General features: G+C 71.9%; 51 protein-coding genes and 1 riboswitch (1 of these 52 running past the window's edge). Of the genes, 13 read left to right on the forward strand and 38 right to left on the reverse strand.

Going from position 1 to position 56,210, the window contains the following annotated elements:
* Nucleotides 1–135 precede the first annotated feature (135 nt).
* A complete protein-coding gene (locus ACIRB4_RS27430) occupies nt 136–2,187 on the reverse strand; it encodes an APC family permease (RefSeq protein ID WP_403294872.1) in 2,052 nt (683 codons plus the stop codon).
* Nucleotides 2,188–2,423: 236 nt separating this feature from the next.
* Here ACIRB4_RS27430 and ACIRB4_RS27435 point away from each other — a divergent pair, with 236 nt between their 5' ends.
* Both ACIRB4_RS27435 and ACIRB4_RS27440 read left to right on the forward strand, forming a co-directional pair.
* Nucleotides 2,424–3,092 (forward strand): potassium channel family protein, encoded by a 669-nt coding sequence (locus tag ACIRB4_RS27435; protein ID WP_403294873.1) that lies wholly within the window; start codon nt 2,424–2,426, stop codon nt 3,090–3,092.
* Nucleotides 3,092–3,772, forward strand: a complete 681-nt coding sequence (locus ACIRB4_RS27440) for a potassium channel family protein (protein ID WP_403294874.1) — start codon at nt 3,092–3,094, stop codon at nt 3,770–3,772. Before ACIRB4_RS27435 ends, ACIRB4_RS27440 begins: the two co-directional genes overlap by 1 nt.
* Nucleotides 3,773–3,883: 111 nt before the next feature.
* Here ACIRB4_RS27440 and ACIRB4_RS27445 read toward each other — a convergent pair whose 3' ends face one another.
* From ACIRB4_RS27445 to ACIRB4_RS27475, 7 genes are all read right to left on the reverse strand, one after another.
* A complete protein-coding gene (locus ACIRB4_RS27445) occupies nt 3,884–4,618 on the reverse strand; it encodes a DUF3159 domain-containing protein (RefSeq protein ID WP_356897280.1) in 735 nt (244 codons plus the stop codon).
* A 3-nt stretch (nt 4,619–4,621) separates the two neighbouring features.
* The gene (locus tag ACIRB4_RS27450; protein ID WP_356897278.1) at nt 4,622–5,020 is read right to left on the reverse strand and encodes an OB-fold nucleic acid binding domain-containing protein; all 399 of its coding nucleotides are present in this window, start codon (nt 5,018–5,020) and stop codon (nt 4,622–4,624) included.
* Between the two features lie 80 nt (nt 5,021–5,100).
* Nucleotides 5,101–5,784, reverse strand: a complete 684-nt coding sequence (locus ACIRB4_RS27455) for a response regulator (protein WP_403294876.1) — start codon at nt 5,782–5,784, stop codon at nt 5,101–5,103.
* 128 nt (nt 5,785–5,912) lie between these two features.
* Entirely contained in the window at nt 5,913–8,492 is a 2,580-nt protein-coding gene (locus tag ACIRB4_RS27460; protein WP_403294877.1) for an ATP-binding protein, read from the reverse strand.
* Between the two features lie 147 nt (nt 8,493–8,639).
* Entirely contained in the window at nt 8,640–9,419 is a 780-nt protein-coding gene (locus ACIRB4_RS27465; RefSeq protein ID WP_403294878.1) for a DUF3710 domain-containing protein, read from the reverse strand.
* Between the two features lies 1 nt (nt 9,420).
* Complete coding sequence (gene dut, locus ACIRB4_RS27470) at nt 9,421–9,933, reverse strand: dUTP diphosphatase (RefSeq protein WP_356892814.1); 513 nt, start codon at nt 9,931–9,933, stop codon at nt 9,421–9,423.
* Entirely contained in the window at nt 9,933–10,517 is a 585-nt protein-coding gene (locus ACIRB4_RS27475) for a PaaI family thioesterase (protein WP_403294879.1), read from the reverse strand. The genes dut and ACIRB4_RS27475 overlap by 1 nt, the downstream gene beginning before the upstream one ends.
* Nucleotides 10,518–10,575: 58 nt before the next feature.
* Between ACIRB4_RS27475 and ACIRB4_RS27480 the strand changes: the two genes are divergently transcribed.
* Nucleotides 10,576–11,109 (forward strand): DUF3093 domain-containing protein, encoded by a 534-nt coding sequence (locus tag ACIRB4_RS27480; protein ID WP_403294880.1) that lies wholly within the window; start codon nt 10,576–10,578, stop codon nt 11,107–11,109.
* 42 nt (nt 11,110–11,151) lie between these two features.
* On the opposite strand, the gene ACIRB4_RS27485 is transcribed toward ACIRB4_RS27480, so the two are convergent.
* The 4 genes from ACIRB4_RS27485 to ACIRB4_RS27500 all read right to left on the reverse strand — a co-directional run bounded on the left by ACIRB4_RS27485 (nt 11,152) and on the right by ACIRB4_RS27500 (nt 14,739).
* Nucleotides 11,152–12,141 (reverse strand): hypothetical protein, encoded by a 990-nt coding sequence (locus tag ACIRB4_RS27485; RefSeq protein WP_403294881.1) that lies wholly within the window; start codon nt 12,139–12,141, stop codon nt 11,152–11,154.
* A gap of 12 nt (nt 12,142–12,153) precedes the next feature.
* The gene (locus tag ACIRB4_RS27490; RefSeq protein ID WP_003955561.1) at nt 12,154–12,450 is read right to left on the reverse strand and encodes a DUF4193 domain-containing protein; all 297 of its coding nucleotides are present in this window, start codon (nt 12,448–12,450) and stop codon (nt 12,154–12,156) included.
* Nucleotides 12,451–12,846: 396 nt separating this feature from the next.
* Entirely contained in the window at nt 12,847–14,082 is a 1,236-nt protein-coding gene (locus ACIRB4_RS27495; protein WP_403294882.1) for a sensor histidine kinase, read from the reverse strand.
* Nucleotides 14,083–14,085: 3 nt separating this feature from the next.
* The gene (locus ACIRB4_RS27500; protein ID WP_132914883.1) at nt 14,086–14,739 is read right to left on the reverse strand and encodes a response regulator transcription factor; all 654 of its coding nucleotides are present in this window, start codon (nt 14,737–14,739) and stop codon (nt 14,086–14,088) included.
* Nucleotides 14,740–15,143: 404 nt separating this feature from the next.
* Between ACIRB4_RS27500 and ACIRB4_RS27505 the strand changes: the two genes are divergently transcribed.
* Complete coding sequence (locus ACIRB4_RS27505; RefSeq protein ID WP_403294883.1) at nt 15,144–15,317, forward strand: hypothetical protein; 174 nt, start codon at nt 15,144–15,146, stop codon at nt 15,315–15,317.
* Nucleotides 15,318–15,383: 66 nt separating this feature from the next.
* On the opposite strand, the gene ACIRB4_RS27510 is transcribed toward ACIRB4_RS27505, so the two are convergent.
* Together ACIRB4_RS27510 and ACIRB4_RS27515 are read right to left on the reverse strand one after the other, a co-directional pair.
* Nucleotides 15,384–16,223 (reverse strand): inositol monophosphatase family protein, encoded by an 840-nt coding sequence (locus ACIRB4_RS27510; protein WP_403294884.1) that lies wholly within the window; start codon nt 16,221–16,223, stop codon nt 15,384–15,386.
* Between the two features lie 9 nt (nt 16,224–16,232).
* Complete coding sequence (locus ACIRB4_RS27515) at nt 16,233–17,360, reverse strand: ferrochelatase (RefSeq protein WP_403294885.1); 1,128 nt, start codon at nt 17,358–17,360, stop codon at nt 16,233–16,235.
* A 147-nt stretch (nt 17,361–17,507) separates the two neighbouring features.
* Here ACIRB4_RS27515 and ACIRB4_RS27520 point away from each other — a divergent pair, with 147 nt between their 5' ends.
* Entirely contained in the window at nt 17,508–18,779 is a 1,272-nt protein-coding gene (locus tag ACIRB4_RS27520; RefSeq protein ID WP_403294886.1) for an MFS transporter, read from the forward strand.
* Nucleotides 18,709–20,058 carry a D-arabinono-1,4-lactone oxidase gene (locus ACIRB4_RS27525; RefSeq protein ID WP_403294887.1) on the forward strand — a complete coding sequence of 450 codons (1,350 nt, stop codon included), beginning with the start codon at nt 18,709–18,711 and terminating at the stop codon, nt 20,056–20,058. The genes ACIRB4_RS27520 and ACIRB4_RS27525 overlap by 71 nt, the downstream gene beginning before the upstream one ends.
* Nucleotides 20,059–20,065: 7 nt before the next feature.
* Here ACIRB4_RS27525 and ACIRB4_RS27530 read toward each other — a convergent pair whose 3' ends face one another.
* Nucleotides 20,066–20,971, reverse strand: a complete 906-nt coding sequence (locus tag ACIRB4_RS27530) for a hypothetical protein (protein WP_403294888.1) — start codon at nt 20,969–20,971, stop codon at nt 20,066–20,068.
* A 433-nt stretch (nt 20,972–21,404) separates the two neighbouring features.
* Between ACIRB4_RS27530 and sepH the strand changes: the two genes are divergently transcribed.
* Nucleotides 21,405–22,478: a septation protein SepH gene (sepH, locus tag ACIRB4_RS27535; protein ID WP_403294889.1), complete on the forward strand. Its 1,074-nt coding sequence runs from the start codon at nt 21,405–21,407 to the stop codon at nt 22,476–22,478.
* A 115-nt stretch (nt 22,479–22,593) separates the two neighbouring features.
* On the opposite strand, the gene ACIRB4_RS27540 is transcribed toward sepH, so the two are convergent.
* Nucleotides 22,594–23,421 carry a sulfurtransferase gene (locus ACIRB4_RS27540; protein ID WP_403294890.1) on the reverse strand — a complete coding sequence of 276 codons (828 nt, stop codon included), beginning with the start codon at nt 23,419–23,421 and terminating at the stop codon, nt 22,594–22,596.
* A 317-nt stretch (nt 23,422–23,738) separates the two neighbouring features.
* Between ACIRB4_RS27540 and ACIRB4_RS27545 the strand changes: the two genes are divergently transcribed.
* On the forward strand, nt 23,739–24,515 hold the full coding sequence (locus ACIRB4_RS27545; RefSeq protein ID WP_403294892.1) for a VOC family protein: 777 nt from the start codon (nt 23,739–23,741) through the stop codon (nt 24,513–24,515).
* Between the two features lie 42 nt (nt 24,516–24,557).
* On the opposite strand, the gene ACIRB4_RS27550 is transcribed toward ACIRB4_RS27545, so the two are convergent.
* From ACIRB4_RS27550 to ACIRB4_RS27565, 4 genes are all read right to left on the reverse strand, one after another.
* A complete protein-coding gene (locus tag ACIRB4_RS27550) occupies nt 24,558–25,895 on the reverse strand; it encodes a polysialyltransferase family glycosyltransferase (RefSeq protein ID WP_403294893.1) in 1,338 nt (445 codons plus the stop codon).
* Between the two features lie 3 nt (nt 25,896–25,898).
* A complete protein-coding gene (locus ACIRB4_RS27555) occupies nt 25,899–26,864 on the reverse strand; it encodes a glycosyltransferase family 2 protein (RefSeq protein ID WP_403294894.1) in 966 nt (321 codons plus the stop codon).
* 124 nt (nt 26,865–26,988) lie between these two features.
* Nucleotides 26,989–29,640, reverse strand: coding sequence for a YfhO family protein (locus ACIRB4_RS27560; RefSeq protein ID WP_403294895.1), 2,652 nt, complete (start codon nt 29,638–29,640; stop codon nt 26,989–26,991).
* A 221-nt stretch (nt 29,641–29,861) separates the two neighbouring features.
* Nucleotides 29,862–30,644 (reverse strand): LysR family substrate-binding domain-containing protein, encoded by a 783-nt coding sequence (locus ACIRB4_RS27565; RefSeq protein WP_403294896.1) that lies wholly within the window; start codon nt 30,642–30,644, stop codon nt 29,862–29,864.
* Between the two features lie 58 nt (nt 30,645–30,702).
* On the opposite strand from ACIRB4_RS27565, the gene ACIRB4_RS27570 reads away from it, so the two are divergent.
* On the forward strand, nt 30,703–31,104 hold the full coding sequence (locus ACIRB4_RS27570; RefSeq protein WP_403294897.1) for a DUF5997 family protein: 402 nt from the start codon (nt 30,703–30,705) through the stop codon (nt 31,102–31,104).
* A gap of 66 nt (nt 31,105–31,170) precedes the next feature.
* On the opposite strand, the gene ACIRB4_RS27575 is transcribed toward ACIRB4_RS27570, so the two are convergent.
* The 10 genes from ACIRB4_RS27575 to ACIRB4_RS27620 form a co-directional block, all read right to left on the reverse strand.
* Entirely contained in the window at nt 31,171–31,347 is a 177-nt protein-coding gene (locus tag ACIRB4_RS27575) for a hypothetical protein (protein ID WP_403294898.1), read from the reverse strand.
* Between the two features lie 94 nt (nt 31,348–31,441).
* Nucleotides 31,442–32,416, reverse strand: a complete 975-nt coding sequence (locus tag ACIRB4_RS27580) for a beta-ketoacyl-ACP synthase III (RefSeq protein WP_403294899.1) — start codon at nt 32,414–32,416, stop codon at nt 31,442–31,444.
* Complete coding sequence (locus ACIRB4_RS27585) at nt 32,413–33,627, reverse strand: beta-ketoacyl-[acyl-carrier-protein] synthase family protein (protein ID WP_403294900.1); 1,215 nt, start codon at nt 33,625–33,627, stop codon at nt 32,413–32,415. The genes ACIRB4_RS27580 and ACIRB4_RS27585 overlap by 4 nt, the downstream gene beginning before the upstream one ends.
* The gene (locus ACIRB4_RS27590) at nt 33,624–33,878 is read right to left on the reverse strand and encodes an acyl carrier protein (protein ID WP_403294901.1); all 255 of its coding nucleotides are present in this window, start codon (nt 33,876–33,878) and stop codon (nt 33,624–33,626) included. Before ACIRB4_RS27590 ends, ACIRB4_RS27585 begins: the two co-directional genes overlap by 4 nt.
* Before the next feature lie 78 nt (nt 33,879–33,956).
* Complete coding sequence (locus ACIRB4_RS27595; RefSeq protein WP_403294902.1) at nt 33,957–34,997, reverse strand: TauD/TfdA family dioxygenase; 1,041 nt, start codon at nt 34,995–34,997, stop codon at nt 33,957–33,959.
* A 139-nt stretch (nt 34,998–35,136) separates the two neighbouring features.
* Entirely contained in the window at nt 35,137–36,114 is a 978-nt protein-coding gene (locus ACIRB4_RS27600; RefSeq protein WP_403294903.1) for a HesA/MoeB/ThiF family protein, read from the reverse strand.
* A complete protein-coding gene (locus ACIRB4_RS27605) occupies nt 36,111–36,983 on the reverse strand; it encodes a hypothetical protein (protein ID WP_403294904.1) in 873 nt (290 codons plus the stop codon). Before ACIRB4_RS27605 ends, ACIRB4_RS27600 begins: the two co-directional genes overlap by 4 nt.
* On the reverse strand, nt 36,980–38,188 hold the full coding sequence (locus ACIRB4_RS27610) for an acyl-CoA dehydrogenase family protein (protein WP_403294905.1): 1,209 nt from the start codon (nt 38,186–38,188) through the stop codon (nt 36,980–36,982). Before ACIRB4_RS27610 ends, ACIRB4_RS27605 begins: the two co-directional genes overlap by 4 nt.
* A gap of 26 nt (nt 38,189–38,214) precedes the next feature.
* Nucleotides 38,215–38,535, reverse strand: coding sequence for a hypothetical protein (locus tag ACIRB4_RS27615; protein ID WP_403294906.1), 321 nt, complete (start codon nt 38,533–38,535; stop codon nt 38,215–38,217).
* Nucleotides 38,536–38,972: 437 nt separating this feature from the next.
* A complete protein-coding gene (locus tag ACIRB4_RS27620; protein ID WP_403294907.1) occupies nt 38,973–40,430 on the reverse strand; it encodes an MFS transporter in 1,458 nt (485 codons plus the stop codon).
* A 218-nt stretch (nt 40,431–40,648) separates the two neighbouring features.
* Here ACIRB4_RS27620 and ACIRB4_RS27625 point away from each other — a divergent pair, with 218 nt between their 5' ends.
* Both ACIRB4_RS27625 and ACIRB4_RS27630 read left to right on the forward strand, forming a co-directional pair.
* The gene (locus ACIRB4_RS27625) at nt 40,649–40,960 is read left to right on the forward strand and encodes a MarR family winged helix-turn-helix transcriptional regulator (protein ID WP_403294908.1); all 312 of its coding nucleotides are present in this window, start codon (nt 40,649–40,651) and stop codon (nt 40,958–40,960) included.
* A gap of 545 nt (nt 40,961–41,505) precedes the next feature.
* On the forward strand, nt 41,506–42,732 hold the full coding sequence (locus tag ACIRB4_RS27630) for a BTAD domain-containing putative transcriptional regulator (protein ID WP_403294909.1): 1,227 nt from the start codon (nt 41,506–41,508) through the stop codon (nt 42,730–42,732).
* 395 nt (nt 42,733–43,127) lie between these two features.
* On the opposite strand, the gene ACIRB4_RS27635 is transcribed toward ACIRB4_RS27630, so the two are convergent.
* From ACIRB4_RS27635 to ACIRB4_RS27650, 4 genes are all read right to left on the reverse strand, one after another.
* Nucleotides 43,128–43,778: a thymidine kinase gene (locus ACIRB4_RS27635; RefSeq protein ID WP_403294910.1), complete on the reverse strand. Its 651-nt coding sequence runs from the start codon at nt 43,776–43,778 to the stop codon at nt 43,128–43,130.
* Nucleotides 43,779–43,866: 88 nt separating this feature from the next.
* Entirely contained in the window at nt 43,867–45,072 is a 1,206-nt protein-coding gene (locus ACIRB4_RS27640; RefSeq protein WP_403294911.1) for an alkaline phosphatase family protein, read from the reverse strand.
* Nucleotides 45,072–45,656 (reverse strand): DUF5998 family protein, encoded by a 585-nt coding sequence (locus ACIRB4_RS27645; protein ID WP_158991310.1) that lies wholly within the window; start codon nt 45,654–45,656, stop codon nt 45,072–45,074. Before ACIRB4_RS27645 ends, ACIRB4_RS27640 begins: the two co-directional genes overlap by 1 nt.
* A 64-nt stretch (nt 45,657–45,720) precedes the next feature.
* Entirely contained in the window at nt 45,721–48,714 is a 2,994-nt protein-coding gene (locus tag ACIRB4_RS27650) for a GNAT family N-acetyltransferase (RefSeq protein WP_403294912.1), read from the reverse strand.
* A gap of 185 nt (nt 48,715–48,899) precedes the next feature.
* Between ACIRB4_RS27650 and ACIRB4_RS27655 the strand changes: the two genes are divergently transcribed.
* Nucleotides 48,900–49,181 carry an HPr family phosphocarrier protein gene (locus ACIRB4_RS27655; RefSeq protein ID WP_215067828.1) on the forward strand — a complete coding sequence of 94 codons (282 nt, stop codon included), beginning with the start codon at nt 48,900–48,902 and terminating at the stop codon, nt 49,179–49,181.
* Nucleotides 49,182–49,387: 206 nt separating this feature from the next.
* On the opposite strand, the gene ACIRB4_RS27660 is transcribed toward ACIRB4_RS27655, so the two are convergent.
* From ACIRB4_RS27660 to ACIRB4_RS27675, 4 genes are all read right to left on the reverse strand, one after another.
* On the reverse strand, nt 49,388–50,071 hold the full coding sequence (locus tag ACIRB4_RS27660) for a GntR family transcriptional regulator (protein ID WP_403294913.1): 684 nt from the start codon (nt 50,069–50,071) through the stop codon (nt 49,388–49,390).
* 228 nt (nt 50,072–50,299) lie between these two features.
* A complete protein-coding gene (locus ACIRB4_RS27665; RefSeq protein ID WP_403294914.1) occupies nt 50,300–51,082 on the reverse strand; it encodes a M23 family metallopeptidase in 783 nt (260 codons plus the stop codon).
* Between the two features lie 13 nt (nt 51,083–51,095).
* A riboswitch (cyclic di-AMP (ydaO/yuaA leader) is annotated at nt 51,096–51,261 on the reverse strand.
* A 212-nt stretch (nt 51,262–51,473) separates the two neighbouring features.
* The gene (locus ACIRB4_RS27670) at nt 51,474–52,841 is read right to left on the reverse strand and encodes a M16 family metallopeptidase (protein WP_403294997.1); all 1,368 of its coding nucleotides are present in this window, start codon (nt 52,839–52,841) and stop codon (nt 51,474–51,476) included.
* A 26-nt stretch (nt 52,842–52,867) separates the two neighbouring features.
* Nucleotides 52,868–54,220, reverse strand: a complete 1,353-nt coding sequence (locus ACIRB4_RS27675; protein WP_403294915.1) for a M16 family metallopeptidase — start codon at nt 54,218–54,220, stop codon at nt 52,868–52,870.
* Nucleotides 54,221–54,456: 236 nt separating this feature from the next.
* On the opposite strand from ACIRB4_RS27675, the gene ACIRB4_RS27680 reads away from it, so the two are divergent.
* On the forward strand, nt 54,457–56,210 hold the 5' portion of the coding sequence (locus ACIRB4_RS27680; protein ID WP_403294916.1) for a DNA topoisomerase (ATP-hydrolyzing) subunit A. It continues 703 nt past the right edge of the window; only the first 1,754 of its 2,457 coding nucleotides appear in the window; the start codon lies at nt 54,457–54,459; the stop codon falls past the right edge of the window.

The following is a 56,210-nucleotide window of genomic DNA, read 5'->3' on the forward strand; positions in this document are numbered from 1 at the left end:
GGCCCGGGGGGGCGCCGCCCCCCCCCCCACGCGCCCCCCCGCCCCCCCCCAAAACCATAATCGTGGGGCTTTACGGGGCGGCCCCCCGGCCCCCCGGGGGGGGGGGGGGGGCGCCCGCCCCCCCCCCCCACCAGTCTACGTGTCCTTGCCGACCGGTTCCTTCGGCCGTTTCTCGACCGGGCCGCGGCGCACCGAGCCCGGCGCGTTCCAGTCCTGGCGCTTCCGCTCCCGCTTCTTGGCGACCTCGGAGGACCGCAGCTGGTACGGGACGGACGTCACCATCACGCCGGGGGTGAAGAGCAGCCGGCCCTTCAGTCGCAGGGCGCTCTGGTTGTGGAGGAAGTGCTCGTACCAGTGGCCGACGACGTACTCGGGGATGTAGACCGAGACGGCGTCCCGCGGGCTCTCCCGGCGGATGTTCTTCACGTACTCGATGACCGGCCGGGTGATCTCCCGGTACGGCGAGTCGAGGATCTTCAGCGGCACGTTGATGCCCCGCCGCTCCCACTCGGCCTTGAGCGCCTTGGTCTCGGCCGGGTCGACGTTGACGCTCAGCGCCTCCAGCTCGTTGGCGTGCAGCAGCTTGGCGTAGGCGAGGGCGCGCAGCGTCGGCTTGTGCAACTTGGAGACCAGGACGACGGAACGGACCCGCGACGGGCGTACGTACTCGTCGGGGCGCTCCTCGGCGGCCGCGATCTCCTGCGCCACGGAGTCGTAGTGCCGGCGGATCGCGGTCATCGTGCCGTAGAAGATCACCATGCCGAGCAGCGCGACCCAGGCGCCGTGGGTGAACTTGGTGGCGAGGACGACGACGAGGACGAGGCCGGTGAAGAAGGCGCCGAAGGTGTTGATCGCGCGGGAGCGGATCATGCGTCGGCGCTGGACCGGGTCCCGCTCCGTCTTCAGGTGCCGGTTCCAGTGCCGGACCATGCCGATCTGGCTGAGGGTGAAGGAGACGAAGACGCCGACGATGTACAGCTGGATCAGCTTCGTCGAGTCGGCTCCGTAGACCCACACCAGCAGCGCTGCGGCGCCGGCGAGGAGCACGATGCCGTTGGAGAAGGCGAGCCGGTCGCCGCGGGTGTGCAGCTGGCGGGGCAGGTACCGGTCCTGGGCGAGGATCGAGCCGAGGAGCGGGAAGCCGTTGTACGCGGTGTTGGCGGCCAGGAAGAGGACGAGCGCCGTGGCCGCGGCGAGGACCACGAAGAAGAAGGTGCCGTCGCCGAAGACGGCGGCCGCGACCTGGGAGATCACCGGGTCCTGGACGTAGTCCTCGCCGACCGGGACGCCGTTGTGCAGCAGGTCGATGGCGGGGTGCTCGGCCATTCGTACGTCGGTGGCCATCGCCAGGAAGATGATGCCGCAGAACATGGTGACGGCCAGGCCGCCCATCAGGGCGAGCGTGGTGGCCGCGTTCTTCGACTTCGGCTTGCGGAAGGCGGGGACGCCGTTGGAGATCGCCTCGACACCGGTGAGGGCGGCGCAGCCGGAGGAGAAGGCGCGCAGCAGGAGGAAGAGCAGGGCGAAGCCGGCCAGGCCCTCCTGCTCGGGCTTGATCTCGAAGTCGGCCGTGGGGGCCCTCATGGTCTCGTCGAGGACGATGCCCTGGTACGCGCCCCACGCGATCATGATGAAGACGCCGGCGACGAAGACGTACGTCGGGATGGCGAAGAGGCTTCCGGACTCCTTCACCCCGCGCAGGTTCATCAGGGTCAGCAGCACGATGACGCCGACCGCGCAGGCGACCTTGTGCTCGACGACGAACGGAATGGCCGAGCCGAGGTTCTCGATGCCGGAGGAGATGGAGACGGCGACGGTCAGGACGTAGTCGACGAGCAGGGCGCTGGCGACGGTCAGTCCGGCCTTCGGGCCGAGGTTGGTGTTGGCGACCTCGTAGTCGCCGCCGCCGCTGGGGTAGGCGCGGACGTTCTGCCGGTAGGAGGCGACGACCGTGAACATCAGGACCACGACGGCCAGCGCGATCCACGGGCTGAAGTGGTACGCCGACAGACCCGCGATCGACAGGACGAGCAGCACCTCACCCGGTGCGTACGCCACCGAGGACAGCGGGTCGGAGGCGAAGACGGGGAGTGCGATGCGCTTCGGAAGGAGGGTTTCCCCGAGCCTGTCGCTGCGCAGGGCCCGCCCGATCAGGATCCGTTTGGGCACGTCGGTCAGTTTGGACACGCAGAGGATCGTAAGCGTTCGAAAAGCGCCACGCCCACCTGGCACCCCCCGATCCGCACGGAATCTCCGTGGGCGCCCCCTCGGATGCGGTCCTGGCCATCGTTGACGCATAAGCTCGGACCGGGCAGCACGGCAGGGCGCTGCCCGCCCCAACCCGGGCAAGTCGGGTGAGGAAAGTTGTGAGCAGGGTGTTTTCGCAGGTCGGCAAGGCGATCAGGAGTGCGGGGTAAGGGGACGTGCACATCGTCATCATGGGCTGCGGGCGAGTGGGAGCCGCTCTCGCGCAGACCCTGGAGCAGCAGGGGCACACCGTCGCCGTCGTGGACCAGGACCCGACGGCTTTCCGCCGTCTGGGGTCCGGCTTCGGCGGGCGCCGGGTGACCGGCGTCGGCTTCGATCAGGACACGCTGCGTGAGGCGGGGATCGAGGAGGCGGGTGCCTTCGCCGCGGTGAGCAGCGGCGACAACTCCAACATCATCGCGGCCCGGGTGGCGCGCGAGATGTTCGGCATCGAGAACGTGGCGGCGCGGATCTACGACCCCCGGCGCGCCGAGGTCTACCAGCGTCTGGGCATTCCGACCGTGGCGACGGTCCGCTGGACCGCCGACCAGATGCTGCGGCGGCTGCTGCCGTCGGGCGCGGAGCCGCTGTGGACCGACCCGAGCGGCGGCGTGCAGCTCGCCGAGGTGCACACCTCCCCCGCGTGGATCGGCCACAAGGTGAGCAGGCTGCAGGACGAGACGGGCGTGCGCGTGGCGTTCCTCACCCGGCTGGGCGAGGCGGTCATCCCGTCCTCGCAGACGGTGCTGCAGGAGGGCGACCTCGTGCACGTGATGATGCGTACGGACGAGATCGACAAGGTCGAGGCGGCCTTCGCCGAGGGGCCTGAGGAGGGCGGTCACTGATGCGTGTCGCTATTGCGGGCGCGGGTGCGGTGGGCCGGTCCATCGCGGGCGAGCTCCTGGAGAACGGCCACGAGGTGCTGCTCATCGACAAGGCGCCGACCGCCATCTCGGTGGAGCGGGTGCCGCAGGCGGAGTGGCTGCTCGCCGACGCCTGTGAGATCACGTCGCTGGACGAGGCGGCGCTGCAGCGCTGCAACGTGGTGATCGCGGCGACCGGTGACGACAAGGTGAACCTGGTCGTGTCGCTGCTCGCGAAGACCGAGTACGGCGTGCCGCGCGTGGTCGCCCGGGTGAACAACCCGAAGAACGAGTGGCTCTTCAACGAGTCGTGGGGCGTGGACGTCGCCGTGTCGACGCCGCGTCTGATGTCGGCCCTGGTGGAGGAGGCGGTGAGCGTCGGCGACCTGGTCCGGCTGCTGCGCTTCAGCCACGGCGACGCCAACCTCGTGGAGCTGACCCTGCCGCCTGAGTCGGCGATCTCGGGGACGCCGGTGGGCGATGTGGCCTGGCCGCAGGACACCTCCCTGGTGACGATCATCCGCGGCTCGCGGGTGCTCACCCCGAGCCCGGAGGAGACCCTGGAGGCGGGCGACGAGCTCCTCTTCGTGGCCGCCCAGGCGCGCGAGGAGCAGCTGGAGGACCTGCTGTCGGTCCGCCGCGACGAGCCCGCGGCGGGCTGAGGGTACGGCCGGCGGTACGGAGCCGGTACGGCGGTACGGAGAAGGGCCCGGGACCTGGTCGAGGTCCCGGGCCCTTCCGCGTACGTACAAGCGGCTCGTACGCGCGTGTCTCTACGCCTCCGGGCGCTGCGCCGCTGCCGCCTTGCGGGCTTTCTCGGCCTCCTCCTCCGCCTCCATCTCGGCGAAGACGTCGATCGGCGGCGGGGCCTTGGACAGGAAGACCCAGGTCAGGTACACCGCGAGCAGGAAGGGCGGAATCTTCAGCGCGACCAGGACCCAGCCGAACTGCGTCGTGTCCGCCCACCAGTACAGCGGGAAGAGGATCGCGCACTTGCCGAGCAGGATCAGGCCCCACGCCCAGCTCGCCTTGGCGTACGCCTTCTTCCGGCCGGGGTTACGGGTGCGCCAGGAGAGGTTCTCCTTGAAGACCGGGCCCAGGATCAGGCCGATCAGCGGCACGCCGGCGAGGGTGGTGATGATGTACGCGAGGGCGAGGCCCAGGGTGTACAGCATGCCGGGGAGGTAGAAGTCCTTGGCGTTGCCGGTCATCATCGCGAAGACCACGCCGAAGGCCACGCCGAAGACGCCGCTGAAGGCGTGCTTGACGGTGTCCCGGCGGATCAGCCGGACGGCGACCAGGACCAGGGAGACCGCGAGCGCGGCGATCGCGGAGAGGTGGAGGTCCTTGTTGATCGTGAAGATCGTGACGAAGAGCAGTCCCGGCACGACCGTCTCGACCATGCCCCGAACGCCGCCGAACGCCTCGAACAGCGCCGCCTCGGTGACCTCCTTCGGGGCCTGGGCCTGGGATTCCTGATCCTTCGTCGGCTTGTCGAGGGACGTCACCGGCTACTCCTGTCCGAGCGGTCGGAGCTCGTATTTGGGGTTGAAGAGGACGCGCCGGCCGTGGCTCATGGAGACCCGTCCGGAGGCGATCAGCTTGCGGCCCGGCTCGATGCCCACGATGGACCGCCTGCCCAGCCACACCACGTCCAGCGGGGCCGTGCCGTCGAACAGCTCGGCCTCGAGGGCCGGCACACCGGCCCGCGGGCGCAGAGTGACCGTGCGCAACGTACCAGTCACCTTGACTATCTGGCGGTCGGAGCAGTCGCAGATACGCGTGCACCCCGAGGCCTCGGTGTCCTCCTGGAGCTCGACGGACTCCAGCTCCTCCTGCGAGGTGGACAGCCGGTCGAGCATCCGGCGGAAGCGCCCGGCCGGCTTCCCTGTACGCGGTGCAGCACTCATACCGAAAGCCTACCGGCCCCCACCGACGGCGGAACCGCCACGGACCGCTGCCCGTACCGCTGCCCGGACCCGTGCTCGGATCAGTGCTCGAAGCGGTAGCCCATGCCCGGCTCCGTGACGAAGTGGCGCGGGTGCGACGGGTCGGCCTCCAGCTTGCGGCGCAGCTGCGCCATGTAGACCCGCAGATAGTTCGTCTCGGTGCCGTACGACGGGCCCCAGACCTCCTGGAGGAGCTGCTTCTGGCTGACCAGGCGGCCGCTGTTGCGGACGAGCACTTCGAGGAGGTGCCACTCGGTGGGCGTGAGGCGGACGTCCTTCCCGTCCCGGTGCACCTTCTTGGCGGCGAGGTCGACCGTGAAGCTCTCGGTCTCGACGACCACGACCGCGTCGTCGCCGCCTACCGGCTCGGCCCTGCGGACGGCGGCGCGCAGCCGGGCCAGGAGCTCGTCCATGCCGAAGGGCTTGGTGACGTAGTCGTCGGCGCCCGCGTCCAGGGCCTCGACCTTCTCGTCGGAGGTCTGCCGCGCCGAGAGCACCAGGATCGGCACCCGCGTCCAACCGCGCAGCCCCCTGATGACCTCGACGCCGTCGATGTCCGGCAGTCCGAGGTCGAGGACGACCACGTCGGGATGGCGCTCGGCGGCGAGCCGGAGGGCGGTGGCGCCGTCGGGCGCCGCGTCCACCTCGTACTTCCGTGCCTTGAGGTTGATCACCAGCGCGCGGACGATCTGCGGCTCGTCGTCGACGACGAGAACCCGGGTCATCGAAGGCATCCTTCTCTCTGCGTGTGTCTCTGAGGGTCTCTCTGCACAGGTCTCTGGGGGTCTCTCCGCGTGTGTCTCCGCAGGGTCTCTCCGGCCGATCGACCGGGCGGGGCGGGGGACGGCTGCCGTCAGGAGACGACCCGCGCGGGCGGGCCGGCGGCAGGCGGGCCGGCGGTGGGCGGGCCGGCGGTGGGCGGGGGGAGCCGCTCCGTCACGGCCTTGAGGGTGAGCGTCATGGTGAGCCCGCCGCCGGGCGTGTCCTCGGCGGTGAGGGTGCCGCCCATGGCCTCGACGAAGCCCCGGGCGACGGCGAGCCCGAGGCCCACACCGGAGCCGCGCGGCGCGTCGCCGAAGCGCTGGAACGGCTCGAAGATGCCGTCCTTGCTCTCGTCGGGCACCCCCGGGCCGCGGTCGACGACCCGCAGCTCCACCCGGTCGCCCAGCGCGCTGGCGGCGGCGGTCACCGGCACGCAGGGCGGGCTGTACTTGACCGCGTTCTCGACGATGTTGGCGACGGCGCGTTCCAGGAGCCCCTTGTCGACCTCGACCATCGGCAGGGTCTCGGGAATGTCCAGGCCGACGCTGCCGTCGGGGACTCCGCCGAGCGCCATCGGCACGACCTCGTCCAGGTCGATGGCGCGCAGCAGCGGGGTGACGGTGCCGGTCTGGAGCCGGGACATGTCGAGGAGGTTCCCGACGAGGTGGTCGAGGCGGTCCGAGCCCTCCTCGATGCCGGCGAGGAGTTCCGCCCGGTCCTCCTCGGACCATTCGACGTCGTCGGAGCGGAGTGAGGAGACGGCTGCCTTGATGGCGGCCAGCGGGGTGCGCAGGTCGTGGCTGACCGCGGCGAGCAGGGAGGTACGGATCTTGTTGCCCTCGGCCAGTTTGCGGGCCTCCTCGGCCTCCCCGACGAGCCGCTGCCGGTCCAGCACCACCGCGGCCTGCGCGGCGAACGCGCCGAGTACGCGCCGGTCCTCGGCGGGCAGGGCGCGGCCGACCAGGGCGAGCGCGAGGTGTTCGCCGACGGGCATGTCCACGTCCGCGTCCTCGGGGCGGGCGACGGGGCCCGCGCCGACGCTGGCCGCGCGCCGCCATGGCTCGACGTCGCTGTCCCGTTCCAGCAGGGCCACCGACTCCATGGAGAAGGTCTCCCTGACGCGTTCGAGCAGGGCCTCCAGACTCGACTCCCCGCGCAGCACGCCGCCGGCGAGATAGGACAGCACCTCGGACTCGGCGCGCAGCCGTGCGGCTTGGTGGGTGCGGCGGGCCGCGAGATCGACCACCGACGCCACCGACATGCCGACGCCGAAGAAGACGGCGATCGCGACGATGTTCTTGGGGTCGGCGACGGTGAGGTGGTACAGGGGCGGCGTGAAGAACCAGTTGAGGAGGAAGGAGCCGAAGGCGGCGGAGGCGAGCGCCGGGAACACTCCGCCGAGCAGGGCGGAGGCGACCGTGAGCGCCAGGAACAGCAGCATGTCGTTGGCCAGACCGAGGTCGGCGTCGGCATGGGTGAGGAGCAGGGTCAGCAGCGCGGGGCCGCCGACGCCGACGAGCCAGCCCCAGATGATCCGGGAGCGGCCGAGGCGGGCGCCGCGGGCGACGGGGAGTCCGCGTCCCTTGGCTGCCTCTTCGTGGGTGACGATGTGGACGTCGAGGTCGGGGCCCGACTCGCGGGCGACGGTCTGGCCGACGCCGGGGCCGAACACGTACTGCCAGGTCTTGCGGCGGCTGGAGCCCAGGACGATCTGGGTGGCGTTGACGCCCCGCGCGAACTCCAGCAGTCCGGAGGGGATGTCGTCGCCTATGACGTGGTGGAACGTTCCGCCGAGGTCCTCGACCAGGGTCCGCTGGAGCGCCAGCTCCTCGGGCGAGGCGGCGGTGAGCCCGTCGCTGCGGGCGATGTAGACGGCGAGCACCTCGCCGCCCGCGCCCTTCTCCGCAAGCCGGGTGGCGCGCCGGATGAGGGTGCGTCCCTCGGGGCCGCCGGTGAGGCCGACGACGATCCGCTCGCGGGCCTGCCAGGTGGAGCGGATGTTGTGCTCGCCGCGGTAGTGCCGGAGGTACTCGTCGACCCGGTCGGCGGTCCACAGCAGCGCCAGTTCACGCAGCGCGGTCAGGTTGCCGGGCCGGAAGTAGTGGGACAGGGAGGCGTCGATCCTGTCCGGTTTGTAGATGTTGCCGTGGGCCATCCTGCGGCGCAGCGCCTCGGGCGACATGTCGACCAGCTCGATCTGGTCGGCGCGGCGGACGACCTCGTCGGGGACGGTCTCGCGCTGCCTGACCCCGGTGATCCTCTCGACGACGTCGCCGAGCGACTCCAGGTGCTGGATGTTGACCGTCGATATGACGTCGATCCCGGCGGCGAGCAGCTCTTCGACGTCCTGCCAGCGCTTGACGTTGCGGGAGCCGGGGACGTTGGTGTGGGCGAGCTCGTCGACGAGGGCGACGGCGGGCCGCCTGGCGAGGACGGCGTCCACGTCCATCTCGGTGAAGGCGGCGTCCCGGTGGACGAGGGAGCGGCGCGGGACCTGTTCCAAGCCGTGCAGCATCGTCTCCGTACGCGGGCGGTCGTGGTGCTCGACGAAGGCGACGACACAGTCCGTACCGCGTTCGACGCGACGGTGCGCCTCGGAGAGCATGGCGTACGTCTTGCCGACGCCGGGAGCCGCACCGAGGTAGATCCGTAGCTTGCCGCGTCCACCCATGGCTCGACCTTACGTCCAGCGAAACGGACGTTCTGTACGGGTGACGCCGCCCCGGGACCGTATTGACGGCATTCTGGCGCGCGGAAGGCCGGTGGGCCGTGTCCCGTACGTGGTGTACGGGGCACGGCCCACCGGCCTTGCCGTGATTCAGCGGACCTCGGTGATCTCCGGTCCGCGCTGGAGCTGGCCCATGCCTCCGGAGAAGCGCGAGCCCTCCTGCTCCTCCTGCTGGATGCCCTCGGGCACCATCTGGGCGTCGTTGGGCAGCTTGAGGACGATGGGGTCGCGCGGGGCCATCGGCCCGTCGCCCCGGACGACCACGGTGTCCCGGAAGATCTGCTCCAGGAGACCGGCGGCCTCGGGCTGCACCGCGCCCTGCCCGGAGATCACTCCGCGCAGGAACCAGCGGGGCCCGTCGACGCCGACGAAGCGCACCAGCTGTACGCCTCCGGTGCCGTCGGGCAGCTGCACCGGGACCTGGGCCCGCAGCTCCCAGCCGAGGGGGCCCTCGACCTCGTCGATGACACCGCCCTGCTGGGTGATGCCGGAGGCGATCTCCTCGCGGACCTCGCCCCAGATGCCTTCCTTCTTCGGCGCCGCGAACGCCTGCAGCTGCACGGCGCTGTCCCGCAGGACGACGGTGGCCGCGACGATCGCGTCGCCCGCCACCTCCACGCGCAGCTCCATGCCTTCGACGCCGGGCACGAAGATGCCGCCCAGGTCCACCCGGCCGTCCTCGGGACGGGAGACCTCGGAGATGTCCCACGGCCCGTCGGGGCGGGGCGCCGGCGGAAGGTTCACCCGACGCGGCCGGCCCGCCGCGTCCTCGCCGTCACGGGGTTCGACCTCGTCGACGACCTGCTCGGCCTCGCCCGCTGCGTCCGCCACGCCGTCAGCGGAACCACTCTTCTTGCGACGTCCGAACACGTCACTGTCCTTCCCGGTCGGATACGACCGAAGCGTATCGATTCCCACCCGTTGTGCCGTCCACGGCGGCGTGACCGCCGGTGGAACCGAAGCCCCCCTCGGCCCGCGCCGAGCCGGGAAGCTCCGCCACCTCGTGGAAGCGCACCTTCTCGACCTGCTGGACGACCAGTTGGGCAATCCGGTCGAACCGCTCGAACCGCACGCTCTCGCGGGGGTCCAGATTGACCACGATCACCTTGATCTCTCCACGGTACCCGGCATCCACCGTCCCCGGGGCATTCACCAGCGCGATACCCAGCCGAGCGGCCAGACCGGAGCGGGGGTGCACGAAGGCGGCGTAGCCGTCGGGCAGGGCGATGGAGATACCGGTGGGGAGCACGATCCGCTCGCCGGGGGCCAGGACGGCCGCCTCGGTGGTCACCAGATCGACCCCCGCGTCGCCGGGGTGGCCGTAGGCCGGGATGGGTACGTCCGGGTCCACTCGCCGGATGAGTACGTCGACAGGGTTACGCATCAGGGGTTCACCTCGAAGGCGCGGGCGCGCCGGACCTGGTCGGGGTCGGACATGGCCGCCTGGATCTCCTCCGGCCGGCCGTTGTCGATGAAGTGGTCGACCTTGACCTCGATGAAGAGGGCGTCGGCGCGGACGGCGACGGGGCCCTCGGGCCCGCCGATCCGGCCGGTCGCGGTCGAGTAGATCTTCCGCCCGCGCACGGCGGTGACCTCGGCCTGCAGATGCAGCACCGTGCCGACCGGGACGGGCCGCGCGAAGTCGGTCTCCAGCCGGCCGGTGACGGCGATGACCCGCAGCAGCCAGTTGAGGGAGCCGAGGGTCTCGTCGAGCGCGGTGGCGAGGACGCCGCCGTGCGCGAGGCCGGGGGCGCCCTGGTGGTCGGGGGTCACGGTGAACTCGGCGGTGACGGTCACGCCCTCGCCGGCCCGTGCCTCCAGGTGGAGACCGTGGGGCTGTCCGCCGCCGCACCCGAAGCAGTGCTCGTAGTGCGCGCCGAGCAGCTCGCCGGGGGCCGGAGCGTCGGGGTGGCGTACCGGCGGTATGGCGTCGGCCGGCGGGGTGAGGGCGGCAGATGTTGCAGTCACAGCCGCAGACCTTACCCGCGCGGATAGGGGCGGGTCGCGCCGTGCCAAGCTTGGAGGCATGCAGCCTTCCGTACCGTCCTCCGCGCCGTCGTCCGCGCCGCGTTTCGACGAGCGTCTGACCGCTCCCCGCTCCTGGTGGGTGATCGTGGCCCTGCTGGCGCTCTCGGGCGGTCTGGTCATGTTTCCGCTGGGCACGGTCCCGACGCTGTGCGGAGTGATCGGGGCGGGCGCGCTGGCGGCCGCCGCCGTCTCCTCGTACGGCTCCGCCCGCATCCGGGTCGTCGCCGGGTCCCTGGTCGCGGGCGACGCGCGGATCCCGGTGTCGGCGCTGGGGACGCCGGAGGCGCTGGACGCGGAGGAGGCGCGCGCGTGGCGCACGTTCAAGGCCGATCCGCGCGCCTTCATGCTGCTTCGCAGCTACGTCCCGGGCGCGGTCCGGGTCGAGGTCACCGACCCGGCGGACCCTACGCCGTACGTCTATCTGTCCAGCCGCGACCCGCGGGGTCTGGTGGCGGCGCTTGAGGCCGCGCGGGAGCGGAGCGGGGACACGGAGGCGCGGGACGCGTCGGCGCAGGGCGGCGCTCCGGCCTAGGAGGGGCGCCTCGGCCTGGGACGGCGCCTGGCGTCCTGCTCCCTAGATGCCGATCTCCTTGGGGTTCTCGGGCTGTTCCAGCGGGGGCAGTCCCTCCAGGGCGTCCCAGGGGACCTGGCGTCGCCGCAGGTCACCGCGGACGTGTTCGGCGAGCTTCTTGGTGTCGCGGCGGTTCATCACCGCGCCGACGGCGGCGCCGACCATGAACGGCATCAGATTGGGCAGATTGCGCACCATGCGCTTCATGATCTGCTGGCGCAGTTCGCGCTTGAGCTGGCCCCCGAGTGCGGCGTTGAGGGTGGTCGGCTTGGTGGGGTCGATGCCCCGCTCCTCCGTCCAGGAGGTCAGATAGGCCGTCGACCGCTGGGTGAGCGTGCCGGGCGGCCGCAGGCCGTACACCTCGTGCAGTTCGGCGATGAGCTTCAGCTCGATCGCCGCGACCCCGGTGATCTCGGCGGCCAGTTCGGCCGGCATCGCGGGAGGTACGGGGAGCATGGCGGCGGCGCCGACGCCCGCGCCGACGGTCGAGCTGGCGTTGGCCGCGCCCGCGACGAGCCGGTCGGCGATCTGTTCGGGGCCGAGGCCCGGGAATTGGCGGCGCAGGGTCGCCAGGTCCCGTACGGGAACGCGCGGGGCGATCTCGATGAGCCGGTCGGCGAGGTGGCCGATCCCGGCCTTGGCGCTCCGGCCGCCACGCTTCACGCCGCGTTTGACGGCGTCGATCCGCGCGGGGTCGAGTTTCATGCGGTCGAGCGTGACGCGCGCCGGGTGGGCCGCGCGCTTGACGGCGTCGAGGCGCCCGTGGCGCGCCTCCTGCCGCTCCGTCGGTGCCGACCGGGAGGTCGGGGCAGCTTCGAGCGAGGCCGAGGGGCCTCGCCCGTCGTCACGCGCGCCGAGGGAGGGCAGGTGGGCGGTGTGCTCGGCGTCGGGGGCCTGCTGGGCACCCGCTGCCGGGCCGGGGCCGCCCTGATCGGCCTCCGGCTTCCGATGAAGCCGGAAGCGTCGCTTCCGGGACGGTGTGTCGCCTGCCACGGCCGTCCGATCTCAGTCGCAGTCGCGGCAGATCGGCTGGCCGTTCTTCTCCCGAGCCAGCTGGCTGCGGTGGTGCACGAGGAAGCAGCTCATGCAGGTGAACTCGTCGGCCTGCTTGGGCAGGACCCGGACGGCGAGCTCCTCGTTCGAGAGGTCCGCGCCGGGCAGTTCCAGGCCCTCTGCGGCCTCGAACTCGTCGACGTCGACCGTCGAGGTCGACTTGTCGTTCCGGCGGGCCTTCAGTTCCTCAAGGCTGTCCGAATCGACGTCGTCGTCGGTCTTGCGTGGGGTGTCGTAATCCGTTGCCATGTCGCTCTCCCCCTCTGGGTGGTTGCGGTGTCTCCAGCGCACGTAACGCGTGAGAGGCCGGACTTGTGCCCGACCCGAGGCGGAGATTTTGCCTCACATCAAGGTCTGTTACTCAATCGACACCCAGCCCGCCCTCTCACGAGTGATCGGCTTTGGGTGGCGAACGGGACCGTACACGGTCCCTCGGCCGTCCTTCACGGGCGCCACCCCGTGTACTTCCCGTCATCAAGGCCCCCGGAAACCCGGACTTTTCCTGGTTTTCCGATGGAATTCCCGATCACGGAGAGTAGAGAGGCCTGTGTGGTTTCCTGTGATCGATCACACAGGGGCGTCTCAGGAACGGGCCCCGGGAATTCCGCGCAAAGCGAACGGAACCCGGCGGGTACTCGAAGTGTGTCAGATCGGGAGAGTGACACGCATCACGAGACCACCGCCGTCCCGGGGCTCCGCGATGATACGCCCGCCGTGGGCGCGCGCAACCGAGCGGGCGATCGACAGGCCGAGCCCGACCCCCTTGTCGCTCCCGGTGCGTTCCTGCCGCAGCCGTCTGAACGGCTCGAAGAGGTTGTCGATCTCGTACGCCGGGACCACGGGTCCCGTGTTCGAGACCACCAGGACCGCCTGGCCGTGCTGGGTCTCGGTGGTCACCTCCACCCAGCCTCCCTCCGGGAGGTTGTACCGCACGGCGTTCTGGACCAGGTTCAGGGCGATCCGCTCCAGCAGGACGCCGTTGCCCTGGACGACGGCGGGCCCACGCTCCCCGCGGATCTCCACGCCCTTGGCCTCGGCCTCCCCGTGCACCTGGTCGATGGCGCGCGACGCGACCTCGGCGAGGTCGACGGGCTTGCGCTCGACGACCTGGTTGTCGCTGCGGGCGAGCAGCAGCAGGCCCTCGACCAGCTGCTCGCTGCGCTCGTTGGTGGCGAGCAGGGTCTTGCCGAGCTGCTGGAGCTCCACCGGGGCGCCGGGGTCCGAGAGGTGGACCTCCAGGAGGGTGCGGTTGATCGCCAGCGGGGTGCGCAGTTCGTGCGAGGCGTTGGCGACGAACCGCTGCTGCGCGGTGAAGGCGCGCTCCAGCCGCTCCAGCATCTCGTCGAAGGTGTCCGCCAGCTCCTTCAGCTCGTCGTCGGGGCCGTCCAGCTCGATCCGCCGGGCGAGGTCGGATCCGGCCACCTGGCGGGCGGTCCGGGTGATCCGGCCGAGCGGGGAGAGGACCCGGCCCGCCATGGCGTAGCCGAAGGCGAAGGCGATGATGCTCAGGCCGAGCAAAGCGAACAGGGAGCGGCGCAGGAGGTCGTCCAGAGCCAGGTCCCGCTGGTGCTTCATACAGGCCGTGACGGCCTGGTTGAACTGGTCGCCCGTGCCCGCCTCCGGCAGGTCGCACCAGGAGGTGGTGGGCAGGACGTCACCCTTGACGATCTTGAACGGCAGTTCGGAGGCGCTGAGGCTCAGGGCCTGCGTGGTGAAGAGGTAGATGATCGACAGCAGCAGGATGCCGGCGATCAGGAACATCCCGCCGTAGAGCAGCGTGAGCCGTATCCGGATGGTGGGTCGCAGCAGGGGTCTGACGGGGTCCCGGGGGTCCCAGGTCGGTTTCGGAGGCGTCTGCAGGGGCGCCGGAGTCGCGGCCACCGGTCAGATCCGGTAGCCGGAGCCGGGGACCGTGACGATGACCGGAGGTTCGCCGAGCTTGCGGCGCAGCGTCATCACCGTGACCCGTACGACGTTGGTGAACGGGTCGGTGTTCTCGTCCCAGGCCTTCTCCAGGAGCTGCTCGGCCGAGACGACCGCGCCCTCGCTGCGCATCAGGACCTCCAGGACGGCGAACTCCTTCGGCGCGAGCTGGACCTCCTTGCCGTCACGGAATACCTCACGGCGGTTGGGGTCGAGCTTGATGCCGGCGCGCTCCAGGACGGGCGGCAGCGGCACGGTGGTGCGCCGGCCGAGAGCCCGCACGCGCGCGGTGAGCTCGGTGAAGGCGAAGGGCTTGGGGAGGTAGTCGTCGGCGCCCAGCTCCAGGCCCTCGACACGGTCGCTGACGTCACCGGACGCGGTGAGCATCAGGACGCGGGTGGGCATGCCGAGCTCGACGATCTTGCGGCAGACGTCGTCGCCGTGGACCAGCGGGAGGTCGCGGTCGAGGACGACCACGTCGTAGTCGTTCACCCCGATGCGCTCCAGGGCGGCGGCACCGTCGTACACGACGTCGACGGCCATGGCCTCCCGGCGCAGTCCGGTGGCCACAGCATCGGCGAGCAGCTGCTCGTCCTCGACGACGAGTACGCGCACGTCGTAATTCCTTCCCGCGAGCTCCGGCCCTCGCTGGGGACGGAGCGGTTCCTGAGCACTGACTGTGCGTGTCCATCCTGCCCGGTACGCGCGTAAACCGGCTGTAAGGCAGGGTCCGGCCGGCTCTCGGCGGAGGGTTCCGGGCGCCCCGGCCGACGGCGGCCCGGTGGGGGCGCGCAGGGGCGCACCGGTAGGGCGGCCGGGTGGTGTGCGAAGAATTCACCTGAGTCACGGGCCAGTTGAGGTTTCTGTGAGGAACGCTCTGGGGAGGACGTTCTGCACACCCCGCGATCACGCCCTGTATGTGGCACGCCACTGACCGCTCTGTCCCCCAGAGGTAGCAGCGTGATCCATCCACCCTCGGCACACCCCCGTGCCACCGACCCATGACGAGGGGGCGCACCATGGACGCTTTCACCGCAGGACTGCTGCAGCGCATAAGGAGCGCGCAGACCGACCTCACACGGGCACGCGAGACGGGCGACGACTTCCTCGCGGACGTCGAGCAGGCCGAGCTCGACGACCTGCACCGCCTGGCCGCCGAACACGGCGTGCAGGTCGGCGCCGTCACCGCCTGACCCACGGACGCGCAGGGGCCCCGGTGTCGATGACACCGGGGCCCCTGCGCGTCCGAGCCAGCCCACCTAGTCGTGCCAGGCGCCGAACTCCTCCAGGAGGCTCTGGAGGGGCTCGAAGACGCCCGGGGAGCCCGCCACCGCGAGTTCGCCCGTCGGGGGCTCACCGGGGCGGCCACCGGTCCTGGCGCCCGCCTCGCGGGCGATCAGGTCCCCCGCCGCCAGGTCCCAGGGGTTGAGGCCGCGTTCGTAGTAGGCGTCGAGGCGGCCCGCGGCCACGTCGCAGAGGTCGATCGCGGCCGAGCCGCCGCGGCGGATGTCGCGGACCCGCGGGATGAGGCGCTGGGCCACGTCGGCCTGGTGGGCGCGGACCGTCTGGACGTAGGCGAAGCCGGTGGAGATCAGCGACTGCTCCAGCGGGGCCGCGGGGCGGCACACGAGCCGGCGGTCGCCGACGTACGCTCCGCCGCCCAGGACCGCGCGGTACGTCTCGCGGCGCATCGGCGCCTCGACCACGCCGACGACGGTCTCGCCGTCCCGTTCGGCGGCGATGGAGACGGCCCAGGTCGGCAGCCCGTAGAGATAGTTCACGGTGCCGTCGAGCGGGTCGATCACCCAGCGGACACCGCTGGAGCCGGGGCTGGCGGCGCCCTCCTCGCCGAGGAAGCCGTCGTCCGGGCGGTGCTCGCCGAGGAAGCCGGTGATCAGCTTCTCGGCGGCGATGTCCATCTCGGTGACCACGTCGATCGGGCTGGACTTGGTCCTGGCGACGGCCAGGTCGTCCGGCCGTCCGTCGCGCAGCAGCGCGCCCGCCCGCCGTGCGGCCTCCAGGGCGAGGCCGAGCAGCTCGGTGAGCAGCGGGTCGGTCGTCGAGGGGCCGGTCGGCAGGGGGTTCACGGGCTGGGTCACAGGCGCTCCTTACGCGTACGGACTGTCGGCACCGGCCGCCGCCGGCCGCTCGGACCGGGCGGGGCAGCAGCCGATCGGGCAGATGTCGTGGGACGGGCCGAGGGCTCCCAGGGCGCAGCGTTCGGCCCGCGCCCCGCGCTCACGGGCGGCACGCTCCAGGACGAGGTCCCGCACGGCCGCGGCGAACCGCGGGTCCGCCCCCACGGTCGCCGAGCGCCGCACCGGGAGGCCCAGCTCCGCGGCCTTGGCGGTGGCTTCGGTGTCGAGGTCGTACAGGACCTCCATGTGGTCCGAGACGAAACCGATCGGGACCATCACGGCGGCCGGGACGCCGGAGCCGTGGAGCTTCTCCAGGTGGTCGCAGATGTCCGGCTCCAGCCACGGGATGTGCGGGGCGCCGCTGCGCGATTGGTAGACGAGCTGCCAGGGGTACGAGACGCCGGTCTCCTCGCGGACGGCCTCGACGATCACCCGGGCCACGTCCAGATGCTGCTTCACATAGGCTCCGCCGTCCCCGTGGTCCTCGACGGGGCCGGAGGTGTCCGCGGCCGATTCCGGGATGGAGTGCGTGGTGAAGGCGAGGTGGGCGCCGGCGCGCACCGACTCGTCCAGCTCGGACAGGGAGGCGAGCACGCCCTCGACCATGGGGCCGATGAAGCCGGGGTGGTTGAAGTAGTGCCGGAGCTTGTCGACGCGGGGCAGCGGCAGCCCCTCCGCCTCCAGCGTGGCGAGCGCGTCGGCGAGGTTCTCGCGGTACTGGCGGCAGCCGGAGTACGAGGCGTACGCGCTGGTGGCGAGGACGGCGATGTGCCGCCGCCCGTCGGTGATCATCTCCCGCAGGGTGTCGGTGAGGTACGGCGCCCAGTTCCGGTTGCCCCAGTAGACCGGCAGGTCGAGGCCGGCCCCCCCGAAGTCGGCGCGCAGGGCGTCGAGCAGGGCGCGGTTCTGGTCGTTGATCGGGCTGACGCCGCCGAAGAGGAAGTAGTGCTGCCCCACCTCCTTCAGCCGTTCCTTCGGGATGCCTCGGCCGCGGGTCACGTTCTCCAGGAAGGGGACCACGTCGTCCGGGCCCTCGGGGCCGCCGAAGGAGAGCAGCAGGAGGGCGTCGTACGGGGCGGGATCGTGCTGATCGGACATGGCACCGATCCTCCCACCCGCCGGTGACAGCCGGTGGCGCGGCCCGTCCCGAAAATGGTGACCGCTCACCACTTCAACACCGTAGGCTTTAGCTGTTAACTACACATGCCGGACGACGGCATGTGCCGAGTGATGCCGGAGAACCACTTGCCCAGTCCCTACCGCGCGATCTTCGCGGCCCCCGGTACCAAGGCATTCTCGGTGGCCGGATTCCTCGGCCGTATGCCGCTGTCCATGATGGGCATCGGCATCGTCACGATGATCTCCCAGGTCACCGGCAGGTACGGCTTGGCCGGCGCGCTCTCGGCGACGCTGGCGATGTCCGCGGCGGTGCTGGGGCCCCAGGTCTCCCGGATGGTCGACCGCCACGGCCAGCGCCGGGTCCTGCGCCCGGTGACGGTCGTGTCCCTGGTGGCGGCCGCCGGGCTCCTGCTCTGTGTGCAGCAGGACGCCCCCGACTGGACCCTGTTCGTCTTCACGGCCGTCATCGGCTGTGTGCCGAGCGTCGGCGCCATGACCCGGGCACGCTGGGCGCAGATCTACCGCGGCTCGGCGCGCGAACTGCACACCGCGTACTCGTGGGAGTCGATCGTCGACGAGGTGTGCTTCATCTTCGGCCCCATCGTCTCCATCGGCCTGTCGACCGTCTGGTTCCCGGAGGCCGGCCCGATGTTCGCCGCCGTCTTCCTGGCCATCGGCGTCTTCTGGCTGACCTCGCAGCGCGCCACCGAGCCCCGGCCGCACCCCCGCGAGGAGCACAGCGGCGGCTCCGCGCTCCGCTCCCCCGGCCTGCAGGTGCTCGCCCTCGCGTTCGTCGCCACCGGAGCCGTCTTCGGTTCGGTCGACGTGGTGACCGTGGCCTTCGCCGAGGAGCAGGGCCACAAGGCCGCCGCCAGTCTCGTCCTCGCCGTCTACGCGCTCGGTTCCTGCCTGGCGGGCGCGGTCTTCGGGCTGCTCCACCTCAAGGGCGAGCCGTCCCGCAGGTGGCTGCTGGGCGTCTGCGCGATGGCCGTGAGTATGATCCCCCTCCTACTGGCCGGGAACCTGCCGTTGCTGGCCGTGGCGCTCTTTGTCGCGGGCCTGTCCATCGCGCCGACGATGGTGACCACCATGGCCCTCGTCGAAGCGCACGTACCGCGCACCAAGCTGACCGAGGGCATGACCTGGACCGGTACCGGGCTCGCGATCGGTGTGGCGCTCGGCTCCTCGGCCGCCGGCTGGGTGGTCGACGCGTCGGGAGCGGAGGCGGCGTACGTGGTGCCCGTGGTCTCGGGCGCGCTCGCGGTCGTGGTGGGGCTCCTGGGGTACCGCCGGCTGCGCAGGCCGGTGCCGACTGGGGAGGGGCAGCGTGGACAGGACGGCGACAGGACGGTCACAGCGGTCGGGGAGCACCGGGACGGCGAACGGCCCGTGGCGTAACTGGGCGGGGAACGTCACCTCCCGTCCCGTACGGGAGGTGAGCCCCGCCTCGGCCGAGGAGCTCGCCGAGGCGATCCGCGAGGCGGCCGAGGACGGCCTGCGGGTGAAGACGGTCGGCACCGGCCACTCCTTCACCTCGATCGCCGCGACGGACGGCCTCCTCGTGCGCCCGCATCTCCTGGCCGGGATCCGGCGGATCGACCGCGAGGCGATGACGGTCACCGTGGAGTCGGGCACTCCGCTCAAGCGGCTGAACGTGGCGCTGGCCCGGGAGGGCCTGTCGCTCACGAACATGGGCGACATCATGGAGCAGACGGTGGCCGGGGCGACGTCCACCGGTACGCACGGCACGGGCCGCGACTCCGCCTCGATCGCCGCGCAGATCCGGGAGCTTGAACTGGTGACGGCCGACGGACGGCTGATGACCTGTTCCGAGAAGGAGAACCCGGAGGTCTTCGCCGCCGCCCGGGTCGGGCTCGGCGCGCTCGGCGTGATCACCGCGATCACCTTCGCCGTGGAGCCGGTCTTCCTGCTCACCGCGCGCGAGGAGCCGATGACCTTCGACAAGGTGACCTCGGAGTTCGACGCGCTGCACGCGGAGAACGAGCACTTCGAGTTCTACTGGTTCCCGCACACCGACAACTGCAGCGTCAAGCGCAACAACCGCAGCGCGGGCCCGATCGCCCCGCCCGGAGCGGTCAGCGGCTGGATCGAGGACGAGCTCCTCTCCAACGGCGTGTTCCAGCTGGCGTGCGCGCTGGGCCGCGCGGTGCCGCCGGTCATCCCCTCGCTCGCCAAGGTCGCCAGCCGCGCCCTGTCGGCCCGTACGTACACCGACATCCCGTACAAGGTCTTCACCTCCCCGCGCCGGGTGCGCTTCCTGGAGATGGAGTACGCCTTGCCGCGCGAGGCGGGGATCGCGGCGCTGCGCGAGCTGAAGGCGATGGTCGAACGCTCCCCGCTCAAGGTGAGCTTCCCGGTGGAGGTACGGACGGCTCCCGCCGACGACATCGCGCTCTCCACCGCCTCGGACCGGGAGACGGTGTACATCGCGGCCCACCTCTACAAGGGAACGCCCCACCGCGGGTACTTCACCGCGGTGGAGCGCATCATGACGGCGCACGGCGGCCGGCCCCACTGGGGCAAGGTGCACACCCGGGACGCGGCGTACCTCTCCGAGGTCTACCCGCGCTTCGCCGAGTTCACGGCGCTGCGTGACCGGCTGGACCCTGACCGGCTGTTCGCCAACGACTATCTGCGGCGGGTCCTGGGCGACTGACGGACCTTCACCCGGCCGTCGGCGCCGACGGGGCGTCCCGGACGGGGGCGCCGTCGGACGGGCTCCCCGTCGGGGCCGGGGTGGGCGTCGTCGTGGACGGTGCGGGCGTCGGGGTCGGTGCCGGTGCCGGATCGCCGCCGGTCGGCTCCGAGGGGGTCGGGTCGGGGTCCAGGGTGCTCCGCCCGGTCTCCGGGGACGGGGCGCCACCGCCGCCCTGTTCGGGGTCCTGGCCCTGCTCGGGCTCCTGGTTCCGCCGCTGCTCCGTACCGGACTCCCCACCGGGCGTCCGGTCGGTGGACGGGGTGCCCGGGGAGGAGTCCTCCGCCCCGCGCCCGACCACCGAGCCGAAGGTGGTCGTTCCCCGGGTGCCGCTGAAGTCCTGATCGGAGATCAGTTCGTAGCCGGTGATACCGCCCATGGAGACGAGGAAGACGAGCCCGGCGGCGACGGCGGAGCGCTTCCAGCCCCGGACGCGGGTGCCGTGGGTCGTCGGTACGCCGAACTCCCCGTCGTACGGCGGTGCGGCGGGCTCACCGGCGGCCGGGAGGGCCCGGGTGCGATCGGGCGCGGCGCGGCGGGCGGACCGGGGCGACGCCTTCACCGGCTCGGCCTGGACGGCGACCACCCGTATCTGTTCACCCGTCCGCTTGAAGAGGTGCTGGAAGACCGAACCGCCGCAGGTCGCGATGACACTGATCACACCGGCGCCCAGGATCGTGCCGTACACACCGAGGGTGGAGGCGAGTTTGGCCGCCACGACCGCCGCGATGGCGCTGCCCGAGACCTGAGCCACGCTCAGATCGAGCCGCTTCCCTGTGCCTTCCCTGCCGCCCCCGCCGCCCTTGCCGGTCTCGCCGTCCCTGGCATCCCTGCCGGCCTTCGCCTGATCCATACCGGGCCCTCGCCTGCTCATCCGTTCAACCATGCACCCAGAAGGGACAAATGGGCGAAGGTATTAGTTCCGTTTCTGGCGATTCTGTGAAGAGCGACACGTGAGGGTGGTGACCGCGGACACTCAACTCCCGTACCGCCGGAGAAGTTGGGCGGCGCGCCGGTCCACCCAGGTGGCCCGAATGGAGTACTGTGGCGAGCCCTGGGTCCGGGCTCCCGCATGGGCGCTCGGGGTCAACGGGAGGGAGCCGAAGGCGGCACTCGAACCGGCGGCGTCGTGGCACCGCACGGGGACCCGCAACACAGCGTGACCGCTGGTCACTCTGAGTTGTAAAGAGGTAACCGTGCCATAACGGCGTTCCAGGGTCCATGCCCGACACGCCGGGCAACTCGGCAAGGTTGTGGCAGGCTGCACCCGGGCAGGCCACACTCGACTAGCGGAAGCAGCGACGCACGTGACGTCGGCAGGCACCACCCGGGAGGTCCCCATGCCCGAACTGCGTGTCGTGGCCGTCTCCAACGACGGCACACGACTGGTGCTGAAGGCTGCTGACAGCACGGAGTACACGCTTCCGATCGACGAGCGGCTGCGCGCCGCCGTGCGCAACGACCGGGCGCGGCTCGGTCAGATCGAGATCGAGGTGGAGAGCCACCTCCGCCCCCGGGACATCCAGGCGCGGATACGTGCCGGTGCGTCGGCCGAGGAAGTCGCCCAGCTCGCCGGGATTCCGGTCGACCGCGTACGGCGCTTCGAGGGACCGGTGCTCGCGGAGCGGGCGTTCATGGCGGAGCGGGCCCGCAAGACGCCCGTGCGCCGGCCCGGCGAGAACACCGGACCGCAGCTCGGCGAGGCGGTGCAGGAGCGACTGCTGCTGCGCGGCGCCGAGAAGGACACCGTGCAGTGGGACTCCTGGCGCCGTGACGACGGCACGTGGGAGGTGCTGCTCGTCTACCGCGTGGCGGGCGAGGTGCACACCGCCAGTTGGACGTACGACCCGCCCAGGCGGCTCGTCCAGGCGGTCGACGACGAGGCACGCGCGCTGATCGGCGAGACCGACGACACCATCGCCGCCGCGCCCGAGCCGAGCTTCCCGTTCGTGCCGCGCATCGCCCGGCTGCCGCGGGACAGGCCGCTGGACCGCGCCCTGGACCGTCAGTTGGACCGCCAGCCCGAGCGGCCCGCCGCCGCGCTGCCCGGCCCGGAGCCGGAGGAGGAGCGGGACTCCCTGACGAGCCTCCTGGAGGCGGTGCCGAACTTCCGGGGCGACATGGTCGTGCCGGAGCCCGCGGACCCGGAGACCGCCGAGGAACCCGAGGCGGAGGAGCCCCCGGCCCCGGCCGCCTCGGCGGGCGCGGGGTCGGCCTACGCCGACGTCCTGATGCCGCGCGCGGTCTCGGGGCACCGCGACCGCCTCACGGGCACGACGGACCGCCAGGCCGAGGCGGACGGCGTCCGTCCGGGCCGGCGGGCGGCGGTGCCGAGCTGGGACGAGATCGTCTTCGGCACGCGCCGGAAGAAGCAGGACTGACCACGGTCGCAGGACGACGGCTGTTGTGCGGAAGGCCCCCGCCGAGATCGGCGGGGGCCTTCCGTGTGTGCGGCGCTCGTCGGCCCCGTCTTGGCAAGGGCGTCAGGGGTCGGTCCTACCGCGGGTCCGGGCCCTTTGCCACCGGGCGGCCGGGGTCGGCCGACCACTCCGACCAGGAGCCCGCGTACAGCGCCGCCGGGATGCCCGCGATCTCCAGGGCGAGGACCTCGTGGGCGCCGGAGACGCCCGAGCCGCAGTAGACCGCGACGTCGGTGCCCTCGGCGGCGCCGAGGGCCGAGAAGCGGGCGGCCAGCGCCTCCGCCGCGAGGAAGCGGCCGTCCTCGTCCACGTTCTCCGTCGTCGGGGCCGAGACCGCCCCGGGGATGTGTCCGCCCACCGGGTCGATCGGCTCCACGTCACCCCGGTAGCGCTCGGCCGCCCGCGCGTCGAGCAGCAGCCCCGAGCGGGCCAGCGCCGCCGCGCCGTCCGCGTCGAGCAGCCCGCGCGCGCCCGGCTTCGGCGTGAAGTCGCCCGGCCGCGGCCGGGGGGTCTCCTTCGACAGCTCCCCCGTCCACGCTGCGAGCCCGCCGTCCAGCACCCGGACGTCCGTGTGGCCGGTCCAGCGCAGCAGCCACCAGGCCCGGGCCGCACCCCAGCCGAGACCGCCGTCGTAGACGACGACCGGGGTGTCCGCCGAGACGCCGGCCCGGCGCATCGCCGCGCCGAAGACCGCCATGTCCGGCAGCGGATGCCGGCCGCCCGCGCCGGGCGGGCCCGCGAGTTCCGTGTCCAGGTCGACATAAACCGCGCCGGGGATGTGCCCGGCCTCGTACTCCGGCAGCCCGGGCGGGCCGCCCAGTTGCCAGCGGACGTCGAGGAGGACAGGAGGGCGGGGTCCGACCGACTCGCTCAGGAGTTCGCTCGCGGAGATGATGGGCTTCATGGGTGCCATCCTCGCGCAGCCCACGCCGGGGCAGGGGTGATCGGCGGACGGGTGGATGGACGGCGGCGGAAAAGGAAGCGACGAACCGGGCAACCTCCTTCGGGTTCGCGCCAAACGCGGCGCGGCCGCGACGCACGGCGCGCCCGGTGGTGCGAGCATCGGCACGGGGCGCGCGAACATGACGCGAGTACGGCGGAGGACCGCCGGGTACGGAACGGCTACGGCCCTGTACCCGGGCCCCCACGGCCCCGTACGACCTCGTGCGTACGCCTTGTCCCCCCGTACGGCCACGACGATGGTCCGAGGAGAGAGTGACGATGACGGAGGCGACTCGGCGTACACCCGGTACACCCTGTTGGGTGAGCTTGATGGTGCACGGGCTTGACGCGACGCAGGAGTTCTACAACGCCCTCTTCGGCTGGGAGTTCGTTCCCGGCCCGCAGCAGCTCGGCCCGTACGTGCGTGCGCTGCTCGACGGCAGGGAGGTGGCGGGCATCGGCCAGCTGCCTCCCGACCGGCATCTGCCGGTCGCCTGGACCACCTATCTGGCGACGGACGACGCCGACGAGACGGCGGAGACCATCCGCTGCTGCGGCGGCACGGTCGCGGTCGGCCCGCTCGACGCGGGCGAGGCGGGCCGGATGGCGATCTGCTCGGACCCCTCGGGCGCCGTCTTCGGGGTCTGGCAGGCCGAGCGGCACCACGGCGCGGCGGCCGCCGGCACGCACGGCACCCCGGTCTGGAACGAGCTTCTGACGTACGAGACGTCGACGGTCGGCAAGTTCTACCGGACGGTCTTCCGCTACGACGTCGAGCCGGTCGTCTCCGCCGACTTCGACTTCCTGACCCTCCGTCTGGACGGACGCCCGGTCGCCTCGCTGCACGGCGTCGGCACCGGCCTCCCCCGCGACCGGGGCGCGCACTGGATGACGTACTTCGAGGTCGGCGACGCCGACGCGGCCGCCGTGCTGGTCACCGAGCTGGGCGGGCGCCTTCTGCGACCGCCGTGGGACGACGCCATGGGCCGCCTCGCCCTGGTGGCGGACCCGGAGGGCGCCGTCTTCACCATCGTGCACTCGGCGCCGAGCGGCTGAGAACCCCCTCCAGGAGTGTCCCGGCTGCCTCGCCCCCGGCGGTCAACCCCGGCTCCGCACCAGGCCGCGGCGGAGCCGGGAGGCGGCCCGCGGCACCTCGCCGCCGGGCAGTCCCAGCAGGCCGAGCCGCTCCCGGTCGAAGTAGCGGGCGGTGCTCTCCTCGCCCCTGTGGTCGGCGAGCAGCGCGGCGGTCTCCTCCCGCAGCCCGGGGTGGAGCTTCGGCTGCATGCAGTACCCCACGGCCCTGACGAGCGGGGCGAGCGTCTCGGGGGTCGGCCCGGGTACGGCGGGGGCGGCGCCGGTCTCCAGGTCGGGCACGAGGTGGTCCACGACGGTCAGCGGCACCCGGTTGCTGTTCTCGTACGGGGTGAGCCGCTCCAGGATCGTCCCGGTGCCCACGCGGGCGATGGGGACGCCGTAGTACACGGCGGCGGTGAGCATCGCCGTGGAGAAGCAGCCGACGACGAGCCGGGGCCGGCAGCGTTCGTAGAAGGTCTCGGCGAGCAGCGGACCGTCGAGGACGGTGAGCCGCACCCCCTCGGCCTCGGCAGCCTCCCGCAGGGCCAGGGAGTAGCGGGCGGGGGCGGTCGGGTGCGGTTTGAAGACCACCGAGCGGTGCCCGGCCGCCGCGGCGCCGCGCACCATGCGGACGTGCAGCTCCTCCTCCTCGTCGGCGGTGAGGATGCCGAGGACGGCGAGGTACTGGCCGAGCAGCAGGGCGGTCGGGGCGGCCGCGACCGCCTCCACCACCAGCCGGTCGCCGTCGGCGGCTTCGGCGATCTCGGTGAGCACCTTGCGGAAGGCGTCGTCCGGCACCAGTTCGGGCTCGACGCCGGTCTCGGCGAGCAGCAGCGGCCGCAGGCCGGGCACGAGGTCGAGATGGAGCAGGCGCCGGACGCGGCAGCCGATCGACTGCGGCAGCTCGTCGCGGGTCGGGCCGTAGCTCATCAGACCGTCCGCGTAGACCTCGACGGAGCTCTCGGCGAAGACGGCGGCGAGCGCCTTGGCCGGGTTGACCTGGATGGATTCGACGACGAGTTCGACGGGTCGGTCGCCCAGGTCCCAGGCCGTGCGGAACACCCGCTGCCACAGCGGCGCCTCCTCCGGGCGGGGTGCCCAGGTGCCGGGGTGGTGCGGGCGGATGGCGTCGTTCCAGTCGATCGTGGAGTCGAAGCGGGCGGCGATCCGGTCGTAGCCGGTCATCTCCTCGAGCCGCAGGGCGGTCTCCGGGATCTCGGCGTTGTTGGAGACCAGCAGGAGCCTGCGGGCGTCCTCGCGGGCGCCGAACAGGCCGGCGTCGAGGGCGGCGGCCACGGTGGCGGCTCCGTACAACGTCGACACCTGGAAGATCTGCACGGGCTGGCGGGTGCGCGGTTCCATGGGTCAGGCGGTCCTTCCGGTGGCGCGCAGGGCGCCGAGCAGCGTGGCGCGTGCGGTGTCCATCGTCGCCAGGGTCTCGTCGAGCACCCGTTGCGGCATGCGGCGCAGGGCGTCCGACACATCGTGCCGGAGGCGCTTGGTCACCGCGGGCTCGTACTGGTCGGCCTTTCCCATATGAAAGGCGATCATGGCGCAGTAGGTGCGGACGGCTTTCGGGAGAAAGCGGTCGGCCTCGGCGTCGGCGGAGACTTCTTCGAGCAGCAGGTCGTACGACGGAATGAAGTCCAGTTGGCGGTTGTCGGTGATCTGGGTCAGGGACGTGGTGACACCGCGGCGGTAGAAGACTCCGTGGATACTGAGCGCCGCATAGGACGTCGCTTTCAGATGGAGACGCCAGATCCAGAGCCGGTCCTCGGCGGTGCGCAGCTTCGTCTCGAAACGGGAGGCGCCGTCGCGGAAGAGATGACCGGCGTAGATGCCGAACGGGACGAACGGATAGTCCACCATCGTGATCATGTTCGCCGGGGCGATTCCCTCGCGCGGGTCCATCACCGCGTCCCGCCGCTTGGCCGGGGCGTAGCGGACGCTGCGCGACCTGCCGGTCGACTGGACATGGTCGGTGCGGGCGAAGTCGCAGCCCAGCGCCTCCATGCCGCGGACCATGGCGCGCAGATGACCGGGGGCGTACCAGTCGTCGCCGTCGAGGAAGGTGACATGGTCGCCGGTCGCCGCGTCGAGGCCGGTGTTACGGGCCTGCGCCACACCCAGATTGGTCTCGTGGCGGATCACGGTGGCATTCGGGATCCGGTCCTTCCAGCGGTCGAGAACGTACGGCGTGTCGTCCGTGGAGCAGTCGTCGATCAGCAGGAACTCGAAATCCGGGTCCGCGTTCCTCGCGAGGCTACGCATGGTGTCGGGGGCATAGATCCCGACATTGTGGAACGGCACGATGACGGACAGCTTCGGCACACGGAACCCCAAGAGTCACACACGGGATACGGGAATACGGGATACGGCAACGCGGAGACAATTCACCTTCGCCGTACGGGGATTGCGCACCGTACGAGGACGATCATCGGCAGCGTATCGGCGGTCAATTCCGCTCGGTCGAGCCGGGTGTGCACTCCGGGTGAACTCTTCGCGTCCTGCGCGGAAACCGGTGCCGGAGTCCGATGGCCGCGAGGCAGAGCAGAGCGACGGCGCCGATCGCGCCGCCGGCGCGGAGGCCGGGCGGCCGGAAGACGCAGTGGATCGACGTGGCCGTGCCGTCGAGCGGTACGGCCAGCAGGCCCAGATGGCGCCGGGCGGGCGTGGGCTCGGCGTCCCCGGACGCGCAGCGCCAGCCGGAGACGCGCGGCACGGCGACGACGGCGGTGCCGGTGCTGCCGGCGGGGAGTTCGGCGGAGAAGGCGTGGCCGGAGGCGCGGACCTCGGTCGCCCCGGTCGCCGTCGCCTGCCGCACGGCCGCGTCGAGCCGCTCCCGGACGAGGCAGCCGACCGGCTTCGACGGCAGGACCGGTTCGGCCGGGGCGGTGGCGCGCAGGTCGATCCGTACCGTCCCGGACGCCGGTACGGTGCCGAGCGGCCGCATGGGGGCGAGGACGGACGGAAGCTTGCCGGCGAAGTCCACGGGTGGCTGTCCCGCGAGCGCCGCCGTGCCGTGGTGTCGCGGAGCCCAGAACCAGAGTTGGGAACCGGCGGGGCAGGCGGCCGTGAGCGTGACCTCGCCGTCGGCTCCGCCCGTCCGCCGCGACGGGGCCGGCTCGTCGTACACGTCGGCGCCGAGCAGCGACTCCTGGTTGGCGAAGGCGGAGTCGCCGAAGGCGGCCTCGCGCTCATGGAGGCGTACGTCCTCGCGGACGGTGACCAGGGGCGGTACGGGGGTGTCGGTGGAGCTGATCGTGGCCCGCGGCGGCCTGTCGGTGCGCAGGGGTTCCGAAGGTATGGAACGCATCCGGGTGCCTATGGAGAAGATCGCGTCGGTGACGGGGTTGTCCAGGCTGACCGGATGGCGCCCCTTGGCGTAGAAGCCGAAGCCGAGGGAGGAGAGCGTACGGGAGGTGACGTCCGCCGTGAGGCTGCTGTAGTAGTCGGCGCCCTGTCCGCCGACGAGGAGGACGTCGTTGCCGCCCGGCACCTCGCCGGGGTCCGTGCGGTACCGCGGCCAGGCGTCCGCCGCCTCGGTCGCCCGTGCCATGTCCGCGTGCCAGGGGCCGAGCGGCGGGGCCCAGGAGACCTTGCTCAGCTGCTGCCGCTCTATTCGGCCCCCCGAGATCGCGGTCTCGCCGGCCTGGGTCAGGACCAGGAGCACGACGGCCAGGGCGGGCAGGGCGCGGGCGCCGGTGCCGTAGCGGCGGGCGGCCAGGACGCCGGCCGCGGCGAGCGCGCCGACGGCGAGAGCGGCGCCGAACACCGGATGGCTCCAGCGGTCGATGACGACGCTGTCCCGCGACGCGAACACCATCGCGGCGAGGAGTGCTCCGGCACCGAGGAGTGCGGGCAGGCGCGGGAGCCCCTGGGCCGTGGAGAGCCAGGCCGCGATCAGCAACAGCGCGCACAGCACGAAGCTCTGACGGTACGGAATGCCGTTGGGCGAGGCGCCCGCGTGCCACAGCAGATGGGTGGGTCCCCACTGCATCGAGAGCGCGACGAGGCAGATCGCCGCCGTCCAGCCGATACGGGCCCTCGGGGCCACCGCGCGGTTGAAGGGCAGCGTCAGCGCGAGCGCCAGGGCGGGGGTGCCGATGAAGAGGGCCGGGGACGCCACACTCGCCGTGGCGGGCAGCAGTCGGGCGAACACCTCCGTCCAGGGCACGGCGGTGAAGGTCACCTCGGGAGTGGGGTCCGCGACCCGGGTGGCCGTGAAGATCACCAGGACGAGCGGCGCCGCGAGGCCGATGCCCACGACCACGCCACGGGCGGCGCGCAGCAGACCGGCCAGGCGCCGGCGTCCGGTGTCGTCCGCGGTGAACAGCCGGACGGCGAGGACGACGGCCGCGCCGACGGTCGCCATGTAGGCCGTGTAGAAGTTGGCGAACCAGGTCAGGGCGACGACGAGCGGGCCGAGGACCGCGTGGCGCCCGGCGCGGGCCCACTCGCCGACCAGGCACAGCAGCGGGAACGCAAGCAGCCCGTCCAGCCACATCGGCACGGTGGCGGCGAAGTTGAGGGTCCAGCCGCAGAGCGCGTACGCCGTTCCCAGGACGGCGGCCACCGGCCACGGACCGGGGCGCAGCTTCAGCAGCAGCACCGCCATCGCCGCACCGGCGGCGGTGATCTTGGCGGCGGTGATGACGTAGAGGGCCAGTTCGACGCGGTCCGCCGGGAACAGGACGACCATGAGATCGAACGGGCTGGACAGATAGGTGCCGTAGTCGCCGAGGAAGTTCGAACCGAAGCCGGAGTTCCAGTTCAGGAACAGGTCGCCGTCGGTGTCGCCGAGCAGGAGCCTGCGCCAGTACGCGTGGTACGGCAGGTACTGCTGGCCGAGGTCGACGGTGTTGCGGGTGGTGGGGCCGAACGGACGGCTGCCGGCCAGGGCTCCCCCGAGGCAGAAGACGAGGCAGGTCAGCAGGGCCGCGCCGGTCGCCGCTCGCAGGCGGGCGCTGTGCCGGGCCGCTCGTGTCCACCGCCGGGCGCGGCCGCCGGGCCGCTTCCCGGCGGCCCCTCCCCCTGGGCCGGGCCGCTCGCCCTCGCTCCGCGCGCCCTCGCTCCTGGCGGTCACGGTCTCGGCAGCAGGGGGCACGCGTCCTCCGGGGGGTGCGTCGCGCGGCGCGCGGATGTACGGAGGGCCCGGTTCACGTCACGGACCGACCGCCATTACCGCCGAGCCGGGCGACCCGAAGCCGATCAGCAGGCGGTGCACGGGTACACCGGAGGTGAACTCACGGTGCCGCGCCGGTCTGCGCCGTACGGCGGTACCGCGTACCGCTGTCCCCTGACGACCGGCGGCTTACCACCGGCGGCTTACGAGCGGCGGCGGGGCTTGCCGCGCTTGGCGGCCGCGGGGCCGCCGGAGCGGGCCCGGGTGTTCTTCCCGGCCGTCTTGCCGGTCGACCGGGCAGCGGGCTTACCGGCCGTCTTGCCGGTCGGCTTGGCTTTCTCGGCCCGCTTGCCCTTCGGATCGGCGGTGGCTCCGGCGCGGCCGCGCGTGCTGTTGACGGTCCGCCCCCGGACGATGCCGATGAAGTCGTCCACCCGGTCGGTGGTCGCGTCCTCCCGCCAGGACAGCGCGACCCGCGACTCGGGGGCGTCCGTCACCGTCCGGTACGTGAGGTCCTTGCGGTGGTGCAGACGCGCGATCGACTGCGGGACGACGAGCAGCCCCACGCCCGCCGCCACCAGTTCGACGGCGTCCTCCGTCGTGGCCGGACGCTCGATCGCCGGCCGCCCCGGCGGGCGCTCCCAGCCCAGGGTGTCGTCCAGGGGGTGCAGCAGGATGTCGTCGGCGAGGTCCCCAAGGACCACTTCGTCGGCGGCGGCCACGAGGTGGTCCTTGGGGACCACGACGACCGTCGTCTCGGTGTAGAGCGGGATCGCGCTGAGGTCCGTCCGGTCGATCGGCAGCCGTACGAACCCGGCGTCGGCGCCGCCGCTCCGCAGGAGGTCGGGGGCTTCGGCGGCGGCCACGGGCACGAGGTCAAGCGGAATGTCGGGCAGGCGCTCGTTCCAGATCCGCACCCACTTGCCGGGCGTCACCCCCGGGACGTACGCGAGCCGGAACGATGGGGTTTCTTCCGAGCCTGTCACCCCGCCAGGTTACCGGTCGTGGTCGGAGGTAGCGCACATGCTCGATACCCTTGACCTCATGAAGTCGCACCAGAGCCCCCAGACGATGAAGCCCGCCACGGCGGCGAAGAAGCTGGGTGTGTACCTCGAGGCCACCCCCGCCGAGTTCCAGGAGGGTGTCGTCTCCCGTGCCGAGCTCAGTGCGCTGCAGACCGATCCGCCCGAGTGGCTGCGGGACCTGCGGCGCGACGGCCCGCACCCCCGCCCGGTGGTCGCCGCCAAGCTGGGAGTCTCCATCTCGGGCCTCGCCCGCGGCGGAGTGACCGAGCCCCTCACCACGGAGCAGATCGAGGCGCTGAAGACGGAGAACCCCGAGTGGCTCCAGAAGGAGCGCGCCGTCCAGGCCGAGGTCCGCAAGGAGACGGTGCGGATCAAGGAGAAGCAGGCCGAACGGGCCACGCGCGACGACCAGCGTTCCTGACCTCGGGCGGCTCGCCGGTTCCTCCTCCGGCCTACGTCATCCCTTCCTACGTCACCCCTTCATACGTCATCGGTCCCCGCCGTCCGTCCTGCCGTCCAGCGGGCCGGTGATGACCCACACCGTGGGGAAGGGGATCCAGTGCGTGGCGGTCCGCGAGGCCGCGACGCCGGAGTCGAGGAAGCACCGGTACCGGTCGTAGCGGTCCTCCGGGGCAGGGGCCTGGGCAGGGGCGGACGGGGACACGGCTGGCTTCCTTTCGTCGGGGACCGCCCCACCCCGGGGCAGGGCCGGCGCGGGGGTGGGGCGGGGCTTGATGGAGCGGGTGCCGCGGAACGGGTCAGCGGTGGACCGGGCGGACGTCCGGCCAGTGGAGAGCTGCCGAACCCCAGGTCAGGCCGCCGCCGAAGGCGGTCAGGACGACCCGGTCGCCGCGCTGGAGACGGCCCTGGTCCGCCGCCTGTGCCAGGGCCAGCGGGATGGAGGCGGCGGCCGTGTTGCCGACGTCCTCGATGTTGGTGATGAGGCCCCCGGGGGGCATGCCGAGCCGCTTGGCGACCGACTCCAGGATGCGGAGGTTGGCCTGGTGGCCGACGAAGGCGTCGATGTCCTCCGGCCGCCACCCGACGGACTCCGCGATCCGGCGTGCGGACTCCACCATCGTCGGTACGGCCCGGGTGTACACCTCGCGGCCCTGCATCCGCAGATACCGCTCGCCGGGCGGAACGGTGATCAGCTCGTTCCCGGTGCCGTCGCTGCCGAGTTCGGTGCGCAGGACGGCCCCCGGGACATCCGCGTCGCCGCCCTCCAGCAGCACCGCGCCCGCGCCGTCCCCGAAGATGACGGCGGTGCCGCGGTCCTCCGGATCGACGATCGCCGAGTAGCGTTCGGCGCCGATCACCAGGGCGCTCCGGCTGGTGCCCGCGGTGATCATGGCCGCGGCGACCGAGAGCCCGTAGACGAATCCGGAGCACACGGCCGACAGGTCGAAGGCCCCGGCGCCGGTCAGCCCGAGGGCGGAGGCGACCGCCGGGGCGGTCGCCGGGCACGCCCGGTCCGGGGTGGTGGTGGCCACCACCACCAGGTCGCAGTCGGATCGGCCGGCCGACTCCAGGGCGGCCCGTCCGGCGGCCGCCGCCAGGTCGGCGGTGCTCGTCCCGGGATCCGCGACGTGCCGGCGTGCGATGCCGGTACGGCTGTGGATCCACTCGTGCGAGGTGTCCAGACGCCCCGCCAGGTCCTCGTTGGTCACGATCCGCTCGGGCAGGCAGGTGCCCAGGCCCGTCAGTACGGCGGAGGTCCGGCCTTCGCTCATGAGCCCATCACCAGAACGCAGTTGGAGCCGCCGAAGCCGAAGGAGTGGCTGACCGCCACGGCCGGCTCCGCGAGGCGCTCCTTGTGCAGCACCAGGTCCAGCTCCGCAAGCTCCGGGTCCGCGGCCGGTGTGTGCGCGATCGGCGGGACGATGCCGGTGGCGAGCGTACGCAGAGTGAGGACGGCCTCGATCGCACCCGCCGCGCCCAGACTGTGGCCCAGGAGGCCCTTGTTCGCCGTGACGCTCGGCCGGTGCGGGAACAGCCGGCCGATCAGCCGGCCCTCGCTGCGGTCGTTGTACGGCGTGGAGGTGCCGTGCGCGTTGACGTGGTCCACGTCCCGCGCGGTCAGCCCGGCGTCGGCGAGCGCGGACCGGACGGCCCGCTCGGCGCCGACGGCGTCCGGATGCGGGGCGACCGGATGGTGCGCGTCGGTGGTGAAGGCGTAGCCGAGGATCCGGCCCAGGGCGGAGGCGCCCCGGGCCGCGGCGGCGTCCGCCCGCTCCAGGACCACGGCCGCCGCGCCCTCCGAGAGGACGAAGCCGGAGCGGTCGGCGGCGAACGGCCGTGACGCGTCCTCCGCCGTGCTGTCCGTGAGCGCGCCCATCGCGGCGAACCCCGCGGCGATCACGGGCACGACACCGGCGTCCGTACCGACGGCGATCACGATGTCGCAGGTGCCGGCCCGGATCAGGTCGCGTGCCACGCCGATCGCCACCGCGCCCGAGGCACAGGCCGCGACCACGGTGTGGCTGGGGCCGGTGATCCCGTGCCGGATGGCGAGCATGCCCGCCGCCATGTTGATGAGCGAACGCGGGTGGACGTACGGGGACACGGCGTCCGGGCCGCGCTCGGCAAGTCGGCCGTGCGCGGTGCTCAGGGTGGCCGCGCCGCCCAGGCCGCAGCCGACGACGATGCCGACCCGGCCGCCGTCCCAGGAAGCGGGGTCGAGGCCCGACTCGGCGATGGCCTGGTCGACGGCGACGAGCGCGAAGCGGACGAAGGGGTCCAGGTTGGCGGTGCCGCGGCCGGGCAGCAGCTCGCTGCCGAACGGCGGCACGGTGCGGCACCAGATGGGATGGGAGACTCCCGGCGTCGGGGCCAGCCCGGCGCGGGTGTCCCCGCGCCGGACGGCGTCCCAGGTCGAGTCCGTGTCCGTACCGACGGGCGTGATCATGCCCGTACCGGTGACGGCGATGGCCGCTGTGCTCATGCGGACCGCTCACCGGCCAAGGCTGTGGTCACCAGGCCCGCCAGGGCGGGGATGGTGAGCTCGCCCATGCTGGTCTCCTCGCTGCCGAGGTCGACGCCGGTCTCCTCCTTGATGCGGATGACGAGCTCCGCGATGGCGAGGGAGTCGAGGTCGAGGGCGGCGAGGGTGGACTCGTCGGTCAGCGCGCTGGCGTCGGCCTCCAGGTCCTCGACGACGATCCGGGTCAGGGTGGCACGCAGGTCTGCGCTCATGGTGGTTCCTCCGTCGGGCGGGATGGTGGTGGCGTGGGGCGGTGGGGCGGGCGCCCTCTTGAGGGGCGCCCGCCGTGGTCAGCTCGCGGTGGCCAGTTCGGCCGTGCGCTGGCGCGGCGTGACCGGTTGGTGGCTGCGGCCCTCGCCGAGGGCCGAGCGCACCGGTCGCAGGTCGGCGAGCGCGAACGAGCGGCGCAGCCAGCGGTCCTGGCCGTCGTATCGCGGGGTGAAGTCCGTACGTCCGTGTACCGTGCGGCGGTTGTCGAGGATGATCAGCTCGCCCGGCTCGAGCACAAGTCCCTTCAGGGCGCCGAGCATGGCGTCCTCGAGCCTGGCCAGTGCCGCCTTCGCCGCCGGGGTGGTGCCGATGGTGCCGTGGAAGTCGACGCGCAGGTCGGGGCTGGCCTCCGGACCGCAGAGCACGGGCATCGGCCGGGTGAGCACCAGCTCGTCCGTGTCGTGTACGAAGGAACTGCTGAACTTCGTCCGGAACTCGGGGCGGCGCAGGGTGGCGATGGTGGCCGCGTCCAGGGCCGGCAGCACGTCGCCGATGCCGGCGGTGACCGTGGCGGCGACTCCGTCCCGGTCACCTCGCAGGCAGATCAGGCTCAGGAAGTGCGGCGGGGCGGGGTGGAAGCCGTCCTCGGTGTGCAGCTCAAGCAGGATGGAGCCGCTGTTCTCCTGGCGGGTCTCGGCGCCGCGCTTGGGGCTGACGTCCTGGACGAGGTTGCCGTCCTTCTCGTCGCTGTACGAGATGGACCGGCCGAGAACCGACATCACCATGAGCTGGCTGAGGGTCGCCACGGCGACCTCGGTCCAGGCCGGTTCGCCCGCCGGGTGGTCCGGGGTGGGCGGCAGGGTGCCGACGGGGAGGCCGCGCAGGAGCAGGGTCCCGCTCGTGTTGCTCTCGTCGCGGAAGGCGATGAGCGCGCGCCGGACCGCGCTCGGCAATGCGGCCGCCGCGAGTTCGACGGTGTGCAGCAGGTCGGTGCTGTGCAGCGAGAATCCTCCGTATTCCGCGGCGATCTTCATCGCGGCGGCCTCGATGATTCCGGCCTCGGTTTCGCTCAGCACCATTCCGGTCGCGCGCGCGTCGGCGTACGCGAATTCTTTCCTCATGTGATGCTTTTCCTTCTCTGAGCTCTCTGCTCTGCGTTCTGCGCTCTGCCCTCTGCGCCGTTTTTCTCTGCGCCGTTTTCTCCGCGCGCCATTTCTCCGCGCTCCGTTTTCTCCGGGCTCCGGTGCTCTGCGTGCGCCGTCAGACGGACGGTGCGGAACGGCGGCTGATCCGGTAGGCGGCCGCCGGGGCGAACCCGCGCCACGCCTGGTCCAGCGGCAGGTGGCGCAGGAAGCGGGCCTTCTCCCAGTGGCGGGTGACCCGGTCGACGGCGCGCCGCCCGGGGGTCATCGCCACCTGGTGGACGTCGACGGCCACGGTGCGCGGCACGTCCTCACCCGCCACCAGCTGGTTGACCATGTGGACGGCGAGCGAGCCGAACTGGGTCGCCGCCTCGGTGAGTTGCGGCACGCTGTAGTCGGGCCGGCCCAGGCCCTGGCGGAGTTCGCGGTACATCTCGCCCGGGATGTGCCCGCGGGGCGCGATCCGGAAGATCACTTCCCAGGTGCTCAGCCGCTCGGCGTCCTCGGCCAGCAGTTGGCCGTCGAAGATGCGGCGGACCAGCCGGTAGTCGAAGCACTGGGCCGCCAGCATGCCCGCCATGTCCCAGCCGGTGACCAGCGGCTTGCGCTGGCGGCAGGCCTCCTGGTGCAGGGCGATCTTGGCGTGCAGTCCGGAGGACGTGGTCACGTCGACCCCGTCCACGATGACCTCGGCCCGCCGCACCAGCTCCCGTACGTTCTCCCGGGTGATGCCCTCGGTCACCACCTCGGCCCGTACGTGCGGGTTGATGGCGCGCAGGGCGTCGGCGCCCACCTCGGCCTTGTTGCGGCCGAGGTCGTCGACGGTGGCGTGCTGCCGGTTGAGGTTGTTCAGTTCGTACGTGCCGACGTCCGCGAGGACGAAGTCGCGGTATCCCATGCGGCCCAGTGGCTGCACGGTGGCGCCGCCGATGGAGCCGCAGCCCGCGATGAGGAGCGGCGCGTGGCGGATCTGTTCCTGGAGTCGGGCCGGGATCAGTCCGCGGTTGCGCTGGGTGAGGGAGGCGTAGAAGCTCTCCTCGTCCAGCTCGCGGGCCTCGGCCGGGGTGCCCACGTCGGGCAGGGTGCTCGCGCTCATGCTCGGGCCTCCCGGAACGCGGTGAGCCTGGCGGCGACCGAGCCGGCCTCCCCGGACGCGAGGATCGCGTCGAGATGGGCCAGCGTGGGGCGCAGGGCTTCGCCGTCCGTGAGGATGAAGGGGTACGAGCGCTGGTGCTGGTCCCACATCGGCGCGAACAGGTCGCCGGGGTCCACCGGCTGCGTGGGGATGTCCAGGGTCCGGCTGCGGAAGCCGAGGAGGGTGAGCTGGTGGATGGCGCCGTTCGGCTTGCCGTCGCCGACGATCGCCGCTCCGCCCTCCGCCAGGGCGCGCAGGCATCCCTCGGCCCAGCCGCGGTACACCCACCAGGGCACGGAGACCGCGGCCTGGGAGCGTTCCATGGCGTAGTCGCGGACCAGCCGCTTGCCCTCCCACACCCGGGCGGCCGGGGTGGCGGGGCCGAGGTGGTCGGCGAGCCGCATGCGGTAGTCCCGCTCGACGACGAACGGCAGGTGGCCGTCGTCGCCGAGGAGGGTGCCCTCCGCGTCGCGGGTGCAGGCCAGCGTGCCGTAGCCGCGGAGCCGGCCGGTGTCCGCCTCGACGACCAGGGTGTGGAAGTCGCGCAGCGCCTGGGCGTCGTGCGGTTCGCCGGTCAACTGCCGTGCGGCGGCCAGCTCTTCGTTGACCCAGCCTCGTTTGAGGTACTGCGCAAGGCGGAACCGGTACACGTCCTCCAGGTGGGCGGAGGGCAGTTGCGCGCCGCGCACGGTGACGGTCAGCAGGCCCTCGGGGCTGACGGAGCGGAACAGCGGCTCGCCGATCAGGTCGGTGTCCAGACCGGGCAGCCGGATGTCCGCGGTGTCCCGCAGCACCCGCTCCCGGTAGGAGTCGACGGTGGCGGTGGTCACCGGACCTCCGGCACGCCGAACAGCTCGCCGGTGATGACCAGCGCGAGCGCCTCCGGGCTGCCTTCGTAGATCCGCGGACCGTAGGCGTCGCGGAGCACCCGGTCCATGCCGTCCTCGCGCTGGAAGGCGGCGGCACCGATGAGGCCCATGGCGGCGTCGGCGTTGTCGATGGCGGCGCGGTCGGCGACCAGCTTGGCGACGGCGGGCTCGTAGGCGGGGGTGGGGATGACGGTGTCGGCCTTGAGCACGGCGTCCAGATAGAGGGCGCGCGCCGCGGAGACGCGGGCGGACATGTCGGCCAGCTTGCGGGCGGACATCTGGTGCTCGAAGAGCAGGCGGCCGCCCTGGCGGCGGGTGCCGGCCCAGGCGACGGCGCGGTCGAGGGCGTGGCGCGCGATGCCGGTGGAGACGGCGGCGCAGGTGACGCGGGTGAGGTTGCCGATGGCGACGTTGAGGTCCCATCCGCCACGCTCGTCGCCGATGACGTTCTCCTCGGGCACGCGGGCGTTCTCGAGGATCAGCTCGCCGGCCGGGGCCGTGCGGTAGCCGACCTTGTCGTGGATCTCGCCGCGGGTGACGCCGTCCTGCTCCAGCTCGGTGACGAAGCAGGTCAGGCCGGTGGAGCCGGAGTCGTCGAGGTTCGCCATGATCGTGGCGTACGTGGCGACGGGGGCGTTGGTGATGTACCGCTTGGTGCCGTTGAGCAGGTACTCGCCGCCGGAGCGGCGGGCGCTGGTCATGTCCTGGGCGTACGGGGCCTGCTGCGGAAGCACCAGGTCGGTCCCGTTGAGCTGTTCGGCGACGGCGTTGCAGGCGAGGACCGGGTCCGGGCCGAGGAAGGCCGGCAGGTACTTCTCCTGGAGGCGCGGGTTCTCGCAGATCAGCAGCGGGGTCTGGAAGAGGCCGGTGGCGCCGAAGACCAGCGCCATGCCGGGGTCGGCGGCGGCGAGTTCCTCGAGGGTGAGGGCGATGCCGAGCTGGCTCAGGCCGAGGCCGCCGAAGTCGCGGGGGATGGCCATGCGCAGCAGGCCGAGGGCGTGGCCCTTGCGGACGGTCTCCCAGTCCAGCTGGCCCTTCTCGATGCTGTCGCGCTCGGCGGCGCCGGGTGCGACCTCCTCGCGGGCGAAGGCGACGACATCGCGCAGGAAGTCCGCCTCGGACGAGTCGAGCAGCGGGTGGTCGGCCGGGTTGTGCGTGTACGTCATGGTGATTACCGGTTCCTGGTAGGAGGTCAGCCCTGGAGGGTGAAGGTCGTCAGGGCCTGCCCGACGGCGAAGGTCTGCATGACCGGCCCGCGGCAGGCGACCTTGCGGGCGGTGACGGTCCGCAGGAAGGTGCGGCGGCCCGCGGTGAGGTCCTCGAGATCGGCGGACCGGATGCTGAGCACGTGCGTCGGCTCGGCGTCGGTGAGGGCGCCCTGGTGGTCGAGGGTGAACTCGGCCTGCGGCTCGGAGATGACGAAGCGGACGGTGGCACCGGCGGCCTGCCAGGCGGGCGCGGCCTGGGCGGCCGCGGACAGCGTGGTGGAGACCTCTTCGGTCGAAATCGCCATGCGAATTCCTTCGCGTTCGAGGGGTGGAATCGGGTGTGAGGGTGTGAGAGTTCGAGGGTCGACCGGCGTCCGGTGAATCGCGGATGAAATTCTGGCGACTCCCGGCGGACGGAACGTACGCAGCGGACGGAATACGGGCCTGGCGGATACCGCCGACGGCCCTTCCCCCTGCGTCGAACAGTCGAGCGATAATGAACTTACCCAGCCCTCGCGCCCCCTGTCCACGAACTCAAAGCCTCCTCCACCCACAGAGAATCAGCGGCCCAATGACCGGTAATCAGCTGTCCTTCGGGCTTGTGGAACACGGTGTTCGACAGCGGAGGCGGGGCCGGAGAACGCGACGTGGGCTTGCAGCGGAAGACGCTGCAAGCCCACGGGCGGGGGGTGCGGAAAGCGGTCTCTGGAGGGGGCGGTGCCGGTCGGCCCCGGGGGTGGCGTCAGGCCTGGGCGGCCTCGGCCGGCTGGGCGGTACGGGTCAGGGCGCGCAGGGCGAAGGCGACCACGATGGCGATGCCGGAGCACACGGCCAGGGCGAGGAAGCCGCTGCCGACGCCCGAGGTGGTGGCGGCCTGGACGGAGTCGCCGGCGCCCATCCGGTGGTCGACCGAGGTGGCGAGGACGGTGCCGATCACGGCGATGCCGAGGGCGGCGCCCGTCTCGTTGAAGGTGTTCAGCAGGCCCGAACCGACGCCGGACTCCTCCAGCTTGACGTGTGACGTGCCGATGCCGAACAGCGGGACGAAGCAGGCGGGCAGTCCGGCGCCGATGACGGTCAGCGCGACGATGGTCAGCGCGATGCTGTCGGTGCCGGTGGCCAGGACACCCGTACCGACGAGCTGGAGGGCGGCGCCGGCGATGTACATCCCGCCCAGTCCGAGCGCGTTGGCGAGCGAGGGCGCGACGAGGGCGACGACCAGTGCGGCCAGGCCCATGGGCAGCAGCGAGAGTCCGGTGACGAAGGCGCTCATCTCGTGGACGCGCTGGAAGTACATGCTGGCCAGGAACGAGCTGCTGATCATCACGCTGGCCACCAGGAGCAGGCCGACGCTGGACAGCCAGTACGTGGGCTTGCGCAGCAGGTGCAGCGGCAGCAGCGGGTCGTTCTTGCCGAGCTCCATGAAGGTCACGACGGTGAGCAGGACGGCGGCGGCGGCGATGCTGATCCAGGCGGTCGGGTCGCCGAAGCCCTCGTGCAGACGGATCAGCCCGTAGGACAGGGCGGCGAGACCGGCGGTGGCCACGATCGCCGAGGGCAGCCGCAGCTTGCGGCGGGTGCTCGCGCCGAGCGCCGGCATGCTGCGCAGAGCGCCGATGAAGGCCGCGATGCTCACCGGGATGTTGATGAGGAAGGCCCAGCGCCAGCTGATCGCAGTGACGATCAGGCCGCCGAGCACGACGCCGATGGTCGCGCCGATCACGCCGAGGCCGCTCCAGGCGGTCAGTGCGATCTTCCGCTGCTCCTCGTCCTGGTAGACGGCGAGGATGATGGAGAGCGCGGCCGCGGAGAGCAGCGCGGCCCCGACGCCCTGGATGGCACGGCCCGCGACGAGGAGCTCCTGGTTGCCCGCGATGCCGCAGAGCACCGAGGCGGCGGCGAAGATCGTCAGGCCGGTGAGGAAGGTGCGGCGGCGCCCGAAGACGTCGGAGACGCGGCCACCGAAGAGCAGCAGGCTCCCGAGCATCAGGACGTACGCGCTGATGGTCCACTGCAAGGCCGACTGGTCGGCGGGAAGCTGGGTGCCGATCGAGGGCAGCGCCACGTTCACCACGGTCGAGTCCAGCATGACCATCAGCTGGGCGACGCCGACCACCACCATGGTGCTCCAGGGGGCCTTGGCGGGGCCCGGCGCGGTTTCCTGCTCGGTCGTCTGGGGTGCCAGCGTCTGCTCGGCCACCACGTCTCCTTCATAGAGCCAGTTCCATGCATGCGCATGAATAGGTTGGTATCGCGGCGCCACAGTACATTCATGTGAATGCATCGACAACCCGCGATGCCGAACCTAGGATGGGTGGCGTGAAAGAATCAGCTCTGACCGATCGATGGGTGGCCGTGGTGCGCGCCTGCGCACGGATCAATCAGGCGGCTGAGCGTGTACTCGCACAGAAGCACGGCTTGTGTGCCAGCGCCTTCGAGATCATGGACGTGATGGCGAAGGAGAACGACTGGATCCGCGCGGGAGAGCTCAGCGCCCGCGCCTCACGGAGCCAGCCCCATGTCTCGCGCCTGCTGGCGCAGATGGTCGAGGAGGCGTACGCGGAGCGTAAGCCCTCCGCGAACGACCGCCGAGGCTTCGACGTACGGCTCACCCTGGCCGGCCGGAAACTCTTCGCCGAGGCATCCGCCACGATGGAGGGCGTCCTGCGCGACGCGTCCGAGGCGAACCCCGAGGTGAGAGCCGTCATGGGGATGGCCGAAGTCGGGTAGCGTGTAACGGGTTTGCCGCTGCCGCTCGGCAAGAGGGCAGTGCCGTAACCCACTTCGACTTTTCACTGACCTGATTACTATCGTGACGAGCCACTAAGGGCTGATCGACGCCGGGGGGGTCGGTCGGTCCTCAACCTCGACGAGCCCGGGCCCACTGACGTGCCCGCGTGGTCCGTAGAAGTCCCACTCCCCCCACGAGACGCGGGTGCGCGCTCGATACGCGCCTCGCACTCGACTGCCGAACAGTCACACACGGGGGAATCGTGCTCCACCAGAACACGCAGCGGATCGACGTCCGCGGCACTTCGGCCAGATCCCGCTTCGACGCCGCTGTTCCCGCGACGAAGGCCGCCTCGCACAGCACCCGCCCGTCCACCGGAACCACCACCACCCGGCTCGCTGCCACCCCGGTCCCCGGGACCTCCGCCGGCCCCTCTGCCCGAACCTCCGCCGGACCCTCTGCCCGAACCTCCGCCGGCATCTCCGCACGGACCTCTGCCGGGACCTCCGCCGGGGCGGGGCTCCGGCCCCCGGCCGAACCCAGCGTGTCCTTCCGGCTGCTCGGACCGCTGGAGATCGTCACCCCGGCGGGACCGCTTCCGCTGCGCGGCATGAGCCAGCGCGCGGTACTCGCCTTCCTGCTCCTGCACGCCAACCAGGCCGTCGCCACCAGCGACCTCATGAAGGTTCTGTGGCCGGGCGACGCCCCCGCGACCGCCCGCAAGGTCCTGCAGAACACGATCTCGGGGCTGCGCGGGGTCCTCACACGGGGTGGAGTGCCCCGGCAGGCGGCCTCCCTGGAGTGCCACACCGCCGGCTACACACTGAAGACCGCCCCCGAGAGCCTCGACCTGTCACGCTTTCAACTCCTCGCCGAACAGGGCCGCGCCGCCCTGGCCGCCGGGCACTCCGAACGCGCCGCCCACACCCTGCGCGCCGCACTGGGCCTGTGGCGGGGCCAGGCACTCCAGGATCTCACCGACTGCGGCATCGACTGGCCGCAGCTGCCGGCGGTGAACAGCGCCCGGACCACCGCGCAGGACGACTACTTCGAGGCCGAACTCCTCAACGGCCGCCACCAGGAGGTCATCGGCCAGCTGGAGACGGCCGCCGGCCGGACCTCCCGGGAGCGTTCCTGCCGGCTGCTCATGCTCGCCCTCTACCGGTGCGGCCGCCAGGCCGACGCCCTCTGCGCGTACGAACGGCTCCAGCGGCGGCTGCGCGAGGAGTTCGGCGCCGAGCCCAGCCGCGAGCTGCGTGACCTGCACCAGGCGATCATCCAGCAGGACCCCGCCCTCCACCCGGCCGGCCCGACGGCGAGCCCCGTCGCCGACCTCGGACCCCAGTCCGACCCCGAACTCGACCTGCTGTTCGCCCTGATGGCCCTGGTGCGGCGGCAGCAGCGCCCACATGTGGCCACGCTCGTCGGCGGCCCGCAGGGGCGCAAGTGCCAGCTGATCTCCGAACTGGCGACAAGGCTGCGACAGGAGGACAAGGCCACGGTGTGGAACACCCACACCGGCCCCGACGGCGCCGACCTCGCCGAAGACCTGCGCGCCGCCCTGCGCCGCGCGACCCCGGGCCGGCCGCTGGTGGTCACCTGCGAGAACCTCCACCGGACCGACGGCTCGGTGCCGGAGTACGTCAGCGATGTCATCCGCTCCGCCGGCCGCATCCCGCTCCTCGTCGTCCTGACCGCCTCCGCCGAACCGGAAACCCTCTGGCCGGGCTGGAACGCGGCCGTACCGTGGTCCACCACGATCACGGTCTAGGGTGCCGGTGCCTCGGTGCTGCGCCGGGGCGCGGGCTTCCCCCGAGGAAGGTTCAGACGGAGGTGACCGGCAGCACGTCCGGCGACAGCGCCCCCGCCCGCGCCGAGGCACTGGTCATCCGGCGGCGGTGATGCCGCCGGGTCACACGGGACCGTCCTGGAAGTGATGGACGACGATCCAGTAGTCGTCGTCCTCCTCGGTGAGGGCGCACAGCCGTCGGCCGTCCGAGGACATCGCGATGACCATGGATTGCTGTTGTCCCAACCGAGTTGACGAACCGGCCGCCGTCGGGCGCTCCCCCATGGCCTTCGACATGCTTGAGGCTGATGTCCGAGTGGTTTACACCGAGGGCGACCACCGGGGATGGTCCAAGGCGCACCGCTACGACCGAATGCTCAGGCGTGGTTGACCGGGAGGACGTCAGGGGAGAGGGCGCCCGCGTGGGCGGTAGCGCTCGTCATCCGCTTGCGGTGGTGGCGGCGGCAGAGGACCTCGTAGCCGATCTCCCCCGCCGGGCGGTTCACGTCGCCGACCACGACCTGGGCACCCTCGACGACCATCTCCCCGCCCACCGTACGGGCGTTGTGCGTGGCCCGCGCGCCGCACCAGCACATCGCCTCGACCTGGAGGGTCTCCACTCGGTCGGCGAGCTCGATCAGCCGCTGGGAGCCAGGGAAGAGCTTGGTACGGAAGTCGGTGGTGATACCGAATGCGAAGACGTCCAGGTTCAGGTCGTCGACGATCCGGGCCAGCTGATCGATCTGGTCCGGAGCCAGGAACTGGGCCTCGTCCACGATCACGTAGTCGACCTTGCCGCCCCGCGACAACTGGTCCACCACATACCCGTACAGGTCCAGACCCGGCCCCGCCTCCACCGCGTCCGTCACCAGGCCCAGGCGCGACGAGAGCTTTCCCTCACCCGCACGGTCGTCGCGCGTGAAGATCAACCCCTGCAGCCCGCGCGCCGATCGATTGTGCTCGATCTGGAGCGCCAGAGTCGACTTCCCACAGTCCATCGTTCCGGAGAAGAACACGAGCTCGGGCATGGGAGGTTGCGGCCTTTCGGGCTGAGGGGGCGGCGGGAGCGGTGGCTCGGAAACGAGGGTTCGGTAACGGCGGTTCGGGAACGGTGCTTCAGGAACGGACTTCGAGGAGCGGAACGAACTGCTCCGCGGGCGTCATGGACCCGTGCACGCCGACCATCGCCGACTCGTGCGGTTCCTTGACGGACGCCGTGATGACGACGTCATCGTGGGCCGCGGCGACGACGTCGCCGATCCTGCCGTACACCCGCTCGTCGACCGAGTCGCCGAACCAGCCGAGTCCGATGGCCTCGTCCCGGCTCGCCACCCAGAACTGCTCGCCCAGCACCTCGCGCCAGCAGGTCAGGACGTCGTTCTCGGCGCCCGGCACGGCGTAGACATGGCGGGCGCGGCCCTCGCCGCCGAGCAGGGCGACGCCGGCGCGCAGCTCCCAGTCCTCGTCGAAGTCGATCCGGGACTGCTCGTCGAAGGGGATGTCGACCATGCCGTGGTCCGCGGTGACGTACAGCGCGGAGCGGGGCGGCAGCTGGTCGGCGAGACGCTGCACGAGCCGGTCGACGAACATCAGCTGGCCGCGCCAGGCGTCGGAGTCAATGCCGAAGCGGTGCCCGGCGCCGTCCAGCTCGCTGTAGTACGTGTACACCAGCGAGCGGTCGCCGGCGGCGAGCTGCTCGGCGGAGAAGTCCATGCGTTCCTCGCCGGAGAGCCGGCCGTGAAACGTTCCGCCACTCAACGCGATCTTGGTGAGCGGCGTGTCCTGGAAGATCGGGGAGGAGACCTGGGCGGTGTGGATCCCGGCCTCGTGGGCGAGCTGGAAGACCGTGGGGTACGGCTGCCAGACGTGGGGCGGCGTCCACGGCTTCCAGCGGAGCTGGTTCATCAGCTCGCCGGTGTCGGGGTCGCGGACCGTATAGCCGGACAGGCCGTGCTCACCGGGGAACCGTCCGGTGCCGACCGAGGCGAGCGAGGCCGCGGTGGTGGCGGGGAATCCGGCGGTGAGGGGGCGTCCGGTGCCGCCGCGCGAGGTGGCGAGCAGCGAGGTGAGGTACGGCGCCTCGTCGGGGTGCTCCTTGATCTGCTCCCAGCCGAGGCCGTCGATCAGGAACACGCAGTTCCGGTCGGCGGGGGTGAGTTCGGCGATCCGGGCGTCGAAGCCGGGCGCGCCCTGCCGGGCGACGAGGGTCGGGAGGAGGTCGGCGAGCGAGCCGGAGCCGTACTCGGGGACGGGCGCGGTGGCGGGCGCGAGGAGGATCGGCTCGTCCGGCCAGCCGGAGGCGGTCGTGGTGGGCTGGACCATCAGCGGGTCGCCGCGGTGGCTTCGGAGAGCGACTGGGCGAAGGCGAGGGTCTGGCGGACCGTGTCCGGTCCGTCTCCGGCGTCGCTGACGCGCAGGCTGAGGTCGTCGGCGGTGGCGTTGCCGGTGTAGCCGTGGTCGGCGTCGCAGTTGGGGTCGCCGCAGGCGGCGGGCTCCAGGTCGATCCGGGAGACGGCGCCCCAGCCGATGGTGAGGACGACCTCGCGGGGCAGCGTGCCGGGGGTGTACGACTCCGGGTTGGCGACGACGCGGCTGACGACGACCGAGGAGATCCGGTCCAGCTTGACCGACTCGGTGGAGGTCGTGGCGTACGGCGTCGGAGAGCTGGTGTCGGCAGCCTGCTCGTCGGTGTGGCTGACGATGAAACGGTTGGCCGTCAGGACGAGGACGGTGACATGGCGGCGGACCTCGTTCGAGTCGAACGTGGTCTCCTGGTGCACCAGGTACGACGCGATCGCCTCGCCACCGACGGCGGCCTCCACCGCCTCGGCCACGAGGGCCGGGTAATAGCCGCTGCGCTCGATCGCCGCGCGCAGCCCCTGGGTCGTCGTACCGGTCTTCGCCATGGACTCCATCCTAATCCGTTGGAAGGGGCGCTCCGGGCCGCTCGGGGCGGGCCCGGCGGCGGGGTCAGTAGCTCGGCAGGCTGCGCGGGCCGAGGTCCGTACGGGGCGGGGGCGCGGCCAGGCGGACCATGGCCCCGAGCACGGAGAGGCCGCGCGAGGCCACGACCACGGGCTCCAGGGTGACCGCGACCACCTCGGGGTGGTCGTCCACGAGCCGGGAGACGCGCAGCAGCAGCTCCTGGAGGGCGGGGGTGTCGACGGGATCGGAGCCACGCCAGCCGAAGAGGAGGGGCGCGGTGCGGATGGACCGTACGAGCTCGGCGGCGTCCCGGTCGGTGGCCGGGACCAGCCGGTGGGACATGTCGCCGAGCAGCTCGGAGGCGGCTCCGGCGAGCCCGAAGGAGAGGACGGCGCCGACAGCGGGATCGATGGCGGACCGCACGACGGTGTCGACTCCGCGCGGCACCATCGCCTGTACGACCGGGTGGAGCTCCTCGGGCTTGCCGAGCGAGTCGGTCAATTCGGCGTAAGCGGTACGGAGTTGTCCCTCGGTGGCGAGATCGAGCCGTACGCCGCCGAGGTCCGGGCGGTGGCGCAGATGGGGCGCGGTCGTCTTCAGGGCCACGGGATAGCCGAGGCGGGCGGCGGCCGCGACGGCGGCGTCGGGGGTGGGCGCGGGAAGGGTCGGGAGCACGGTGATCCCGTACCGGGCGAGCAGTTCGCCGGCCGCGTCGGCGCCGAGGGTCACGCCGCGGGCGTCCGCGTCCGGCCCGAGCAGCCGCTCGATCTGTGCGGCGGCCCCCGCTTCGTCGATGTGCTCGTACTCCGGTACCCGCCCGGGCTCGGCGGCCTGCCGCCGCCACTGCCCGTACCGCACGGCCTCGGCCAGCGCCCGCACGGCCCGCTCGGCGGCGGGGTAGGCGGGAATGTTGCCGCTGCCGGGGGCCGGCGAGGGCGCGGGCGATGGCGGCAAGGTGCCGGGCGCGGACCCGTCCGGCCCCTCCCCGCCGGTGCCGGAGCCGACCGTCACCGGGTGCGGCGGGGAGCCGGCCTTCGCCGGGCCACCGGGGCTGGACGTCCCCGCGCGCGAGGGAGCGCCGGGGCCGGGCGCCTCCGGACGCGGCGGAGCACCGGAACCGACCGCCGGCGCCGGCGTCGTCGTCCGGGTGGCCGGGGACGGGCGGGTGCTCGTCGCCGCCGAGAGGGCTTCCGCCAGGCCGCCCATCTCGACGTGGACCACGACCACCGGCTTCGCCGGGGCCGGGGCGGAGGCGACGGCCTCGCGGAGGTAGGCCGCGAGGACCTCGCCGTCGCCGGATTCGACGATGCCGTTCTCGCCGACCCACGGGATCGCCGTCACGACGACCGCGTCACTGGTGTCGTCCGCGAGCGCCGCCGCCAGCGCCTCGCGGAAGTCCGCCGGGCTCGCCGCCGTCGTCAGGTCGAGCGGCCGCAGCGGACGCAGCCCTTCCGTCAGACAGGCGTCGTAGGTCAGCAGCCCGAGCGACTCGGAGTTGCCGAGGATCGCCACCCGGGGCCCGGTCGGCAGCGGCTGGGCGGCGAGGAGCAGGCCCGCGTCGACCAGTTCGGTGACCGTGTCGACCCGGATGACTCCGGCCTGCCGGAGCAGCGCGGAGACCGTGGCGTGCGGGATGCGGGTGACGGGAACCCGGTGTCCGGGGGGCGCGCTCCCGCTGTGGCGGGCCCCCTTGACCACCACGACCGGCTTGACCGCCGCTGTGCGCCGTGCCAGCCGGGTGAACTTGCGGGGGTTCCCGATCGACTCCAGATAGAGCAGGACGACATCCGTCTCGGGGTCGTCGTACCAGTGCTGGAGGAGGTCGTTGCCGGAGACGTCCGCGCGGTTGCCCGCCGAGATGAAGGAGGAGAGCCCCGCGCCCCGTCGGTGGAGTCCGGCGAGGAGCGCGATGCCGATCGCCCCGGACTGGGTGAACAGCCCGATCCGCCCGGACGTCGGCATCTGCGGAGCGAGGGAGGCGTTCAGCCGGACACCGGCCGAGGTGTTGATGATCCCGAAGGCGTTGGGTCCGATGATCCGCATGCCGTACGAGCGGGCCTGCCGCACCAGTTCCCGCTGGCGTTCCCGTCCCTCCGGCCCGCTCTCGGCGTAACCGGCGGAGAGGACGACCAGGCCCCGCACCCCGTGCTCGCCGCAGTCGGCGACCGCCTCCGGGACCCGCTCGGCGGGGACGGCCAGGACCGCCAGGTCCACCGCCTGGCCGATGTCGCCGACGGAGCGGAAGGCCGGCACGCCGTCGAGCGAGGCCGTCCCCGCATCGAGGGCCCGGTTCACCGCGTACGTACGTCCGGTGTAGCCGGCCTCCAGGAGGTTGCGCAGCACGGTCCGGCCGACGCCGCCCGGGGTGCGCCCGGCTCCGACGACGGCGACCGAGCCGGGGGCGAGCAGGCGCTGGACGGAGCGGGCCTCGGCGCGCTGCTCCCGCGCGCGCTGGACGGCGAGCGAGCGGTCGGTGGGCTCCAGGTCGAGGTGGAGCCGTACGGAACCGTCCTCGAAGCTGCGCTTCTGGGTGTACCCGGCGTCCGTGAACACCTTGATCATCTTGGTGTTGGCGGGCAGTACCTCCGCCGCGAAGCGCCTGATGTCCCGCTCCCTCGCCACCGCCGCGATGTGTTCGAGGAGCGCGGAGGCGACGCCTCTGCCCTGGTGCGCGTCCTGGACGAGGAAGGCGACCTCCGCCTCGTCGGCAGGGGCGCTCGCGGGGAGGCCCTGGGCGTTGATGCGGTCGTAGCGTACGGTGGCGATGAACTCTCCGCCGACGGTCGCCGCGAGCCCCACCCGGTCCACGAAGTCGTGATGGGTGAAGCGGTGGACGTCCTTGGCGGAGAGGCGCGGGTAGGGCGCGAAGAAGCGGTAGTACTTCGACTCGTCCGAGACCTGTTCGTAGAAACTGACCAGCCGGTCGGCGTCATCGACGGTGATGGGCCTGATGCGCGCGGTGCCGCCGTCACGGAGGACGACATCCGCTTCCCAGTGGTCGGGGTATGCGTGTTCAGGCTGTTCCGACGCGCTCTGCATGGGCCAAGCGTACGGCCGGGGTACGACACCGGCACCGGTCGTGCACGGCGTGCGTGCCGTGCGGGGTACGGGCAAGGTAGGAAGGCCGAAGGGCCGCCGTGTCCGGGCCGGAGGTCGGTACGAGCATGTGGCAACCCGTGAGAGACTGGTCTAGACAACCCGCTTGAGACTTGAAGGGCAACACCATGGCTGAGCGCCGCGTCAACGTCGGCTGGGCCGAGGGCCTGCACGCCCGCCCCGCCTCCATCTTCGTCCGTGCCGCCACGGCCTCCGGCGTCCCCGTGACGATCGCCAAGGCCGACGGCAACCCGGTGAACGCCGCGTCGATGCTCGCGGTGCTCGGTCTGGGCGCGCAGGGCGGCGAGGAGATCGTGCTCGCTTCGGACGCCGAGGGCGCCGAGGCCGCGCTGGACCGTCTCGCCAAGCTGGTTGCCGAGGGTCTCGACGAGCTGCCCGAGACCGTCTGACGACATCTGTCGACATCTCGAAAGGAGCCGCACCCGCCGTCGTACCTGCGGGTGCGGCTCTTTCGTTTTCCGCGCGGTCGCTCCGGACCGGAATTCACGGGCAGCGTACATTCCGGACGACGTGATTTCCGTCGCGACTGTTTCCGGTTTTTCGGGCAGCACGAATACAGCCGGAGAATTCCTTCTCTTTGTATACGGCTCCGTTGTTAATTCCGGACGCTCGCGGTGTTGACGGCATGTTGCGAAACCCTCACACGCCCTCGCTCGGAGCGCTTCAGCCGGTGCAGGACCAGCGACCGCTCCGCATGCAGGGCGGTGAGCGCGCGGGCCCGCTCGGCGTCGCCGCGCGCCACGGCGTCGACGATCGCCCCGTGCTCGGCCCACGCCTCCACGGGCTGGGCGGCCGGCTCGACCACGTACATCCAGGCGATCTTGTGCCGGAGCTGGGTGAGCAGCGCCGTGAGCGCCGGGCTGCCGGACGCCTGCGCGAGCGTCTCGTGGAACCAGCCGCCGAGCGAGCGCAGGTCCTCGCCCTGGCCGCGCCTGGCCCGCTCCTGACCCAGTCTGACCAGGCCGCGCAGCACCTTGAGATGGGCCTCGGTGCGGCGCTGGGCGGCGCGGGCGGCGCCGAGCGGCTCAAGGAGCGACCGTACGTCCAGCAGGTCGGCCGCCTCCTGCTCGGTGAGTTCGGCGACATGGGCCCCGGCGTGCCGACGGGTGATCACGAACCCCTCCGACTCCAGGGTCCGCAGCGCCTCGCGGACCGGGACGCGGGAGACTCCGTAGCGGCGGGCGAGCTGCTCCTCGGTCAGCCGGCCGCCGCGCTCGAAGACACCGGAGACGATGTCGTCCCGGATCGCCGTGCATACCGAGTGCGCGGGGATGCGCATGTTCGACCTCCGCCTGATCCGCGCGAAACCGATCCTCTTGACGTCCGTCCGCCGGTTCCTCGCCGACTCTTCGATTACGGACGACTGTTCGGTGACTCTATTGCAGCAGAGCGGTAATTCCGATGGCTCCCGTGGATTTATGGATATCTTTTGGCCGAGAAAAGCCCCGGCTCAGTACGAGCCGGGGCTTTTCTGACGTGGACGGGCGGGACGCCCGGCGCGGTCGGGTCAGACGTTCACGCCGCGGGCGCGCAGATACGCGACCGGGTTGATGTCGGAGCCGTACTCGGCGCTGGTGCGGGCCTCGAAGTGCAGGTGCGGGCCGGTGGAGTTGCCGGTCGAGCCGGAGATGCCGATCCGCTCGCCCGGGGTGACGGTCTGGCCGACCGAGACGGTGACGGCCGAGAGGTGCCCGTACTGGGTGTACGTGCCGTCGTTCATCCGGATGACGACGTTGTTGCCGTACGCGCCGCCCCAGCCGGCCTCGACGACGGTGCCGGAGCCCACGGAGACGACCTTGCTGCCGTAGGCGGCGTGGAAGTCGACGCCCGAGTGGCTGCCGGAGGACCAGAGGGAGCCGCCGGTCTTGTAGCCGGTGGTGACGTACGAACCCGCGATGGGCAGCTGGAAGGAGTTCAGGCGCTTGCGCTCGGCCTCACGGGCGGCGCGCTCCTTGGCCTCGCGGATCTCCTTGGCGCGGGCCTCGGCCTTGCGCTTCGCCTCGGCCTTCGCACGGGCCTCGGCCTTCGCCTTGGCGAGGGCCTCGACGGCCTCCCGCTCCTGGACGGCGGCCTGGACGTCGATCTGGTCCGCCAGCGACTCGGAGACGACTGCCTGGTTCAGGCCGGTGTCCTCCAGCGAGCGGGTGTCCGTGTCGGCGGCGAGCGCCGGGGAGGCGAGGGTTCCGATGACGCCGGTGGTGGCGAGGGTAGCGACGCCGGCGAGGCCCGCGCTGCGGCGCGCCAGACGGCTCGGACCACGGTGCTTCCCGGTGGCACGGGTGAACGCCATGAAGTGGCTGATCCTTTCCTTCCTTCTCGCCTACCGGGTTAGCTGACGGGTTCGGAGCAGGAAGGTCTCCTACGGGCCCCTCCGCGCTCTGGCGAAGGCGTCCGATTCACCCCAGGGACTTCGTGTGGGTCCCCGGCTCCCCAGGCTCGCGCCTGACGGGGACTCGGCGATGACTGTCCGGTGCCGCGGGTGCGGCGGGTGCTACTGACGAACAGCCGGACCGACGCTAAGCGGACTGTCTTTCAATCAGCAAACAGACCCGCCCTTTTGTAAGACATGCCACAGGGCAGAGGGGCACCCTCTCCCGCAATACGGACAAAGGCCCGACAAAGGCGAGGACCCCGACGTACGGTGACGTCGGGGTCCTCGGAGCGGCGCGGGAGCGCCTCGATCAGCCGGTGACGACGGTCACTTCACCGATGCCGAGCGCGCGCACGGGCTCCTCGATCTGCGCCGCGTCACCCACGAGCACGGTGACCAGGCGGTCCACCGGGAAGGCGTTGACGACGGCCGCCGTCGCCTCCACCGTGCCGGTCTCGGCCAGCCGCGCGTACAACTGCGCCTGGAAATCGTCCGGAAGGTGCTGCTCGACCTGGTCGGCGAGCGTTCCGGCGACGGAGGCGGCCGTCTCGTACTTCAGCGGCGCCACGCCCACCAGGTTCTGCACGGCGACATCGCGCTCCGCGTCCGTCAGACCCTCGGCGGCGAGCGTGCGCAGCACCTTCCACAGGTCGTCAAGTGCCGGGCCGGTGTTGGGGGTGTCGACGGAACCGCTGACGGCGAGCATCGCGGCGCCGTTGCCCTCGCCGTCCGAGCGGAGCACCTGGCCGAAGGCCCGCACGCCGTAGGTGTAGCCCTTCTCCTCGCGCAGGACGCGGTCGAGACGGGAGGTGAGGGTGCCACCGAGGCAGTACGTGCCGAGGACCTGGGCCGGCCAGACCCGGTCGTGCCGGTCGGGGCCGACGCGGCCGATCAGCAGCTGGGTCTGGACCGCACCGGGCCGGTCCACGATGACCACGCGGCCGGTGTCGTCGGCCGTGATCGGCGGCATGCGGCGCGGCTCGGCCGTGTCGCCCGTCCAGGCGCCGAGGGTCTCGGCGAGGACCTTGTCCAGGTCGACGTCGGTCAGGTCGCCGACGACGACGGCGGTGGCCGTGCCGGGCCGCACATGCGCGTCGCGGAAGGCACGGACGGCGGCGGCGTCGATCGCGGCGACCGTCTCCTCGGTGCCCTGGCGCGGCCGGGACATGCGCGAGCCGGCCGGGAACAGCTCCTTGGAGAGCTGCTTGGCCGCCCTGCGGGCGGGGTTCGCCGTCTCGTGCGGGATCTCGTCCAGCCGGTTGCGCACCAGCCGCTCGATCTCGGTGTCGACGAACGCCGGGGCGATCAGGGCCTCGGAGAGCAGACCCAGCGCCTTGGGCAGCCGGGAGACGGGGACCTCCAGGGAGATCCGTACGCCCGGGTGGTCGGCGTGCGCGTCGAGCGTGGCGCCGCAGCGCTCCAGCTCAGCGGCGAACTCCTCCGCCGAGTGCTTGTCCGTCCCCTCGGAGAGGGCCCGCGCCATGATGGTCGCGACGCCGTCGAGACCCTCCGGCTCGGCGTCCAGCGGGGCGTCGAGGAAGAGCTCGACGGCCACCACCTTCTGGCCGGGGCGGTGGCAGCGCAGCACGGTCAGGCCGTTGTCCAGCGCACCGCGCTCCGGGGCCGGGAAGGCCCAGGGGCGGGCGACGCCCGGCTTCGGCTGCGGGTGGAACTCCATGCTCGTCAAAGACGCGGCAGCGTCGCTCACTGGTCCGCTCCCTCTTCCTCGTCGCTGTCGCTGTCGCTGTGCTCGGCGGTGACCGGCTCGTAGACGAGCACCGCGCGGTTGTCGGGACGCAGCCGGGCCGCGGCGACCTCGCGCACCTCGTCGGCGGTGACGTCCAGGACCCGGTTCACAGCCGTCAGGGCGAGCTGCGGGTCACCGAAGAGCACCGCGTACCGGCACAGTTCGTCGGCGCGGCCGGCGACCGTGCCGAGCCGGTCCAGCCACTCTCGCTCCAACTGCGCCTGGGCGCGCTCCATCTCCTCGGGCGTCGGGCCCTCGGCGGCGAAGCGGGCCAGCTCCTCGTCGACGGCGGCCTCGATCTCGGGGACCTCGACGCCGCCCGACGTCTTCACGTCCAGCCAGCCCAGCGAGGGCGCGCCGGCCAGGCGCAGCAGGCCGAAGCCGGCCGCGACGGCCGTGCGGTCGCGGCGGACCAGACGGTTGTGGAGCCGGGAGGACTCGCCGCCGCCGAGGACGGTCAGGGCCAGGTCGGCGGCGTCGCACTCGCGCGTGCCGTCGTGCGGAAGGCGGTAGGCGGCCATCAGCGCGCGGGCCGGGACCTCCTCCTCGACGACCTCGCGCAGCTGCTCGCCGATGGTGTCGGGCAGCGTGCCGTCGCGCGGGGGCCGCTTGCCGTCGTGGGACGGGATGGAGCCGAAGTACTTCTCGATCCAGGCGAGCGTCTGCTCCGGGTCGATGTCGCCGACGACCGACAGCACCGCGTTGTTCGGTGCGTAGTACGTACGGAAGAAGCTCCGCGCGTCCTCCAGCGTGGCCGCGTCCAGGTCGGCCATGGAGCCGATCGGCGTGTGGTGGTACGGGTGGCCCTCGGGGTAGGCGAGGGCGGTCAGCTTCTCGAAGGCCGTGCCGTAAGGCACGTTGTCGTACCGCTGGCGGCGCTCGTTCTTGACGACGTCGCGCTGGTTCTCCATGGACTCGTCGTCCAGAGCGGCGAGCAGCGAGCCCATCCGGTCCGCCTCCAGCCAGAGCGCGAGCTCCAGCTGGTGCGTCGGCATCGTCTCGAAGTAGTTCGTGCGCTCGAAGCTCGTCGTGCCGTTGAGCGAGCCACCCGCGCCCTGGACCAGCTCGAAGTGACCGTTTCCGTGGACCTGCTTCGAGCCCTGGAACATCAGGTGCTCGAAGAGGTGGGCGAGACCGGTGCGGCCCGCCACCTCGTGGCGCGAGCCGACGTCGTACCAGAGGCAGACCGCGGCGACCGGGGTCAGGTGGTCCTCGGAGAGCACCACGCGCAGGCCGTTGGCCAGCCGGTGCTCGGTCGCTGTCAGGCCGCCGGAGCCGGCCTCGGCCGTGGCCGTGTGACCCATGGGCATGTACGTCCCTTCGATCGCGATATGGAAAAGTCCTGCCACTGTATGCAAGCGCACCGACACCTGGCGAAGTTCCCGCGGGTTCGCCGCTTCCCTCTTCCGGGTCGCGGAGGGTCGCGTACGGCCGACGACGGCCCCGCGGCGGGGCCCAGCCCCGGGTCGCGGTCGGCGTTGTCGGTGGGACGGTCCACAATGGTCCGCGTCAGATCAACCTTGTTGGTGAAGGAGCCGCAGCCGCGATGGCCCGCCGCAGCACGAAGACACCGCCGCCGGACGACGCGTTCGAGGAGCGAATCCTCGACATCGACGTCGTCGACGAGATGCAGGGCTCCTTCCTCGAGTACGCGTACTCGGTGATCTACTCCCGCGCGCTGCCGGACGCCCGCGACGGCATGAAGCCCGTGCAGCGCCGCATCGTCTACCAGATGAACGAGATGGGGCTGCGTCCCGACCGCGGCTATGTGAAGTGCGCCCGTGTCGTCGGCGAGGTGATGGGCAAGCTGCACCCGCACGGCGACGCGTCGATCTACGACGCGATGGTGCGCATGGCGCAGCCGTTCTCGATGCGGGTCCCGCTCGTGGACGGCCACGGCAACTTCGGCTCCCTCGGCAACGACGACCCGCCGGCCGCCATGCGGTACACCGAGTCGCGGATGGCCCCGGCCGCGCTGCTGATGACCGAGTCGATCGACGAGGACACGGTCGACTTCTCGCCGAACTACGACGGCCAGGAGCGGGAGCCGGTCGCGCTGCCGGCGGCGTACCCCAATCTGCTGGTCAACGGAGCCTCCGGCATCGCGGTCGGCATGGCGACCAACATGCCGCCGCACAACCTCGGCGAGGTGATCGCGGCCGCCCGGCACCTGATCCGGCACCCGAACGCCGATCTCGACGCGCTGATGCGGTTCGTGCCCGGCCCCGACCTGCCGACCGGCGGCCGGATCGTCGGCCTGTCCGGCATCAAGGACGCGTACGAGAACGGCCGCGGCACGTTCAAGATCCGCGCCACGGCGACGGTGGAGAACGTGACGGCCCGCCGCAAGGGCATCGTCGTCACCGAGCTGCCCTTCACGGTCGGCCCGGAGAAGGTCATCTCCAAGATCAAGGACCTGGTCGGCTCCAAGAAGCTCCAGGGCATCGCCGACGTCAAGGACCTCACCGACCGCAGCCACGGCCTGCGCCTGGTCATCGAGGTCAAGAACGGCTTCGTGCCCGAGGCCGTCCTGGAGCAGCTCTACAAACTGACGCCGATGGAGGAGTCCTTCGGCATCAACAACGTGGCGCTGGTCGACGGCCAGCCGCTCACGCTGGGCCTCAAGGAGCTGCTTGAGGTCTATCTCGACCACCGCTTCACCGTCGTGCGACGCCGCTCCGAGTTCCGCCGGAGCAAGAAGCGCGACCGGCTGCATCTGGTCGAGGGCCTGCTCGTCGCGCTCCTCGACATCGACGAGGTCATCCGCCTCATCCGCTCCAGCGAGAACTCCGCGCAGGCCAAGGAGCGCCTGATCGAGCACTTCTCGCTGAGCGAGATCCAGACGCAGTACATCCTGGACACCCCGCTGCGCCGGCTCACCAAGTTCGACCGGATCGAGCTGGAGTCGGAGCGCGACCGGCTCAACGGCGAGATCGACGAGCTGACCGGGATCCTGGAGTCCGACTCCGAGCTGCGCAAGCTGGTCTCCTCCGAACTGGCCGCGGTGGCGAAGAAGTTCGGCACCGACCGGCGTACGGTCCTGCTGGAGTCGGCGGGCGCGCCGGTCGCGGCCGCGTCCCTGGAGGTCGCGGACGACCCGTGCCGGGTGCTGCTCTCCTCGACCGGTCTGCTGGCCCGCACGGCGACGGCGGAGCTCCCGGGCGCGGAGGAAGGCAGGCGCGTCAAGCACGATGTGATCGTCTCGGCGGTCCCGGCGACCCAGCGCGGTGACGTCGGCGTGGTGACGTCGGCCGGGCGGCTGCTGCGGCTGGCGGTGATCGACCTGCCGCAGCTGCCGGA

The sequence above is a fragment of the Streptomyces sp. NPDC093600 genome, assembly GCF_044764755.1.
Taxonomy (GTDB): domain Bacteria; phylum Actinomycetota; class Actinomycetes; order Streptomycetales; family Streptomycetaceae; genus Streptomyces.

What these genes read in the sequence shown, in the direction of transcription:
- dut (WP_356892814.1), bottom strand. Translation starts at nt 9,933, where the DNA reads ATGCGTAACCCTGTCGACGTACTCATCCGGCGAGTGGACCCGGACGTA.
- ACIRB4_RS27600 (WP_403294903.1), bottom strand. Translation starts at nt 36,114, where the DNA reads ATGAGCGCGAGCACCCTGCCCGACGTGGGCACCCCGGCCGAGGCCCGC.
- ACIRB4_RS27440 (WP_403294874.1), top strand. Translation starts at nt 3,092, where the DNA reads ATGCGTGTCGCTATTGCGGGCGCGGGTGCGGTGGGCCGGTCCATCGCG.
- ACIRB4_RS27665 (WP_403294914.1), bottom strand. Translation starts at nt 51,082, where the DNA reads ATGGCGTTCACCCGTGCCACCGGGAAGCACCGTGGTCCGAGCCGTCTG.
- ACIRB4_RS27460 (WP_403294877.1), bottom strand. Translation starts at nt 8,492, where the DNA reads ATGGGTGGACGCGGCAAGCTACGGATCTACCTCGGTGCGGCTCCCGGC.
- ACIRB4_RS27645 (WP_158991310.1), bottom strand. Translation starts at nt 45,656, where the DNA reads ATGGCGAAGACCGGTACGACGACCCAGGGGCTGCGCGCGGCGATCGAG.
- ACIRB4_RS27530 (WP_403294888.1), bottom strand. Translation starts at nt 20,971, where the DNA reads ATGAGCAGGCGAGGGCCCGGTATGGATCAGGCGAAGGCCGGCAGGGAT.
- ACIRB4_RS27585 (WP_403294900.1), bottom strand. Translation starts at nt 33,627, where the DNA reads ATGAGCACAGCGGCCATCGCCGTCACCGGTACGGGCATGATCACGCCC.
- ACIRB4_RS27595 (WP_403294902.1), bottom strand. Translation starts at nt 34,997, where the DNA reads ATGAGGAAAGAATTCGCGTACGCCGACGCGCGCGCGACCGGAATGGTG.
- ACIRB4_RS27610 (WP_403294905.1), bottom strand. Translation starts at nt 38,188, where the DNA reads ATGACGTACACGCACAACCCGGCCGACCACCCGCTGCTCGACTCGTCC.
- ACIRB4_RS27550 (WP_403294893.1), bottom strand. Translation starts at nt 25,895, where the DNA reads ATGGAACCGCGCACCCGCCAGCCCGTGCAGATCTTCCAGGTGTCGACG.
- ACIRB4_RS27590 (WP_403294901.1), bottom strand. Translation starts at nt 33,878, where the DNA reads ATGAGCGCAGACCTGCGTGCCACCCTGACCCGGATCGTCGTCGAGGAC.
- ACIRB4_RS27480 (WP_403294880.1), top strand. Translation starts at nt 10,576, where the DNA reads ATGCAGCCTTCCGTACCGTCCTCCGCGCCGTCGTCCGCGCCGCGTTTC.
- ACIRB4_RS27540 (WP_403294890.1), bottom strand. Translation starts at nt 23,421, where the DNA reads ATGAAGCCCATCATCTCCGCGAGCGAACTCCTGAGCGAGTCGGTCGGA.
- ACIRB4_RS27505 (WP_403294883.1), top strand. Translation starts at nt 15,144, where the DNA reads ATGGACGCTTTCACCGCAGGACTGCTGCAGCGCATAAGGAGCGCGCAG.
- ACIRB4_RS27635 (WP_403294910.1), bottom strand. Translation starts at nt 43,778, where the DNA reads ATGCCCGAGCTCGTGTTCTTCTCCGGAACGATGGACTGTGGGAAGTCG.
- ACIRB4_RS27455 (WP_403294876.1), bottom strand. Translation starts at nt 5,784, where the DNA reads ATGACCCGGGTTCTCGTCGTCGACGACGAGCCGCAGATCGTCCGCGCG.
- ACIRB4_RS27655 (WP_215067828.1), top strand. Translation starts at nt 48,900, where the DNA reads ATGGCTGAGCGCCGCGTCAACGTCGGCTGGGCCGAGGGCCTGCACGCC.
- ACIRB4_RS27515 (WP_403294885.1), bottom strand. Translation starts at nt 17,360, where the DNA reads ATGTCCGATCAGCACGATCCCGCCCCGTACGACGCCCTCCTGCTGCTC.
- ACIRB4_RS27660 (WP_403294913.1), bottom strand. Translation starts at nt 50,071, where the DNA reads ATGCGCATCCCCGCGCACTCGGTATGCACGGCGATCCGGGACGACATC.
- ACIRB4_RS27650 (WP_403294912.1), bottom strand. Translation starts at nt 48,714, where the DNA reads ATGCAGAGCGCGTCGGAACAGCCTGAACACGCATACCCCGACCACTGG.
- ACIRB4_RS27615 (WP_403294906.1), bottom strand. Translation starts at nt 38,535, where the DNA reads ATGGCGATTTCGACCGAAGAGGTCTCCACCACGCTGTCCGCGGCCGCC.
- ACIRB4_RS27545 (WP_403294892.1), top strand. Translation starts at nt 23,739, where the DNA reads ATGACGGAGGCGACTCGGCGTACACCCGGTACACCCTGTTGGGTGAGC.
- ACIRB4_RS27490 (WP_003955561.1), bottom strand. Translation starts at nt 12,450, where the DNA reads ATGGCAACGGATTACGACACCCCACGCAAGACCGACGACGACGTCGAT.
- ACIRB4_RS27450 (WP_356897278.1), bottom strand. Translation starts at nt 5,020, where the DNA reads ATGAGTGCTGCACCGCGTACAGGGAAGCCGGCCGGGCGCTTCCGCCGG.
- ACIRB4_RS27675 (WP_403294915.1), bottom strand. Translation starts at nt 54,220, where the DNA reads ATGCCCATGGGTCACACGGCCACGGCCGAGGCCGGCTCCGGCGGCCTG.
- ACIRB4_RS27580 (WP_403294899.1), bottom strand. Translation starts at nt 32,416, where the DNA reads ATGAGCGAAGGCCGGACCTCCGCCGTACTGACGGGCCTGGGCACCTGC.
- ACIRB4_RS27570 (WP_403294897.1), top strand. Translation starts at nt 30,703, where the DNA reads ATGAAGTCGCACCAGAGCCCCCAGACGATGAAGCCCGCCACGGCGGCG.
- ACIRB4_RS27670 (WP_403294997.1), bottom strand. Translation starts at nt 52,841, where the DNA reads ATGGAGTTCCACCCGCAGCCGAAGCCGGGCGTCGCCCGCCCCTGGGCC.
- ACIRB4_RS27640 (WP_403294911.1), bottom strand. Translation starts at nt 45,072, where the DNA reads ATGGTCCAGCCCACCACGACCGCCTCCGGCTGGCCGGACGAGCCGATC.